The 56521-nt window shown below is 61.5% G+C and carries 56 protein-coding genes, 2 tRNA genes and 3 pseudogenes (2 of these 61 running past the window's edge); 24 read left to right on the top strand and 37 right to left on the bottom strand.

Annotation, left to right across the window (positions count from 1 at the left end):
- The 6 genes from ACMDCM_RS11960 to ACMDCM_RS11985 form a co-directional block, all read right to left on the bottom strand.
- Positions 1-519: the 5' portion of a S41 family peptidase gene (locus ACMDCM_RS11960; RefSeq protein ID WP_412773764.1), read on the bottom strand. It extends 837 nt beyond the left edge of the window; the window shows 519 of its 1356 coding nt (coding positions 1-519); its start codon is at positions 517-519; the stop codon falls past the left edge of the window.
- On the bottom strand, positions 516-1895 hold the full coding sequence (locus ACMDCM_RS11965) for a murein hydrolase activator EnvC family protein (protein ID WP_412773765.1): 1380 nt from the start codon (positions 1893-1895) through the stop codon (positions 516-518). Before ACMDCM_RS11965 ends, ACMDCM_RS11960 begins: the two co-directional genes overlap by 4 nt.
- A gap of 70 nt (positions 1896-1965) precedes the next feature.
- Positions 1966-2448 (bottom strand): 23S rRNA (pseudouridine(1915)-N(3))-methyltransferase RlmH, encoded by a 483-nt coding sequence (gene rlmH, locus ACMDCM_RS11970; RefSeq protein ID WP_412773766.1) that lies wholly within the window; start codon positions 2446-2448, stop codon positions 1966-1968.
- Between the two features lie 34 nt (positions 2449-2482).
- Entirely contained in the window at positions 2483-2869 is a 387-nt protein-coding gene (gene rsfS / locus ACMDCM_RS11975; RefSeq protein WP_412773767.1) for a ribosome silencing factor, read from the bottom strand.
- A gap of 197 nt (positions 2870-3066) precedes the next feature.
- Positions 3067-3747, bottom strand: coding sequence for a nicotinate-nucleotide adenylyltransferase (locus ACMDCM_RS11980; RefSeq protein ID WP_412773768.1), 681 nt, complete (start codon positions 3745-3747; stop codon positions 3067-3069).
- A 47-nt stretch (positions 3748-3794) separates the two neighbouring features.
- Positions 3795-5087, bottom strand: a complete 1293-nt coding sequence (locus ACMDCM_RS11985) for a glutamate-5-semialdehyde dehydrogenase (RefSeq protein WP_412773769.1) — start codon at positions 5085-5087, stop codon at positions 3795-3797.
- Positions 5088-5486: 399 nt separating this feature from the next.
- Here ACMDCM_RS11985 and ACMDCM_RS11990 point away from each other — a divergent pair, with 399 nt between their 5' ends.
- The 3 genes from ACMDCM_RS11990 to ACMDCM_RS12000 all read left to right on the top strand — a co-directional run bounded on the left by ACMDCM_RS11990 (position 5487) and on the right by ACMDCM_RS12000 (position 8382).
- The gene (locus ACMDCM_RS11990; protein WP_412773770.1) at positions 5487-6617 is read left to right on the top strand and encodes an acyl-CoA dehydrogenase family protein; all 1131 of its coding nucleotides are present in this window, start codon (positions 5487-5489) and stop codon (positions 6615-6617) included.
- 223 nt (positions 6618-6840) lie between these two features.
- Positions 6841-7275 (top strand): hypothetical protein, encoded by a 435-nt coding sequence (locus ACMDCM_RS11995; RefSeq protein WP_412773771.1) that lies wholly within the window; start codon positions 6841-6843, stop codon positions 7273-7275.
- 156 nt (positions 7276-7431) lie between these two features.
- Positions 7432-8382 carry an IS481 family transposase gene (locus tag ACMDCM_RS12000; RefSeq protein WP_412772957.1) on the top strand — a complete coding sequence of 317 codons (951 nt, stop codon included), beginning with the start codon at positions 7432-7434 and terminating at the stop codon, positions 8380-8382.
- 99 nt (positions 8383-8481) lie between these two features.
- Here the strand turns inward: ACMDCM_RS12000 and proB are convergent, their stop codons facing one another.
- The 6 genes from proB to rplU form a co-directional block, all read right to left on the bottom strand.
- Entirely contained in the window at positions 8482-9621 is a 1140-nt protein-coding gene (proB, locus tag ACMDCM_RS12005) for a glutamate 5-kinase (protein ID WP_412773772.1), read from the bottom strand.
- A 278-nt stretch (positions 9622-9899) separates the two neighbouring features.
- On the bottom strand, positions 9900-10979 hold the full coding sequence (gene obgE / locus ACMDCM_RS12010) for a GTPase ObgE (RefSeq protein WP_412774738.1): 1080 nt from the start codon (positions 10977-10979) through the stop codon (positions 9900-9902).
- 109 nt (positions 10980-11088) lie between these two features.
- Positions 11089-12789: a sulfatase-like hydrolase/transferase gene (locus ACMDCM_RS12015; protein ID WP_412773773.1), complete on the bottom strand. Its 1701-nt coding sequence runs from the start codon at positions 12787-12789 to the stop codon at positions 11089-11091.
- 272 nt (positions 12790-13061) lie between these two features.
- Positions 13062-13664, bottom strand: coding sequence for a GNAT family N-acetyltransferase (locus ACMDCM_RS12020; protein WP_412773774.1), 603 nt, complete (start codon positions 13662-13664; stop codon positions 13062-13064).
- Positions 13665-13803: 139 nt separating this feature from the next.
- Positions 13804-14076 (bottom strand): 50S ribosomal protein L27, encoded by a 273-nt coding sequence (gene rpmA, locus ACMDCM_RS12025; RefSeq protein WP_412773775.1) that lies wholly within the window; start codon positions 14074-14076, stop codon positions 13804-13806.
- Between the two features lie 188 nt (positions 14077-14264).
- Complete coding sequence (rplU, locus tag ACMDCM_RS12030; protein ID WP_412773776.1) at positions 14265-14792, bottom strand: 50S ribosomal protein L21; 528 nt, start codon at positions 14790-14792, stop codon at positions 14265-14267.
- A gap of 365 nt (positions 14793-15157) precedes the next feature.
- On the opposite strand from rplU, the gene ACMDCM_RS12035 reads away from it, so the two are divergent.
- Positions 15158-16279 carry an ROK family protein gene (locus ACMDCM_RS12035; protein ID WP_412773777.1) on the top strand — a complete coding sequence of 374 codons (1122 nt, stop codon included), beginning with the start codon at positions 15158-15160 and terminating at the stop codon, positions 16277-16279.
- A gap of 427 nt (positions 16280-16706) precedes the next feature.
- Positions 16707-16796, top strand: a tRNA-Ser gene (locus ACMDCM_RS12040).
- On the opposite strand, the gene ACMDCM_RS12045 is transcribed toward ACMDCM_RS12040, so the two are convergent.
- The 12 genes and pseudogenes from ACMDCM_RS12045 to ACMDCM_RS12100 form a co-directional block, all read right to left on the bottom strand.
- A complete protein-coding gene (locus ACMDCM_RS12045) occupies positions 16764-17303 on the bottom strand; it encodes a hypothetical protein (protein WP_412773778.1) in 540 nt (179 codons plus the stop codon). The genes ACMDCM_RS12040 and ACMDCM_RS12045 overlap by 33 nt on opposite strands.
- Before the next feature lie 462 nt (positions 17304-17765).
- On the bottom strand, positions 17766-19022 hold the full coding sequence (locus ACMDCM_RS12050; protein ID WP_412773779.1) for a hypothetical protein: 1257 nt from the start codon (positions 19020-19022) through the stop codon (positions 17766-17768).
- A 206-nt stretch (positions 19023-19228) separates the two neighbouring features.
- The gene (locus ACMDCM_RS12055) at positions 19229-20443 is read right to left on the bottom strand and encodes a DUF1501 domain-containing protein (RefSeq protein WP_412773780.1); all 1215 of its coding nucleotides are present in this window, start codon (positions 20441-20443) and stop codon (positions 19229-19231) included.
- A gap of 13 nt (positions 20444-20456) precedes the next feature.
- A complete protein-coding gene (locus ACMDCM_RS12060) occupies positions 20457-22001 on the bottom strand; it encodes a DUF1800 domain-containing protein (RefSeq protein ID WP_412773781.1) in 1545 nt (514 codons plus the stop codon).
- A 285-nt stretch (positions 22002-22286) separates the two neighbouring features.
- Positions 22287-22418: pseudogene (locus tag ACMDCM_RS12065) on the bottom strand (IS66 family transposase); the annotation flags it as partial.
- 535 nt (positions 22419-22953) lie between these two features.
- Positions 22954-23163: a DUF1353 domain-containing protein gene (locus ACMDCM_RS12070; protein ID WP_412773782.1), complete on the bottom strand. Its 210-nt coding sequence runs from the start codon at positions 23161-23163 to the stop codon at positions 22954-22956.
- A 106-nt stretch (positions 23164-23269) separates the two neighbouring features.
- Positions 23270-24190 (bottom strand): dienelactone hydrolase family protein, encoded by a 921-nt coding sequence (locus tag ACMDCM_RS12075; protein WP_412773783.1) that lies wholly within the window; start codon positions 24188-24190, stop codon positions 23270-23272.
- Between the two features lie 181 nt (positions 24191-24371).
- Entirely contained in the window at positions 24372-25820 is a 1449-nt protein-coding gene (locus tag ACMDCM_RS12080; protein WP_412773784.1) for an amino acid permease, read from the bottom strand.
- A 206-nt stretch (positions 25821-26026) separates the two neighbouring features.
- Entirely contained in the window at positions 26027-27760 is a 1734-nt protein-coding gene (locus ACMDCM_RS12085; RefSeq protein ID WP_412773785.1) for an ABC transporter ATP-binding protein/permease, read from the bottom strand.
- A gap of 682 nt (positions 27761-28442) precedes the next feature.
- Positions 28443-29783, bottom strand: a complete 1341-nt coding sequence (locus ACMDCM_RS12090) for a S41 family peptidase (RefSeq protein ID WP_412773786.1) — start codon at positions 29781-29783, stop codon at positions 28443-28445.
- A gap of 59 nt (positions 29784-29842) precedes the next feature.
- Entirely contained in the window at positions 29843-30175 is a 333-nt protein-coding gene (locus ACMDCM_RS12095) for a hypothetical protein (RefSeq protein ID WP_412773787.1), read from the bottom strand.
- Positions 30176-30622: 447 nt separating this feature from the next.
- Positions 30623-30874 (bottom strand): annotated as a pseudogene (locus ACMDCM_RS12100) (SDR family NAD(P)-dependent oxidoreductase); the annotation flags it as partial.
- A gap of 61 nt (positions 30875-30935) precedes the next feature.
- Between ACMDCM_RS12100 and ACMDCM_RS12105 the strand changes: the two are divergent.
- The 3 genes and pseudogenes from ACMDCM_RS12105 to ACMDCM_RS12115 all read left to right on the top strand — a co-directional run.
- A pseudogene (locus ACMDCM_RS12105) lies at positions 30936-31226 on the top strand (transposase); the annotation flags it as partial.
- 228 nt (positions 31227-31454) lie between these two features.
- Complete coding sequence (locus tag ACMDCM_RS12110; RefSeq protein ID WP_412773788.1) at positions 31455-31679, top strand: hypothetical protein; 225 nt, start codon at positions 31455-31457, stop codon at positions 31677-31679.
- A complete protein-coding gene (locus ACMDCM_RS12115; protein WP_412774739.1) occupies positions 31654-31878 on the top strand; it encodes a CsbD family protein in 225 nt (74 codons plus the stop codon). Before ACMDCM_RS12110 ends, ACMDCM_RS12115 begins: the two co-directional genes overlap by 26 nt.
- A gap of 275 nt (positions 31879-32153) precedes the next feature.
- Here ACMDCM_RS12115 and ACMDCM_RS12120 read toward each other — a convergent pair whose 3' ends face one another.
- The 10 genes from ACMDCM_RS12120 to ACMDCM_RS12165 all read right to left on the bottom strand — a co-directional run bounded on the left by ACMDCM_RS12120 (position 32154) and on the right by ACMDCM_RS12165 (position 38532).
- Entirely contained in the window at positions 32154-32711 is a 558-nt protein-coding gene (locus tag ACMDCM_RS12120; protein ID WP_412773789.1) for a DUF488 domain-containing protein, read from the bottom strand.
- A 120-nt stretch (positions 32712-32831) separates the two neighbouring features.
- Positions 32832-33041, bottom strand: coding sequence for a hypothetical protein (locus ACMDCM_RS12125; RefSeq protein ID WP_412773790.1), 210 nt, complete (start codon positions 33039-33041; stop codon positions 32832-32834).
- A 101-nt stretch (positions 33042-33142) separates the two neighbouring features.
- Positions 33143-33952 carry a family 1 encapsulin nanocompartment shell protein gene (locus ACMDCM_RS12130; protein WP_412773791.1) on the bottom strand — a complete coding sequence of 270 codons (810 nt, stop codon included), beginning with the start codon at positions 33950-33952 and terminating at the stop codon, positions 33143-33145.
- Positions 33945-35018: a Dyp-type peroxidase gene (locus tag ACMDCM_RS12135; protein WP_412773792.1), complete on the bottom strand. Its 1074-nt coding sequence runs from the start codon at positions 35016-35018 to the stop codon at positions 33945-33947. The genes ACMDCM_RS12130 and ACMDCM_RS12135 overlap by 8 nt, the downstream gene beginning before the upstream one ends.
- 339 nt (positions 35019-35357) lie before the next feature.
- Positions 35358-35552 (bottom strand): hypothetical protein, encoded by a 195-nt coding sequence (locus tag ACMDCM_RS12140; RefSeq protein ID WP_412773793.1) that lies wholly within the window; start codon positions 35550-35552, stop codon positions 35358-35360.
- A 245-nt stretch (positions 35553-35797) separates the two neighbouring features.
- The gene (locus ACMDCM_RS12145; RefSeq protein ID WP_412773794.1) at positions 35798-36220 is read right to left on the bottom strand and encodes a GlcG/HbpS family heme-binding protein; all 423 of its coding nucleotides are present in this window, start codon (positions 36218-36220) and stop codon (positions 35798-35800) included.
- A gap of 97 nt (positions 36221-36317) precedes the next feature.
- The gene (locus ACMDCM_RS12150) at positions 36318-36575 is read right to left on the bottom strand and encodes a DUF2171 domain-containing protein (protein ID WP_412773795.1); all 258 of its coding nucleotides are present in this window, start codon (positions 36573-36575) and stop codon (positions 36318-36320) included.
- Positions 36576-36659: 84 nt separating this feature from the next.
- Positions 36660-37079, bottom strand: coding sequence for a thioesterase family protein (locus ACMDCM_RS12155; protein ID WP_412773796.1), 420 nt, complete (start codon positions 37077-37079; stop codon positions 36660-36662).
- Positions 37080-37345: 266 nt separating this feature from the next.
- Positions 37346-37627 carry a chaperone modulator CbpM gene (locus ACMDCM_RS12160; RefSeq protein WP_412773797.1) on the bottom strand — a complete coding sequence of 94 codons (282 nt, stop codon included), beginning with the start codon at positions 37625-37627 and terminating at the stop codon, positions 37346-37348.
- Positions 37624-38532, bottom strand: coding sequence for a DnaJ C-terminal domain-containing protein (locus tag ACMDCM_RS12165; protein ID WP_412773798.1), 909 nt, complete (start codon positions 38530-38532; stop codon positions 37624-37626). Before ACMDCM_RS12165 ends, ACMDCM_RS12160 begins: the two co-directional genes overlap by 4 nt.
- A 1306-nt stretch (positions 38533-39838) precedes the next feature.
- On the opposite strand from ACMDCM_RS12165, the gene ACMDCM_RS12170 reads away from it, so the two are divergent.
- From ACMDCM_RS12170 to ACMDCM_RS12225, 12 genes are all read left to right on the top strand, one after another.
- Positions 39839-40966, top strand: a complete 1128-nt coding sequence (locus ACMDCM_RS12170) for a tyrosine-type recombinase/integrase (protein ID WP_412773799.1) — start codon at positions 39839-39841, stop codon at positions 40964-40966.
- A gap of 190 nt (positions 40967-41156) precedes the next feature.
- Positions 41157-41408 (top strand): helix-turn-helix transcriptional regulator, encoded by a 252-nt coding sequence (locus tag ACMDCM_RS12175; protein ID WP_412773800.1) that lies wholly within the window; start codon positions 41157-41159, stop codon positions 41406-41408.
- The gene (locus ACMDCM_RS12180; RefSeq protein ID WP_412773801.1) at positions 41405-43780 is read left to right on the top strand and encodes a bifunctional DNA primase/polymerase; all 2376 of its coding nucleotides are present in this window, start codon (positions 41405-41407) and stop codon (positions 43778-43780) included. Before ACMDCM_RS12175 ends, ACMDCM_RS12180 begins: the two co-directional genes overlap by 4 nt.
- A 101-nt stretch (positions 43781-43881) precedes the next feature.
- Positions 43882-44505: a plasmid pRiA4b ORF-3 family protein gene (locus ACMDCM_RS12185; protein ID WP_412773802.1), complete on the top strand. Its 624-nt coding sequence runs from the start codon at positions 43882-43884 to the stop codon at positions 44503-44505.
- 872 nt (positions 44506-45377) lie between these two features.
- A complete protein-coding gene (locus ACMDCM_RS12190) occupies positions 45378-45983 on the top strand; it encodes a hypothetical protein (protein ID WP_412773803.1) in 606 nt (201 codons plus the stop codon).
- A gap of 81 nt (positions 45984-46064) precedes the next feature.
- Positions 46065-46580, top strand: coding sequence for a hypothetical protein (locus ACMDCM_RS12195; RefSeq protein WP_412773804.1), 516 nt, complete (start codon positions 46065-46067; stop codon positions 46578-46580).
- Positions 46581-46599: 19 nt separating this feature from the next.
- On the top strand, positions 46600-46818 hold the full coding sequence (locus tag ACMDCM_RS12200; protein WP_412773805.1) for a hypothetical protein: 219 nt from the start codon (positions 46600-46602) through the stop codon (positions 46816-46818).
- Between the two features lie 116 nt (positions 46819-46934).
- Positions 46935-47171: a hypothetical protein gene (locus ACMDCM_RS12205; protein WP_412773806.1), complete on the top strand. Its 237-nt coding sequence runs from the start codon at positions 46935-46937 to the stop codon at positions 47169-47171.
- A 181-nt stretch (positions 47172-47352) separates the two neighbouring features.
- Positions 47353-48096, top strand: coding sequence for a hypothetical protein (locus ACMDCM_RS12210; RefSeq protein ID WP_412773807.1), 744 nt, complete (start codon positions 47353-47355; stop codon positions 48094-48096).
- Positions 48097-48098: 2 nt separating this feature from the next.
- A complete protein-coding gene (locus tag ACMDCM_RS12215; RefSeq protein ID WP_412773808.1) occupies positions 48099-48332 on the top strand; it encodes a hypothetical protein in 234 nt (77 codons plus the stop codon).
- A complete protein-coding gene (locus ACMDCM_RS12220; RefSeq protein ID WP_412773809.1) occupies positions 48329-48670 on the top strand; it encodes a hypothetical protein in 342 nt (113 codons plus the stop codon). The genes ACMDCM_RS12215 and ACMDCM_RS12220 overlap by 4 nt, the downstream gene beginning before the upstream one ends.
- An 87-nt stretch (positions 48671-48757) precedes the next feature.
- Positions 48758-49210: a DUF2786 domain-containing protein gene (locus tag ACMDCM_RS12225; RefSeq protein WP_412773810.1), complete on the top strand. Its 453-nt coding sequence runs from the start codon at positions 48758-48760 to the stop codon at positions 49208-49210.
- 5 nt (positions 49211-49215) lie between these two features.
- Here the strand turns inward: ACMDCM_RS12225 and ACMDCM_RS12230 are convergent, their stop codons facing one another.
- The gene (locus ACMDCM_RS12230) at positions 49216-49521 is read right to left on the bottom strand and encodes a hypothetical protein (protein ID WP_412773811.1); all 306 of its coding nucleotides are present in this window, start codon (positions 49519-49521) and stop codon (positions 49216-49218) included.
- 123 nt (positions 49522-49644) lie between these two features.
- Between ACMDCM_RS12230 and ACMDCM_RS12235 the strand changes: the two genes are divergently transcribed.
- Positions 49645-49974: a helix-turn-helix domain-containing protein gene (locus ACMDCM_RS12235; protein ID WP_412773812.1), complete on the top strand. Its 330-nt coding sequence runs from the start codon at positions 49645-49647 to the stop codon at positions 49972-49974.
- Between the two features lie 1107 nt (positions 49975-51081).
- On the opposite strand, the gene ACMDCM_RS12240 is transcribed toward ACMDCM_RS12235, so the two are convergent.
- Both ACMDCM_RS12240 and ACMDCM_RS12245 read right to left on the bottom strand, forming a co-directional pair.
- Complete coding sequence (locus ACMDCM_RS12240) at positions 51082-54504, bottom strand: P-loop NTPase family protein (protein ID WP_412773813.1); 3423 nt, start codon at positions 54502-54504, stop codon at positions 51082-51084.
- A gap of 243 nt (positions 54505-54747) precedes the next feature.
- A tRNA-Arg gene (locus tag ACMDCM_RS12245) sits at positions 54748-54824 on the bottom strand.
- A 292-nt stretch (positions 54825-55116) separates the two neighbouring features.
- Here ACMDCM_RS12245 and ACMDCM_RS12250 point away from each other — a divergent pair.
- The 3 genes from ACMDCM_RS12250 to ACMDCM_RS12260 all read left to right on the top strand — a co-directional run.
- Complete coding sequence (locus tag ACMDCM_RS12250) at positions 55117-55698, top strand: YidB family protein (RefSeq protein ID WP_412773814.1); 582 nt, start codon at positions 55117-55119, stop codon at positions 55696-55698.
- A gap of 93 nt (positions 55699-55791) precedes the next feature.
- On the top strand, positions 55792-56070 hold the full coding sequence (locus tag ACMDCM_RS12255) for a GlsB/YeaQ/YmgE family stress response membrane protein (RefSeq protein ID WP_412773815.1): 279 nt from the start codon (positions 55792-55794) through the stop codon (positions 56068-56070).
- A gap of 209 nt (positions 56071-56279) precedes the next feature.
- A protein-coding gene (locus ACMDCM_RS12260; protein WP_412773816.1) for a thermonuclease family protein crosses the window boundary here: on the top strand, positions 56280-56521 show its start. Its footprint extends 538 nt past the window's final position; 242 of the gene's 780 nt are visible here — the first part of the coding sequence; it begins with the start codon at positions 56280-56282; the stop codon falls past the right edge of the window.

Here is a 56521-nt window from a genome sequence, read left to right on the forward strand (position 1 = left end):
GCGGATGATCTTCAACTTGATCTTGGTGCCGATCGGACCGCGCATCTTGTCGACAGCCTGGTTGAGGGTCAGCCCCTGCACCGCCTCGTCGTCAAGATTGGTGATGATGTCGTTGGCCAGGATTCCCGCCTTGGATGCCGGGGTGTCATCGATCGGCGAGACCACCTTGACCAAGCCGTCTTCCATCGTGACCTCGATGCCGAGGCCCCCGAACTCGCCGCGCGTCTGCACCTGCATGTCGCGGAAGCTCTTGGCGTCCATGTAGCTCGAATGCGGATCGAGGCCCGACAGCATGCCGCTAATGGCCGATTCGATCAGCTTGCTGTCGTCGGGCTTCTCGACATAGTCGCTGCGGACCCGCTCGAACACATCGCCGAACAGATTGAGCTGGCGATAGGTGTCCGATGTCGCAGCGCGCGCGCTCGATCCCATCAGCACCGACCGCGGCTGCGTCACGAACAGCGTCAGCGCGGCACCCGCGGCGGCGCTGAGAAGAATGAGAGAAACCTTGCGCATCATCCGCGAACCTTTTGGCCTTTATTTGCGGCCCACCACGGGCCTGGATCAATGGGAGTGCCGTCCTTACGGAACTCGATGTAGAGAACGGGCTGACTGACGTTGGCCGCGAGAATCGAAGCGACACGGGAGGTCGATCCCATCGTCGCTACCGGCTCTCCGGTCAACACGAACTGGCCGATGTTAACCGAAATACGCTCCATCCCGGCGATCAGCACATGATACCCGCCACCGGCATTGAGGATCAAGAGTTGTCCATAGCTACGGAACGGCCCGGCGTACACAACCCAGCCATCACACGGTGTCGTGACCTGCGCACCGGGGCGAGCCGCCAACGAAATGCCTTTTTCCACGCCGCCGGCGCCATCGGAGCCACCAAAGTCACGGATCTTCGTGCCGTTAACCGGGAACGCCAACAGGCCCTTGGCGGATGCAAAGGCGATGGCCGGGCTGAGCCGGCCCGGATCCTTGAGAGCCGCCAGATTCGGTTTGCCGTTAAGTGACGCCGGAGCGCCCTGCCGGTTGGCCGTCTCCGCTGCCTTGGCCGCGCTTTTCACGTCCTGTTCCATCTTTGCAATCAGGTCTTGCAGGCCGTCGACCTGGTGCGACAGTTCAATCGCGCGCGCCGCTTCCGCGGCCATATCTTTTTCGATGCCGCTTTGCTGCCGTTGCCGTTCGTTTACCAGCGCCACCAGGCGGGTCTGCTCGTTTTTGAGGCTGTCGCGATCGACCGCCATCCGATCACGTTCGGCGGCGATTGATTTGCGCAGGCTGACAAGTTCATCGAGATCAGCCACAAGCTTTTCCGCGCGCTGGCGTATCTCCGGCACCACGGAGCCGAGCAATATCGCGGTGCGCAGCGACTTCAGCGCATCCTCCGGCCGCACCAGCAAGGCCGGCGGCGTGCGGCGGCCGACCCGCTGCAGGGCGGCAAGCACTTCCACGATTTCCGCGCGCCGCGAAGCAAGCGAATCGCGGATTTTCTGTTCGCGCGCGTGAAGCGGCAGCAGGCGCGCTTCGGCCTCCGCAATCTTGGTCTCGATGTTCCGGACCCCGGCGGCGGTCTCGATCAACTGTTGATTGAGCCTGGCGCGGTTCTGGCCGACGGCCGCGATATCGGCCTTCAGTCGCTCCTGCAACGCGGCCGCGTTCCTTTGCTGCGCCCGCACCCCCTCCAGTTCCTGTTCGCGCTTCTTGATATCGTCGGCCGACGGGACCGCCGCCGGCGACGGTGTCCCGGCAGCCTGCGCCATCACGGGCGAAGAAACCACCGATGACAGGCCCGCGAGCAGGCAAGCCGAGATAACCAGCATGGAGACCGGCGGCTGTCCGCTTCTCGCCTCCGCGAACCGTGAATGGCGGCCCTGGTTCAGCCACATGTCAGGTGATCGGCGCCTGTTTGTTCGCACCATGTTGACCCGATCGCGTCAACGCATCCGGCAAGACGCGCTACCCGCGGTGATAAGGATGGCCGGCCAGGATGGTCGCGGCCCGGTAGATCTGTTCCAGCAGCATCACGCGAACAATCTGGTGCGGCCAGGTGGCCGCGCCGAATGCGATACTCAATCCAGCTTTGCGCCGCAATTCAGGCGAAAGTCCGTCCGCGCCGCCCACGACAAAAACTGTGCTCACAACCGCCTCATCCCGCCAGCGGCCGAGATGATCCGCAAAAGCGGCGCTGTCGATGTTTTTGCCTCTTTCATCCAGCGCCACCAGGGCCGCCCCCTCCGGGACCAAAGCGAGCATCGCCGCCGCCTCTGCGCGAATGCGTTGTTCGGCATCGCGGGCGCGGCTTTCCGGGATTTCATGGACGTCGAGTCCGCGGAATCCCAGCCTGCGGCCGATATCGTTGAAGCGTCCGCGATAGCGATCGGCGAGTTCCCGTTCCGGGCCCTGCTTGAGATGGCCAATGGCAATGACGGCGAGTCGCATCCGCGCAAGCTATCGCGTTTTCGAGCAAAGCGGCTCAGACCGTCTTCGCCGTCGCCGTGTTTTGCATCCACAATCTTTCGAGATTGTAGAATTCGCGAACCTCCGGCCTGAACACGTGCACGATCACATCGCCGGAATCGATGAGCACCCAGTCGCAATTGGGCAAGCCCTCGATATGGATCTTCCTGATTCCGGTTTCCTTGAGGCTCTTGGCGACGTTCTCGGCAACCGCGCCCACATGCCGGTTGGACCGGCCGGTGGTAACGACCATGTAATCGGAGAATGCCGATTTGCCGCGAAGGTCGATAGTGACGGTATCTTCCGCCTTCATATCCTCGAGGCGGGAAAGGATCAGCTCGAGCGTCTCTTCAATGCCGGGTCGCGTTTCCGAAACCACGGCGTCTGCGGCTGTCTTGCGCACTCTCGGCCTAACGGTCTTCGCTGTCGCGCGCTTCGGCGTCGAAGACGTGGGCGGGGAGGACGGGGCAGACCTGGACAATACAGGTGCTGTCAGGGACCATTTCCTTTCGCTGTATCGCAACGCCGAATCCCGGCGTCTGGCGGCTATACTAGGCATGTAGGCCTGACGGTTTCAATATTCCAGTAACCCCGGCGGATTCATCTCCGGCCCTCGTCCTTCCATGTTCCATCCCGGTTCCGCAGGCCGGTCGACGACAACCTCGACTTCATCCCGGTGAGGAAGACCCAGGCGGGCGGGCGATGGGTGGCCAGCTTCTCGGCCCTGGCTTCAGGAAGACGCCACCGCGCAAGTGCCTGCGCGGCAGGCGCTGCGAGAGCGCGGAAACCCTGCGGCGGCCGATCGATCACCGCGATCGGCACCTCGGCGGCAATCCGCCGCCAGTTTTCCCAGCGATGGAATTGCGCCAGATTGTCCGCGCCCATGATCCAGACAAAGCGCGCCCGGGCGCACCTGCGTCGCAGATAGGTAATTGTGTCGACGGTATAGCGGGTTCCGATGACAGCTTCGAGACAGCTCACATCGATCCGCGGATCCCTGGCCATCGCCCTCGCCGCGGCGGCGCGTTCGCCGAAATCGTGGAGCGCGCGCGCGTCCTTGAGCGGATTGGCGGGCGAAACCAGCCACCAGACCCGGTCGAGCTGGAGGCGCTTCAGGGCATACAGACTGATGGCGCGGTGCGCGGCATGGGGCGGATTGAACGAGCCTCCAAGAAGACCGATGCGCATGCCGTCGGCGTGAAGCGGGATGGCGCTGGACCAGACGACTGAACGCGGCTCCAAATCAATCTCCGCGCGACCGGGTGCATGACCCGCCAGCATGCGTGCAATCCGGCGAAAAGACCATGCGCGCTAAAACGAAGTGGCGCTCACGGCCGGGTCTGTCCGGTGCCATGAACGCGATACTTGAAACTCGTCAACTGCTCGGCACCGACCGGCCCGCGCGCATGGAATCTGCCGGTCGCGATGCCGATCTCGGCGCCGAAGCCGAATTCGCCGCCGTCGGCAAACTGCGTCGAGGCGTTGTGCAGCACGATCGCCGAATCCACCTCGTCGAGGAACCGCGCGGCAATTTTTGGATCGTCGGTCACGATCGCATCGGTATGCTGCGAGCCGTGACGCTGGATATGGTCGATGGCCTCACCGACACCATCGACCACGCGCGCGGAAATGATCGCGGCCTCATATTCGGTGTCCCAGTCGTCATCGGTTGCGGGCTTGACCCGCGCGTCGACGCCCTGCACGGCGGCGTCGCCGCGCACCTCGCAGCCCGCATCGATCAGCATCCCGACCAGCGGCTTGAGCGCCTTCGGCGCGGCGGCGCGATCGACCAGCAGCGTCTCGGCCGCGCCGCAAACGCCCGGACGGCGCATCTTGGCGTTGAGCACGATCGACTTCGCCATGGCGAGATCGGCGGCGGCATCGACATAGACATGATTGACGCCTTCCAGATGCGCGAACACCGGCACGCGCGCCTCGGACTCGACGCGCGCGACAAGGCTCTTGCCGCCGCGCGGCACGATCACGTCGATGCCGCCGTTCAACCCGCCGAGCAGCAGCCCGACCGCGGCGCGGTCGCGCGTCGGCACCAGCGTGATCGCCGCTTCCGGCAAACCCGCCTCGCGCAAGCCCTGCACCAGACAGTCATGGATCGCGCGGCATGAGCGGAAACTGTCCGAGCCGCCGCGCAGGATCACGGCGTTGCCGGATTTCAGGCACAGCACGCCGGCGTCGGCGCAGACATTGGGACGGCTTTCAAAAATCACCGCGACCACGCCGAGCGGAACGCGCACGCGCTCGATCGTCATTCCGTTGGGACGCTGCCAGCGTTCGGTAACCTTGCCAACGGGATCCTCGATCCCGCTCACCACCTTCACGCCGTCGGCCATGGCCTCGATGCGCGCTTGCGTGAGCGTCAGACGATCGACGAACGCGGACGCGGCGCCGCCGGCGCGCGCATCCGTGACATCCTCGGCATTGGCCTTGAGAATCGCGGCCGCGTTGGCGCGGATCGCGCGCTCCATCGCATCGAGCGCCCGATTCTTCTGCGCCGCCGACGCAAGGCCCAGCACGCGCGCGGCGGCGCGCGCCTGCGTTGCAAGGTCGTTCATCAGGGCCGGCAGATCGGCTGCGGCGCCGACCGCCTTCAGGGAGGCAGTCATGTCGGGCTGGCAATCCTGTTAGTAGAAATCCTGTCCGATCCAGTCACCTCAGACGGAAGTCCGGCGGTGTTTCTCAAAACAACGTCCTAGCACAGTTGTAACCGATCGGCTATCGACCGGCCAGCTCCGCCCGGCCTGTCGGCCTTGCGCCGGCGGGGGCGAACTTGCCGAGCGCGAACCACGACAGAAAGGCGGCTGTCCCGGCGCGCTCGGTCGAGGCGGAACCGATCGTCGCGAATGGCGCGGTCGATCGCTATTGTAGCCAAGCCGTATCTCCCTCGGCAGGCGCAGGCTGACTGCCGCGAACAGGCCCGGCTCCGATCAACTTCACATATTGAAGTTGAGATTCAGCGACGCCGGCGCACGATTCCCCGAACCATCCAGCAACAGGAGCCGGTCATGGCGGCCTATCTCGACCTTCAGGCGCTCGTGCAGATCATCGGACCGCGTTTTGCCGAAGGCGCCGCGGAGCGCGATGCGGGCGACGTCTTCGTTGCGGACCACTACGATGTGCTGGCGCAGCACAAGGTATTCTCCGCGCTGGTGCCGAGGGAGTTGGGCGGCGGCGGCGTTGCCTACAGCGCCATGTGCCGTTTCCTGCGCGAACTTGCGCATTACTGCCCTTCGACGGCGCTCGCGCTGTCGATGCACCAGCATCTCGTCGCAGCGGCGGTCTACAATCATCGCCAGGGCCGGCCGGGGCAGAAACTTCTGGAACGGGTCGCGGCGTCCGAACTGGTGCTGATCTCGACCGGCGCCAGCGACTGGATGGAATCGAATGGTCTGGCGCAGCGCGCCGACGGCGGCTTCCGGGTCAACGCGCGAAAGCCTTTCGGCAGCGGCTCGCCCAAAGGCGGTCTGCTGATGACCTCGGTGCCGTTCGACGATCCGGTCGAAGGCTGGCAGGTGCTGCATTTCGCGGTGCCGTTCGATGCGCCGGGCGTGTCGCTTGGCGACGACTGGCAAACGCTCGGCATGCGCGCGACGGGTTCGCAGACCATTGTTCTGGAAAACGTGTTCGTGCCGAATGACGCGATCGCGCTGCGGCGGCCGCGCGGCCGTTTTCATCCGGCGTGGAACGTGATTCTCACGGTCGCGATGCCCCTGATCATGTCGGTCTACGCCGGCGTCGCCGAAGCCGCGGCGGCGATCGCCACCAGGCTTGCAAAAAAGCGCTTGAGCGATCCGACCGTGCCCTATCTTCTTGGCGAACTCGCCAACGAGCTGACGAAAGTGCAGCTCGCCATCGACGATATGGTCCGCCTGACCAACGACTTCGACGTCACGATGGGTCTGGAGGTGACCAGCCCCATGCTGGTGCGCAAGACGCTCGTCGCAGAGAGCGTGCTGACAACCGTCGAGAAGGCGCTGGAAGTGGCGGGCGGCGCCGGCTTCTATCGCAAGACCGGACTTGAACGCCTGCTGCGCGATGCGCACGGCGCGCAGTTTCACCCGCTCCCGGCGAAACGGCAGCAGCGGTTCACGGGCCGCATCGCACTCGGTCTCGATCCGATCGCGGATCTAGCGTGAGCCGCGGCAGAAGGCCGAATTGGATTTGAGGCATCACGCAATCTCGCATTCGTCCAATTCTCCGTGAGAGATGAACTCGCGGCGCTCGGCGCGGTTCTATCCTTGCACGGCTGGTTGGCTCAATGCGGGTCGGCACCAGCCCCCCTTTCTGCCGCGGTGTGGCGTCTCGCCACTTCAAGCCGCCCAGCCCGCATTGCGCGCTATTTCAAGAAAGGTAACTGCCATGAGCAGAGAACATGTCGCTCACAATCATCCGGCGAACGAGACATACACTCAGCTTCACTCCACCGTCCCCAAGATCGCCGCCGGCTTCGTTGCCTGGTTCGTGCTGATGGCGTGGCTCTTTTTTGACAGGCAGAGCCTCGTCGCACTTCCGTTGGCCTTCATCACCGTGCTGTTTCTGGTGGCCGGCCTGTGTTTCAGCGCATCGTTTCTGGTGTGGTTCAGACATCGGCCGGGCTATGACAGCCATCCGAGCGAGGTCCCGTTCCGGGATTGGATAACGGGCAAATTCGCGGTTTGGGGCAGCCAGCAGAGCGCCGGACAGGCGGCCACCGAGATACTGCTGCCGATGGCGGCTGCCGCCTTTGGAATAACCGTGATGGGACTTATCTACACGATCTCCGGCTCCATGATTGGCTCCGGCATGGTTAGCTGAACCGTCTTCCACTTAGTCGGAAAATACTCCAGGACTCGTCATGGCCCGGCGTGATGCCGGGCTTGACGATTCAATCAGACCTGATCCGCTCCCATCTAGGTGTTTAGTCCCACAGTGTGATGGCGTATCATTATCGTCGTCAGAGAGGGACGCGCTATGGGCCAAGTTCTTCACGGGAGCGCCACGACCACGCACGCCGTTCGAACGGAGCTACAGCGATCGCAGGCTTCAGCCGCGGAACTCGCGCGGCGCTTCGGGATCAACGAGAAGACCGTGAGGAAATGGCGGCTCCGTCAGACGGTCGAGGACGAGCCGATGGGTCCGAAACAGCAGCGAAGCTCCGTCCTCTCGGGCATTGAGGAGGCCGCGATCGTCGCTTTGCGCGTGCAGTCCCGTCTGCCCCTGGACGACGTCTTCGTCGCACTGAAGGACGTCATCCCGCACCTGACGCGCTCGTCATTGCATCGCTGCCTTCAACGTCATGGAATTTCTCGGCTGCCGAAGATCGATCGTGAAAAACCGAAGCGGTTCAAGGCTTACGAGATCGGCTACTTCCACATCGACATCGCCGAGCTGCGATATGAAGGCGGCAAGGCCTATCTGTTCGTGGCCGTGGACCGGACCTCCAAGCTGGTCTTCGCCAGAATCTATCGGAAGGCAACCAAGCTCGTGGCGGCGGGTTTCCTCAAGGCGCTGGTGAGAGTTATTCCCTACAAGGTCCACACGGTGCTGACGGATAACGGCGTTCAGTTCGTCCAGCACGACAAGAGAGCCGAGGGCGGCTTCGTCGCTCACGTCTTCGGAAGGGCCTGTGCCGAGAACAGTATCGAGCACAGGCTCACCAGGCCCTATCATCCTTGGACCAACGGCCAGGCTGAACGAATGGTCCGAACCATCAAAGACGCCACCGTTCGCGCCTTCCACTACGCCTCGATCGACGACCTGCGACGCCACGTCCGGGACTGGTTGCTGGCCTACAACTACGCCAAGCGGCTCAAGGCACTCCGCTTCAAAACCCCGCTCGAAGCCATCAAACAAATCAGCGCCGAAAAGCCACAGTTGTTCACCCGTCAGCCAAGCCATGACATGCTGGGACTAAACACCTAGAGCGTATTCAAGCGAAGTGGCTATCGGTTCGCGTCAAGAAAACGCGTCAAATCAAAATCATAGAGCCCCGCTTCTGATTCCATCAGAAGCGGAAAGGCTCTAGCCAGCGTCGCTGCGCGGGCCGCCGACCACGAGATCGTCGCGGTGGATCATTTCGGCCCGGCCGCTGATGCCGAGGATTTGCGCCGCATCGGAAGACGAGCGTCCCTTGATCTTCTCGGCGTCGTCGGCATCGTAGGCAACGAGACCGCGGCCAATCTCGTGCGTATTCGGGCCGCGCACGATGACCGCATCGCCGCGCGCGAAGCGCCCGTCGACCCGGATCACGCCGGCCGGAAGCAGGCTCTTGCCGGCACGCAACGCCGCGACCGCGCCGGCATCGATGGTCAGCGTGCCCTTCGGCTCCAGCGAGCCGGCGATCCAGCGTTTGCGCGCCGTGACCGGATTCGCCGGCGTCAGAAACCAGGTGCAGCGCCCGCCGTCGATGACAGCCTGCAGCGGATGATCGATCTTGCCCGAGGCGATCAGCATGTGGGTGCCCGAGGTGGTCGCGATCTTCGCCGCCTCGATCTTGGTCCGCATGCCGCCGCGCGACAATTCGGAGGCGGCGCTTCCCGCCATCGCCTCGATATCGGCGGTGACGCGCTTCACGACCGGAATCAGTTTCGCATCCGGATCGAGATGGGGCGGCGCATCGTAAAGCCCGTCGATGTCCGACAGCAGGATCAGCAGGTCGGCGCTCGCCATGGTGGCGACGCGCGCGGCGAGACGGTCGTTGTCGCCGTAGCGGATTTCGGTGGTGGCGACCGTGTCGTTCTCGTTGATGACGGGGACCGCGCGCCATTCGAGCAGCTTCGCGATGGTCGAGCGCGCATTGAGATAGCGGCGGCGTTCTTCCGTGTCCTGCAAGGTCACCAGAACCTGCCCGGCGCCGATGCCGTGATCGGCAAGCACCTTCGACCATATCCGCGCCAGCGCGATCTGCCCGACCGCGGCGGCAGCCTGGCTTTCTTCCAGCTTCAACGCGCCGCGCGGCAGCTTGAGCCGGCTGCGGCCCAGCGCGATCGAGCCGGACGAGACGATCAGCACGTCGCGTCCCTCGCCATGAAGTCCGGCGATATCAGCGGCCAGCGCCGACAGCCACGCCGTACGGACCTCGCCGGCCTCGGAATCGATCAAAAGCGACGAGCCGACCTTGACGACGATGCGGCGAAATCTTTTGAGATGCAGGCTGGTCATGGCGGTCGGCGATCAATCGAGCGAAGGCGCGGCTTTCATCACATGAAAGCGACGCCTTGGAAAGCGGAATGCCGGTCCGGACTCGTTTCCTTCGAAGCTGCCGGCTCGCGACTTTGCTGAAATGGCGGACAACACCAGGCCGCGGCATCGTCCAAAGCGTTTTCGAGCGGAGCATGTCCTCAGGCTTGACCCGAGGATGGAAACCAGTTCGCGTGAAGAAAACGCGTCGAATCAAAATCATAGAGCTCATCTTCTGATTCCATCAGAAGCGGAAGGCTCTATGGCGACCACGGCTTGGCCTGCGCCACCGGCGTCGTTGCGCCAGCCGGCGCGGCCGAAACCTCAGTGCCCTTCGCCTTGTCGGACACCGGCGCTTCGCCGATCACGGCGACAAGCGCCCGCAACGCCTCGCCGACGCCCTCGCCGGTGATGCCCGACAGCAGCAGCGGCGTTTTCTTCGCGGCGCGCTTGAGGCGGTCGCGCTGCTTCTTCAGGTCCTCGGCCGAAACCGCGTCGATCTTGTTGAGCGCGACGATCTCGGCCTTTTCCGCGAGCGTGCCGGCGTAGGCTTCCAGTTCGCCGCGCACGGTCTTGTAGGCGCGGCCCGCATGCTCGCAGGTGGCGTCGACCAGATGCAGCAGCACGCGACAGCGTTCGACATGCCCCAGAAACCGGTCGCCGAGACCCGCGCCTTCATGCGCGCCCTCGATCAGCCCCGGAATGTCCGCCAGCACAAATTCGCGGTCATCGACATTCACGACGCCGAGCTGCGGGTGCAGCGTGGTGAACGGATAGTCCGCGATCTTCGGCTTCGCCGCGCTGACCTTGGACAGGAACGTCGACTTGCCGGCATTGGGCAGGCCGACAAGGCCGGCATCGGCGATCAGCTTCAGCCGCAACCAGATCCAGCGCTCCTCGCCGGGCTGGCCGGGATTGGCATTACGCGGCGCGCGATTGGTGGACGACTTGAAGTGCGCGTTGCCGAACCCGCCATTGCCGCCTTCGGCCAGCACGAAGCGTTCGCCGACGCTGGTAAAGTCATGGATCAGGGTTTCGCGGTCCTCGTCGATGATCTGGGTACCGAGCGGCACCTTGAGCACGATGTCCTTGCCGTTGGCGCCGTGGCGGTCCGAGCCCATGCCGTTGGCGCCTTTCGGCGCCTTGAAGTGCTGCTGATAGCGATAGTCGATCAGCGTGTTGAGGCCTTCGGCGACCTCGACGATGACGTCGCCGCCGCGCCCGCCATTGCCGCCGGAAGGTCCGCCGAACTCGATGAACTTCTCGCGGCGGAACGCCACGCAGCCGTTGCCGCCGTCGCCGGAGCGGATATAGACCTTGGCTTCATCGAGAAATTTCATGGTGGATAGGTAGGGTACGCGCGGTCGCGAGGCAACCGTCAAGCTCCAGGGGTGCGATTTCGACATTCGTATCCCGTTTCACTGGCGATCCAGCGAAACGCGGCCGTTTTCAGGACTTCGAGAGACTGACTTGCGGCCTAATGCCGATAGTCCGCGCGCCTGCCACATCAATCGCACCGCGTTCGACCAGCGTGCGGTGGAAACGGCGCTTGCGCTCCGACGAGCACGCGAAGTAGGTCTCGCCGCATTGATCGAGCAGGCTCGCGCGCGTGGCGAAAACCTCATCCAGCGGCAGACCCGCCTGCAGCAAGGCAACGGTTCCGAGAAAAGCGATATCGAGCGCGCGGCCCCGCCCGGCGACAAGTCCGTCGGCGGCGCCGTTCAGTGCCTCGACGGCATAGAAGGTGCGGAACTGACGGCGCGGGTCGGGGGCCAGTCTGCATTTCGCCTCGATCCTTCGCGTCATGACGGGCTGATGATCGCCATAGTGAACGACCAGCATCGGCCGATCGGAAAAACGCGCAGCGAGGATGGCCTTAAGCCTGCTCCAGGTCGCGGCGGTCTCCGCAAGCCGCGCGTAGTATTCCGCGTAATTCGGATCGGGGGTGCTGGCATATGCAAACGCCCGCTCGCTCTCAAAATGTCCGGGTGCGACCAGCCGCCGGCTGTGCGGGCCATGATTGAAGTTGGTCAGCACGAAGAGAAACCGTGGCGCACCATCATCCGCAATTCGCTTCATATGCGCTGCGATAGTGGCCTCCAGAAACATCTCGTCTGAATGCGTCGCCTCGAATTGACTGGCTTCGAACGGCGCGGGGAAATCATCGGTGAACGTGCGATCGTTGATTCCGATGGCCCGATAGAACGCATCGTAATTGAGAAAATCGCGGCGGCAGCTCGACGCCAGCGCCGTCCTGTAACCCAGCGATGCGAGCCAAAGTGGCAGGCTGTGGTGGAATCGGCCGACGCCGCGCTTGAACAGATAATACGCGTTGGAGCCGAAGCTCGCGCTGGACAGGCCCGTCAGCAGGCTGAATTCGGACTGCCACGATCCGCCGCCGAATATATCGACGTTGAGACTTCCATAGCAGCCATGCGCCGGGGACAGAAAGGCCGCGACACCAGGCTCCACCGGCAGCCCGTAAGTCCGCGGATCGAAAATCGATTCATGCTGGATGACGATGATGTCGGGATAGATCAGGGTGCGCGCGGGAACCGGCGGCATCAGCGGTAACCGCTCGCTGGCGATATCGCAGAGCGCCAAACCGCCGGACTGCCGCCAGGACCTCGGATCGAGCAAGGAGGCGATGAGGGCCGAAAGGAAACAGCGGCGCTGGGCTGCGATGGGCTGGAAAACAACCGCACCGCCGCCCACCCGGTAGGCCGCGACCAGACCGGCCAGCGCCGCGATGAAAATAGCGATCTGCCATTCGAACGAAACCGGCGAGCCCTGCACATAGAGCAGCGTAGCGATACCCGCGCCGGCCAGCGCGATCCCCCCGGCGACAACCTCCGCCACCGCCAGCGGATACTGCACCACAAAGAACGGCACTGTGCCCGCGAACGCCAGCGGCAAATCCGTCACGATCAATTTCAGCCCGCTGTGCTTGTATTTGACGACCGATGCGCCCGATACGGCGGCGGCCAGCATCGACGCCAGCAGGATGGCTCGTCCAATATCGTCAACGGCGAACAGCAGGAGCGCGGCGCTAAAACACAGTCCTGCGACGGCCAGCCCGAGATGCGCAACGCTACGCTCCGCCAACGAGACGACGGCAATTGCGAACGCGAGGATCAGGACCAGGGTCATTTGACTTCGACGCAGCGAAACAGACCGCAACGTTATATCATCGGACCCGACGGGGACAGCCGTCAACTTCCGGATGATTGCAACCGGCGCGCCAGCGGAACTTTGGATGTCCTCGTTCCGGACAGGTTGCGCGCTCCTCCTCTCATAGGGAGAGGGTCAGGATGAGGGGTTGACCTTGATGCCGTACCCCTCACCCGGCTGTTTCCGCTGCTTTTTTAGCGGCCAACCTCTCTCCGGCGGTGGGAAAGGTGAAACTCCCTGGCGCCGCGCGGTTACCGCTCGCGGCGCGCGGCGTTGCTCCAGTTCTTCAGCGACGACCACACGCCGCGCGTGAGGCGAAAGCGATCGACCGGTGTCGACGATCCCAGCGCCCTGGAGCGATGCAGTTCGACCCCGGTCCACTGGAAGCCGCACTTCTCCAGCACGTTACGCGACGCCGGATTGACCACGCGCGCCCCGGAGCGCAACTGGTCGACCGCGAACGCCTCGAAGGTGTAGTCGATCACGGCGCGCGCGGCCTCGGTGGCGAACCCCCGGCCCCAGTAGTCGACGCCGACCCAGTAGCCAAGCTCGGGCGCGTCCGGCTCGCTCCAGTCGACGCCGGCCACCCCGACCGGAACGTGATTGTGCTCGATCAGAAACACGGTCTCGCTGCTGTCGCCCGCGACGGCTTCGACGAAGCGAACCGCGTCCTGCTGCGTATAGGGATGCGGCAGGCGGCGCGTCATCTCGGCGATCCGGCGATCGTTGGCGAGACCTGCGATGACCCTGGCGTCGGCGAGCATCGGCTTGCGCAGGCTCAGCCGCTCGGTCTCGAGGTCGAACGGCCGCGCCTGGCGCAGCGCGAGGGTCGAGGTCGGAATGTCCTGCAGCATGGTCGGCTCCGTGATGCGAACGCAGGTCCATATGCAAACGCAAAACTAAGAAAGGGAGGCCGGTTTCCCGCCTCCCCCTTGGAGCCGTTCATGCTCCGCCGGTTCAACAGGGACCGGCGGACGCAATGTCATCCACCGTCTACTCGGCCGCGGCTTCCGTCATCGGGAGAACCGATACGAACGTGCGGCCGCCGGCTTTGGTACGGAACGCGACGCGACCTTCAACCTTGGCGAACAGGGTGTGGTCGGTGCCCATGCCGACATTAAGGCCGGGATGCCAAGTGGTGCCGCGCTGGCGGGCGATGATGTTACCGGGAATCACGCGCTCGCCGCCGAACGCCTTGATGCCAAGGCGCTTGCCATGCGAATCGCGTCCATTCCGCGAAGAACCGCCTGCCTTTTTGTGAGCCATCGCCCGTCTCCAGTCTCGTCCGTATCTCTAGATCATTTCCGTGACAGAATCATTCACTTTTTCTCACGGAGATTTTTAATCGCTCTTAGAGCCTTTCCGCTTCTGATGGAATCAGAAGCGGGGCTCTATGATTTTGATTTGACGCGTTTTCTTTACGCGAACCGGTATCCACTTCGCTTGAAAACGCTCTAGTCGTCGTTTTTCGCCTTCTTGGCCGCGGTTTTTTTGGCCGCCGGCGTCTTGGCGGCCGCCTTCTTCGCCGGAGCCTTCTTCACAGGCGTCTTGGCCGACGTCTTCGAATCGGCCTTCTTCTTCGCGGCCTTGGGCGCCTCGTCGTCGCCCTCGCCTCCGGCCGGCTCGACGACCTTTTCCTTCTTGGGGCGCGGCCCGATTGTCGGGGCCTTGCCGTCAGCCAGGATCTCGGTGATCCGCAGCACGGTGATCTCGTCGCGATAACCGCGCTTGCGTTTCGAATGCTTGCGGCGGCGCTTCTTGAACGCGATCACCTTCGGACCGCGCTTGTGCTGCAGCACTTCCGCCGCAACCGAGGCTCCCGTCACCGTGGGCGCGCCGAGCACCGGCGTGTCGCCGCCGAGCACCAGAACCTCGCCAAGCTGCACGATCGTTCCGACCTCGCCGGCGATCTTGCCAATCTCGAGCACATCATCCGGAACGACGCGATATTGGCGGCCGCCGGTTTTGATGACTGCGAACATCGTTCTATTCCTTCGTGTTCGATCCCGGCCTCGGACAGGTCCGGGCCGGCTTTTTGTCAGTCGTTAGGTCAAGAGCATTTTCGAACGACAAACCGGATGCCGCTTTGCCCAGAAATGCCCGATGGGTTTTTCACGCGACCGGGGATATGCCCTTGCGGTCACAAAAAAACAAGCGGCGCCAAGGATACCCCTGCGCCGGCTGCGCGACTTATAGCTCGCAAAGGCCGGGAGTCAAGGCAAGCGGCGCGAAAACGGCCAATTATCAGCGATTCGGCTCGCCCTCCCCGTTTCCAAATCGATGGCCATGAAACAAAAAGGTTCCCTGACCGTTGGTCCCCGCCAAATCGACAGCGAGCGGGGCAACGATGGCTGAAGACACTTTGACGACGGCGGGTATCGGCAAGCACGGCGTTCTGCGGCTGCCATCGGTGGATGTCGACAGCTACAACATCGAATTAAAGGACGACGACGGCTTTCTCGGGGATCGCGCCTGCAAGGGCGCCTTCCGAAAGATCCTTGACGGCCTGCGCAAACCGCTGAAGAAAAACGGCGACGACCCGCTTGGCAAGACCCCGTCCCAGGCAATCGCCAAGGGCTCGCTCGACGAGGCTCTGATCGGCGACGATATCGACGCCGCCGCCCTGGTGCATGGCGCCATCGAGGAGTTCGCGCAGGAACTCGCCTATGTGACGGGACGCTTCCTCAAGACCAAGGCTTGGGCCGATACTGAGCGCATCGTGGTCGGCGGCGGCTTCCGCAAGAGCCGGGTCGGCGAGATCGCGATCGCCCGCGCCGACCTGTTGCTGAAAAGCGAGGGCCACAAGGTCCATTTGATCCCGATTCGCTTCGATCCCGACGAGGCCGGGCTGATCGGCTGCCTGCATCTGGCGCCGTCGTGGATCTTCGAGGCGTTCGACAGCATCCTGGCGGTCGACATCGGCGGCACCAACATCCGCTGCGGCGTGGTCGAGACCCGCTGGAAAAAGGCCGCCGACCTCTCCAAGGCCGGGGTGTGGAAGTCCGAATTGTGGCGCCACGCCGACGACGAGCCGACCCGCGAGGGTGCGGTGAAGAAGCTCGTGAAAATGCTGAAGGACCTCATTTCGCAGGCGGACAAGGAGGGACTGAAGCTCGCGCCGTTCATCGGCATTTCATGCCCGGGCGTGATCGACGAGGACGGCTCGATCGAGAAAGGCGCGCAGAATCTTCCCGGCAACTGGGAGAGCAGCCGATTCAACCTGCCGGCGTCGCTGATCGAGGCCATCCCCGAGATCGGCGGCCACGATACCACCGTGCTGATGCACAATGACGGCCTGGCGCAGGGCCTGAGCGAAATGCCCTACATGCAGGACGTCACCCGCTGGGGCGTTTTGACCATCGGCACCGGCCTTGGCAACGCGCGTTTCACCAATCGCAAGAAGGACAACAAGAAAGAAAAGAAGTCCGACGACGGCAAGGACAAGAAGGACAAGAAAGCGAAGGAGTGACAAACCGCCCGCGCGGGGCCTTTCGCTGCCTAGACATGCCGCAGCGCTCGGATATGCCGCGCGCCGATCGCGCTCTCCCGACAAAGTAACCTTGATTGGTGAGGTTAAAATCATGATCGCGTTGCCGGTTTCGCAAAGACCGCTACGGTCGCACGGTCGCGCAGGTGGTCCGCGAAGCCGCACTTCCGGCCACGATTTTAATGACGCGGCACGGGACCGCCGATTATTATCGCGTCCGGCGGTCCCACCTTTCCAGTACGCCGGATAGGCTCCTCCCTGGCAACCGCTCCCCCGACCCTCCCGATCATGTTTGGGTTTTGCATTTGAACGGGCGGCGATGTATCAAGGCGCGCGTTTTCCGAGCGAACCGGTTTCCACTTCGCCCGAAAACGCGCTAAAGGCGGTCCACCGTCGGCGTGGCACCTTAGGAGAGGTGGCAGAGTGGTCGAATGCACCGCACTCGAAATGCGGCATAGGTGCAAGCCTATCGGGGGTTCGAATCCCTCCCTCTCCGCCACTTCGGAACAAAACCGGGAACGCCGATTCCCGTCGACTTCCCTCCTTTGAGGGCCACCAGCGTCCTCAACAACGTGCCTTTGCTGCCTTTGATGTAAATCGCGTCGTCGGCCACCTCGACGCGCTGCGCGAAGGCCCGGACGTGATCCCGCCGATAGCCGCCCTCTCCGTGCCGGAGTTGGGTGCGGGCTTCCGTGGCGAGCTCACGCACGGCCGCGCCTGTCAGTGCATTGTGCGTCGAGGTTTTGAGCATCGCTTCGATCCGGGCCGCGTCGGCTCGCGCCTGCTCCCGAATCGCCGTGAGGCCGGCAATCAGCTCGGAAAGAGCGGATTCGGCCGGGTCGAGCGATCCCGCCTCGATAGTGTCATAAAGACGATTGAGGCGGTGGTCGGCCTCGGTGGCGCGCTGGCGCAATTCCCCGATATGCTGGCTGCGCCGCTCGACGCCTTCCAGCCGGCGGTCCAGAAGCGAAGCGAGCACGTCTTCGATCCGCTCAGGGTCAAGCAATCGTTCCTCAAGGTGTGTCACCACCGTGCCTCAAGGTGTGTCACCACCGTGCGGTCGAGCTTGGTGGCTGCCGCTCACACGCGTCTTAAAAATGAACTTCATCTTCAAGCGAAAGGCCGATCAACATTGCGACCTTCTGCGGAAGCAGGCGTTCCGATAAGACATTGCGTCTCGAAGTGCATATTAACGCCACTGACTTCGCTTGCCGAAAGTGCGCGCCGGGATCGCACAGGGCGATCTCGCCGCGCGAGCAATTCCAGGAGACAGAGCTTTGGGCGAGACGGCTCACCTCGTCGAGGACTCCAATGCCATGGCCGAGAGGCTTGAGGATATGGCGGGGAGCGAACGGCTTAGAACGCGGCCGTCGCACATGAACTCCGCACCCCTCTGACCATCCTACGCGGACGACTTCGAGGAATTGCCGATGGCGTCTTTCAAGTTGACGCAACGCTTAACCCATCATCAATGATCCTCCCGCTGCCTTCCCGGTTCATGCGGCGCAGAACCGCGCCGCGGCGCCGGCCCCGCCGCCGGGTGCGGCTCTGGACGCGGCGCAGGTCGTGCAGCCGGCGCTTTGGGACCAGCGGCCCGCGGGGCTTCCATATGCGGAGCTTCACCGCGCGGCGGCTCGGCATGGGGAGCCATGGGCGGATGCTCGGCAGCCGGGCCACGCCGCATTTCCTCGCGTGCGGGTCCTGCCGCATGGGGCTCAGGTCGCGCGGCCGGCGGCCTCTCCGTGCGCGGAGCTTCGCCACGCGGCGGCTCGGCATGCGGAGCCATGGGCCGATGCTCAACAGCCGGGCCATGCCGCGTTTCCTCGCGTGCTGGCGCTGCCGTCCGGGGTTCGTTCTGAACGGGTGCGCCGCCGTGCTCCTGCACATGCTGGCCTTCTGGCCCTTTCTGTCGGGGCAAGCCCGGTGCGGCACTATGCTCGGGCACGTGCGTGGTGGGCGCCCTCCCGGACCGCTCCGGCGCTGTGCCGCCCGGCGGATGCTGCTCCGGTCCCGCGCCAGGTCGCGGGGGTTCGGCGCCGGGCTTCAATTTTTGCGGCGTATTGACGGGTGTCGTTGGGCCACCTTCCTTCGCGCGCACGACGCCAGGCCCGCTGAATGCAGCGGGACGCGAGGTCGCGGCAATAGCCGGCTTGCCGTGATTTTTGGATTCGAAGAGAGCGCCGTTCATGCTTGCGGTGCGCGCGTGTTCGATTTGAGTCGGCGTCGGCGGAACATGCTGCACGCGCGCCGCAGCCTCCTCGGCTGGCGTCGGCCGCGCCTCGATGCCGCCCTTGCCGCCATTAAAGCTGATGCGCGTGTTGTTATTGTTGATGACGACGTTCTTCTCGTAGACGTTCGTCACTTGCACGCTGCCGAAGTTGTTGACGGTGCGGTTGTAGAAAAAGTGCCCGTTTTCCCAGCGGCCGCCCTCATAGCCGTGGCCGGTATAGCCAAAGCCATAAACGATGCCGCCATAGAAGCCGACGTGATCGGCCCAGTAACCGCGATGGAAGGCGTAGACCCCGTCAACGAACCCCCAATAGCCGGGCGTCCACAGCAGATCGGGGCGCGGCGGCTCAACCCAGGTGCCCGGCACCCAATAATAGTCGTAGTTGTTCCAGGCCCAGTAGCCGGGCGTCCAGATGTAGCCCGGCGCCGGCATCGGCGGTTGATCGTATTCAGGCAGTGACGGAGGAGGCTCCTCGGCTCGGATGACGGCGCCCACGGCACCGCCCGCGCCTGATGGCGGACACGCGCAGGTCTGCGCAAGGCCCGGCGCTTGCCACGCAAGGAAAGATACGCTTCCAAGCATGACAGCCAGGGAGGTCCGCGTCAGGAAAGCGCGCCGGATGTCTTTCTTTATCATATGTAAGGTCCTTTCATCGTTGATGGGAATGGAACGGGCTTGCTCCTGCGCGGCTTGCGGCGGTCTCACACCAGCGTCATGTCCTTGGGCTGGACGTCTGCGAACACCTTTTGCAATGCGACCTGATCGAGCCCGTACATGCGCCTGAGGAGGCCGCCGAACAGGGCGCGATAGTCGGTCAGGACCGGATAGTCGCGATTCTGGAACAGCGTTGCCTGCGCGACCTTGACCTGCTCGCCGACGATGCGGCCACCCCGGACACCGCCGCCGAGCACCCAGTAGACGCTGCCGTGTCCGTGGTCGGTGCCCTTGTCGCCGTTCTCGCGAAACGTGCGTCCGAACTCGGAGATCACGACAACGACGGTGTCGCGCCAGACCTCGGGACCGGTCTCGTCGGCAAAGCCTGCAAGGCCGCGGCCGAGTTCGGTGAGCCGGTCGGCGAGATAGCCGGAACTGCCGCCCTGATTGACGTGGGTGTCCCAGCCGCCGACATCGACGAAACCGAGATTGTAGCCGCCACGCATCAGCCGCGCGATGCGCCGGGCCGACAGTTCGAAGCCTTTCGGCGAGACGGCATGGCGGTTCGCTGCGACGCTCTCACGCGAGATCGATTGATACACGTCGTCGCGCACATGAAAGCCTTCCGCGACCGAGGCGAACAGCGGATCGTCCTCATAGAGCTTGGCGATCAGGGCTGCCTGGCGATCGTTGATCGCAGGCTTGCCGACCGTGTTCAGCCCGATGTTGGGAATGGGCGTCTCGCCGCCGTGGAAGATCAGCGGCAACTGGTCGGTGAAGGCGATCGGCCGCGTTTGCGTCAACACGCCGGCGAGACGCGCCATGAAGCCGGACTGATAGTTGCGCGAGCCATTGACCGGCTGCCCCAGTTCGATCGTGTCCTGGGTCTCGAAATGGCTGCGGGTGAGATCGTCGGTGCCCGCGAACGGCACGAAGGCGATCTGCTTCTTCTGCCAGAGCGGCAGGATCGAGGCGCGCAACGCGGGATGCAGGCCCCAGTCGCCGTCGAGCGCGATGGCCTCGGCCGCCCCCTTGGCGGGATTGGAGCCCGGCCGCGGCACGGCGAGCGTCGGGCGCGACTGGTAATAGAAGTTGCTGCCGATCGGAATGACCACATTGGCCGCGTCATAGGCGCCGCGGAGGAAGACCACGAGCAGCCGCGCCTGGGTCTGTGGCGCGGCCCAGACGCGGCCCGCGACCGTTGCGGGGGCGAGAGCGGCGAGCGCTTTGAGGAGCGTACGGCGGCTGAATGCAGATTGCATGACGGGACTCCGTTCAGCGCATGAAATCGGGTGAGGCGAGAAAGAGCGCGTTCCACTCCTGGGGCGATACGGCCTGATCGAGCACCGCAACGGTATTCGGCCTGAGCTCACGCCGGAGCGCGGCGAAATAAAGCGCGTTCTGAAGCTGCGGGAACGCGGGACGATCGATCTGTCGGGGGCCTTCGGACTTGAACAGCCCCGCCGATCCGCCGCCGATCTGGCGTGCGATCTCGAAGCGAACGGCCAACTGCCCCGGGCCGTTCCATGAACTCTCAGACAGCGAATAGCCGTCCGGCGTTTCGTGATTGTAGAAACCTTCCGCCATGCGCTTCAGCCACCCCTGGATCGGCGCGGTGTTGAGGATCACCTTGCCGCCATAGGCGAGCCGGACCGCGGAAAGCACATAGCGAACCGGATCCTTGAACTTGCCGTGCGCCGCGGCCGAGGCGAATTCCGGCGCGGTCACCATCGTGCGCAGGACGCTCGCGATATCGCCATTCGTGCGCAGGAACGACCGGGTCATGCGGTCGATCAGCGCTTGCGGCGGATTGTCCGACACGAGATAGACGGCGATCTGGCGGGAGATGTGGCGCGCAGTTGCCGGCTGCGTTGCGAGAATGTCGAGCGCCTCTTCGACCTCGGCATAGCCGCGACCGGCAATGTGATGGCCGAGGAAGATCTTGTCGCCGTAGTCGTGGCGTGCGGGATTGAATTCGAACAGGCCCTGCCGGATGAGCTGGCCAGCGAGCTCGGGCTTCAGGCGCGGGTTCTGCGGCGACGCATCGATGCCGACGCCGGTCAGGATGCGGGCCAGCTCCTCCACATCTTTCTGGGTGTAGCCGGAGCCAACGCCCATGGTGTGAAGCTCCATGATCTCGCGCGCATAGTTCTCGTTGATGTGGCCCACGGCGTTCCGCGCATTGTCGAGATAGCGGAGCATGGCCGGGTGATGCAGCGTCGCGCCGAGAAGATCGCGGAAACGGCCGAGCGCATGCGGGCGGATCGCGCTGTCGACATAGTCGCCGACCATGGCTCTGATGTCCGCCTTGGACTGATGGACGTTGAAATGGTTGAACCAGAACCACGTCATGCGCTCGCGCAACCGCGTCGGCGCATACAGATCGCGCAGGATGTCGCGTGTCGCGGCCTGCCGCGCGAAGTCGTTCAGCGTCTGCTGGAACGCCTGCTGCGCCGCGCGCTTGAGATCGGGATCGGTGATGGCGTGGAGCGCCTTGCCCTTCTCTGCGACGTCCGCGACAAGCGTCGCCATCGGCTTCTGCGAGATGGAGAGCGCATCGATCTCGGCCTGTGCCGCCAGCGGCAAACCATCGATACCGGCCGGATGCAACTGTCCGTCGAGCCAGCGCGTGAGGCCATCGCGACGAAGCTTCTCAAGGTCGGCCTCCGTCGGGCCGAACGTCAGGCAGTCCAGAACCCGGATCGGGTCCGGTGCTGCGCTGGCTGATGCCGGCGCCTGATCGAACCGCTCCCCCGCGCTCGCTCTGACGATCGAGCACGCAACAATGAGAATTGTCGCTGTCCGGATGCAAATCCCCACATCTCACCTTTCGATCGAGAAGGGCTGCGCTTCGTCCCCAAACTATGCTTCGTTTCTGAACCAACGCTGAAAACAGGCTTCTCACACAATCTTGATTGACGGCGGCTATAGCGGCACGAATAGAAAGATCGGCAGATCTGCACGCCTCATACGATTTGAAATGTGAAAGATTTTCGGACTTCTCGGGGCGAGTAAGTTTTCACGCGACGAACAACCCCCAGCATCAACCGACGGACCTCGCGCGGAATTTCCTGTGTCGACAGGCGAGGACCCGTCAGCAACGATCCGATCTCCTCCGCGATTTGCAGCCAAGCCTTTCGTCCGAAGGCGAATGCCTCTCAGGTCCCTTTCGGCAGCACCGTTGGAAAGGCAAGCGCGCCCGTCCTCGAGAAACAGGGTGAAGCTCGCCCATCGTTTACAACGGCAGCAAGACCTTCGTCAGCAACGGATTGAACGCCGATATCGTCATCATGGTCTGCAAGGCCAATCTGAACGCTGGCGCGAGAGCATGAGCCTGATCGTGGTCGAGGCGAACTAGGCCGGCTCCCGGCGCGGGCGGAAGCTGAAGAAGATCGGGCAGCACGCACATCGCTCACCGTCGTTGACATCGGTGAACGGTTGTTTTGTTATTTAAGGGATGGGAGCTTCGCGTCGGATAGACCATCAACAGCGCGGGCCCGTTCTGCCAGTCGATCAATCTGATTTAAATCAATGCCATTGTGCCTCATTCGGTCGACAATGTATCTGACGCCTACCGACAAACCAACTCTCGTGCGAATGCCACCTCCCTGTACCGCTTCAGCATCTCCGGGTCTATTCCAACGCTGGCAGAAGGAAGAGACTTATTGACCAAGCGATTGTTGACTGTCGCATGCGCATCCCAACGCGGCCCTTCGTAGTATACTGCAAGATACATCAACTTGGCTTTAAAACTCTTCGACACCAGAGGTTCTCATGGCTTCGTAGAATACGCGGTGGTCCCTTCCGATGCCATCGTTCGTCGTGTGCAAAACCAGTCATGAATCGCCGACGCATTGCGGCCGCCAAGAAGTGACCAGAAAAGTTGCGGAATGGAGGCCCCATCAACCGTGGCGCCTGCCGGAACTGACCAAAGTGTACATTTCTCGTCACCGAAGCTAGATCGACGTCTTCTTTGCGCCACTTCCGGACTCGCGTTCGCCGATCTCGCCAGTCGCAAAACGTCAGGAGCGAAGCTGCCTTGCTCAATGTCACGCCTGAACCACTATCGGAGCGGCTTTTTTTCTCGGTTATTTTTTTAGATCCGCGGCAAAGAATTTGGCTGCTTCGGCCTTCGATTCCTGATCCGCCTTGGCGTCATATCTAAGCGGCAGGTTGAACCTCTTGCCAAGCTCGGTGGCTTCAGGGTTTGTGAACGCGTGCACCGCGCCGGGATACCGGATGACCCGATAGTCGACCTTTGCTGCGTCGAAATCCTTCTTCAGCGCATCATACTGCTCACGCTTGACGAACGGGTCGTCTGCGCCGTTCAGGATGAGAATTTTCGCTTTGACGGCTCCCGGCCTGGGCGCGGGGGTATTGAGACCAAGTGATGCGTGAAAGCCCACGACAGCGGCGAGGTCCGCGCCGGCGCGTGCCATGTTCAGCACGACCGCGCCACCGAAGCAATAACCGACGGCGCCGATCCGCTTGGGATCGACCGACGGTTGCTTGATGAGTTCGTCCCGAGCTGCGTTAAAGCGCGATTCCATCACTGCCGGGTTTTTCATCACCGACGACGAGAGCGCGCTGGCGTCCTTCGGATTGTTGGCGGTCTGGGCGTCTCCGTACATGTCAGAAATCAAGACCGTGTAGCCCTGCCTCGCGAAGTTTCGCGCCTCGTCATGGATGTGCTTGGTGATGCCCCACCATTCATGCACCATCACGATCCCGGGCCGCTTGGCTTGGGTTGCATCGTCATATACGACGAAGCCCTTCATAGTGGTCGCGCCGTCCATATAGGTGACCGGCTCCTCCCTGATCGCAGCGTTTGCGCTCCCTACCATCGCGAGGGCGCAAAGTGCTCCCACTATGTTCGTCATAGTCGCTTTCATGCTGAGCCCTGCGGGTTTTGCGCAGCTACACTGGCATCCCAGCGATCTTATGCCAGGCTGCGAAAGCGGTATAGGGGCTCTCGCACGCCGCGAGTAATACTTCAGGTGCTCGGACATTAAGAGGCCGGTATGTCGACATTGCGCTTAGCTCCTGTTCCGTTAGCGATGCAACTGGCTCATGCCGCCGATGTCCGCTTCGGGTCAAGACTCATGCCGCGAGCATGACTCACGGCGCAACAGTTGTGGTCTCTGGGCGTGCCGCCGCGCGTAAGCGCGGTAAGACAGTATCGAGCCCGGCTTAGGCGTGGCGCAGCCGAGAATGGCGCCTGCCATAGGCGAAATAGATCACGAGGCCAATAACAAGCCAGACCACCAGTCGAAGCCAGGTTATGAGCGGCAGACCGAGCATGAGCGAAAGGCAGAACAGAATGCCGAGGATCGGGACACAGGGCACATTCGGCACGCGAAACGGCCGCGCGACATCGCCATCGCTGCGCCGCAGATAAATCACCGCGACGCATACCAGCACGAAGGCGAAGAGCGTGCCGATGCTCACCATCTCGCCCAGGACTTCGATCGGTGTAAGCGCCGCGACGCAGGCCACGATCATGCCGATCAGCAACTGGCTGAGATATGGCGTCCTCAGCGTCGGGTGCACGCGCGAGAACACGGCTGGCATGAGACCGTCGCTCGACATGGTGAAGAAGATACGGCTCTGGCCATAGAGCAGCACCAGGGTTACGGTCGTGAGTCCCGTGAGCGCGCCGAGCTTGACGAGCACGGAGAACCAGGGAAGGCCGATGACGTCGACGCCCTTGGCGATCGGATCAGGCACGGCAAGCTCGGTATAAGGAACCAATCCCGTCAGCACGGCCGATACGGCAATGTATAGGATGGTACAGATGACAAGCGATCCCAAGATGCCGATCGGCATGTCGCGTTGCGGCCGCTTCGCTTCCTGCGCACAAGTCGAGACCGCGTCAAAGCCGATGAAGGCGAAGAACACCACCGAGGCGCCTCTGAGCACGCCGCACCACCCGAATTCGCCGAACGCGCCCGTGTTGTCTGGAACGAAGGGATGCCAGTTCGCGGGGTGAACATATCCGGCACCGAACAAGATGAACGCGACCACCACGGCGAGCTTGATCGCCACCATGACGTTGTTGATGCGAGCCGATTCCTTCGTCCCGAGGATCAGCATGACCGTCAGGATGCCAACGATCAAGGCCGCGGGAACGTTAATGATGCCCGAAACCGTGCTGCCATCGGGGAGCTTGATGATGGTGCCGGGCGCCGCCGCATATGCCGCCGGCACGTCGATTCCGAAATTGTGGAGCAGGCTCATGATATAACCCGACCACCCGACCGCGACGGTCGAGGCGCCCATGGCATATTCGAGCACCAAGTCCCAGCCGATGATCCAAGCCGCAAGCTCGCCGAGCGTCGCGTAGGTGTAGCTGTAGGTGCTGCCGGCTACAGGCAAAAGCGCCGCGAGCTCGGCATAGCACAGCCCGACGAAGGCGCAGGCTATGCCGCCGATGACGAAAGAGAGCATAATGGCCGGGCCTGCGTAGCGGGCCGCGGCCGTTCCCGTCAGGACGAAGATACCCGCGCCGATGATGGCTCCGACCCCCATCGCCGTAATGCTGAAAGGCCCCAGCGCCTTCGCGAGGCCGTGCTCTGCGGTTTCTTCGCTCGCTATGATCGCCGCAAGCGTTTTGCGGGTCATCAACCCCCGGTCGCTCATGTGTGCTCACTTCCTTTCGGCCGTCGGATTGGCTGACAAAGGTGGTCACATCGGGCACAGCTAATTCCGCAAGGTACACGCAGGTGTTGCAGGTCCGCAACGGGTCATGAACCGACATTTGCTTTCAGCAAATTACTTGGCGCGTATTGCTGTGCCCGTAACTCGGATCAAGCAAGGCAGATCAAGTAATCTCGTCAGGCATACGTTCATGACCCTGGGGATGCGGCCCTCGCGGAATCATCCTCTGCGGCATCGCGAAGGATGGAGCAGCTGCCAGCGGACCGCATCGCCAGATGTCGCTGATGCAGCCGGAGAATCGCCGAGCGATGTCCGATGGAAACGATGGTCGTGTTCGGCAGCCGGCGAGCCAGAACGGCGTAGAGCTTGGCCTCCAGCTCTTCATCCACGGCGGACGTCGATTCGTCGAGAAAAAGCCAGCTCGGCCGCATCAATAGCACGCGTGCAATGGCCACGCGCTGTTGCTCGCCGCTCGACAGTTGCTGTGACCAGACTTCCTCACGGTCGAGCCGATCGACCAGATTGGGAAGATAGACGTCGACCAGCGCGCTGCGGATCTCGTCGTCCGAGTAGTTGCCAGGCAGTGCAGGATAGCTCACGGCCGCGCGCAACGTTCCGATGGGAAGATAGGGTCTCGGCGGTACGATCATGGTGTCGGTGCCATCGAGACCGCTGATGCGACCTTCGCCGTAAGGCCAGATTCCGGCAATCGCGCGAAACAGCGTTGATTTCCCGGAGCCGGATGGACCGGAAACAGCCGCGTCTTCACCGCGCGACAAATTCAGGTGATCTATCTTGATGACGGGCTTTCCGTCAGGCAGCAGAAGCACGATATCGTCCATGGAAATCCCGGGCGTGCGCTCGACGTTCGCAATGTGAACCGGTCCGGCGTCGCTGAGTGCTTGTGCCTGCGTGATTGCAACGTCGAATGAAGTCAGACGGTCTACAACCGATTTGAACGCAGCCAGATATGTGTAATAGCTGATGAAGAAGGTCAACGCGCTCGCCACCTGGCCGAACGCCTGTGCGGTTTGCGTCATCACGCCGAGTTCGATCTTGCCGGCGAAATAGAATGGCGCGGTGAAGACGAACGGGATGATCGGTGAGAGCTGGCCAAATGTCGCGGTAAATGCGGTGACCCTCATGAGTCGAAAGATAACGTTCATGTAATTGGCGACGAGCGCGGAGAAGCGTTGCGCGACCGCATGTTGCTCCGCTGCCTCTCCACCTAAAAGTGCGACCTGCTCGGTATATTCGCGAAGTCGGGCGAGCGAAAACCGGAAGTCGGCCTCCATGTGCTGGCGCTTGAAGTAGAGGCCGATCAGGGGGCGGCCAATAACGTGGGTGACGAGTGTTCCGGAGGCCGCATAGATCAGAGCCACCCAGAACAGAAAGCCCGGAACCACAATGCTGGTGCCCGGTAACGTGAAGGACTGCGAGAGGTTCCACAGCACTACAGCAAAGGACACGAACGAGCTGACGGTGGATACCAGCAAAATGGAAAAATCGTAAATGCCGTAGGCCGTGACTGAGCCGTCGGCCCCTCCGTTGATGAAGCGAAAGATATCCTCAGCGATGCGTTGATCGGGATTGTCGGTCTGGCTGGCGACTAGGCTGATCCGATAATGATTGTGGTGCGCGAGCCAACGCGACAGGAAGTGGTCTGTTAGACAACGCCGCCAACGGATGACCAGCATCGATCGCATGAAGAATTCGATAACCGCCATCGCCACGTAGACGAAGGCCCATGGCGCGAAGACAAGCAAGAGCTGTTGCCAGAATATCGTCGCATTGCGGGCCTGTATGGCATCGAACCAGGCGCGGTTGAAGAAGTTCAATCGTATGAGGATGCCCACCTCGGCCTGATTCAGAAGCACTAGCGCAACGACAAGCGCGACGGCGACAAATCGCTCCGGCGCCATAAAGGCGCGAAACGGCCAAACCCGCGCCCGTGCGGTCTCCATGGCGTCGAAATAGCGGTCGGCGATTTCCATGATCTGTCGTACCGCCGTGAGCCGCGCCACGGCGTGAACGATGATCGAGAAGATCGCCAAGGTGATTGGCAAGGCGGCGGGCGGCAGATAGCTGGCGAATTGAGCCGGCCACAGGCCAGCGCGGCCGGCCGTCACGACCAGACCGGAAATCATCGCCTCGGTCGAAAAGATACAGATCAATATCTTGAGAAAGCTCGATGTCCTAGTCGAGCGGAAAGTTACAAGGGCGCTGATCAGGAGCACCGCGCCAAGAACCGCGCTGGAAGGATTAAGCTCGTATCCGGATTGAACCAGCGCAATGAGACCCATCAGCGCGAGACCGAGGCTCAGATGTTTCATTGGGGTTCTTCCGTTCCCGCATGCCAGCGTCGCCGCAAGCAGCCGGTCGTGCTGCGTGCAGGTGGGGGAAAGCTTTGCAGGTCGTAGACGGAGAACAAGCGGTCAAGCGAAGTGTTCCCGCACAAGCTGAACTCAGCGGACCAGACCGACAGATGAGCGTTACTTCCCCACTCGAGCCATGCGATACCTGATCGTGATCGCCCCCAACGCGAACAACTTCGATATGAACCTGTCCAGTCGTAACGGCGTGACGATCGACAGTCGCCACAACTCAATGTGATCCGGCCGCCTCCTTATCGGCGGTCTGATCGAGATATTGGAGTGCGGCCTTGAGCTGCGCGTCATCAGCTTTGCCGATGAGATCGGCCTTGATCGGCGCCGAATAAGCGGACTTGACTTGCGTGACTGTCGGATGTGTCGCGCCTTTGCCTGGCGTCTGATTGAGCGGACCGGGATTGGCAAAAGCGTCGTGCAGCGTATTTTCCCGGAGTAAGGCGCCCCCTGCGATCTGCTGGTCCTTGGGTACGTCGACAACGATGTCGGGCGTAATGCCTTTGTCCTGGATCGAGTTCCCCGAAGGAGTGTAATAGAGCGCCGTCGTGAGCCGAAGCGCGCCATTCCCTTTCAGCGGGATGATCGTTTGCACCGATCCCTTGCCGAAGCTTTGAGTCCCCATGATGGTCGCGCGGTGACGGTCCTGCAAGGCGCCCGCGACGATCTCCGAGGCCGACGCCGAGGCACCGTTGATCAGGACCACGACAGGGACGCCGGACAGCATGTCTCCGTGCGCGGGAGCCTTGAAGGTCTTGTCGTCGCTCGCCTGCCTGCCATGGATGCTGACCACCGATCCGCCGTCGAGCAGATCTCCAGCCACATCGACGGCTGCGGTCAGGAACCCTCCCGGATCGTCGCGCAGATCGAGCACGAGTCCCTCGATGCGTCCGCTCGCATTATAGTTGAGATCGGTGATCGCCTTCTTGAATCCCTTCGCAGTGTCGCCACCGAACTGGCTGATACGAATATAGCCGATCCGCTCGGGCTCGAGCTCCGATTTGACCGATTTGACCTTGATGATCTCTCGGGTGAGGGTAACGTCAAAGGGCCGCTCCTTGCCGCGCAGGACGGTGATCGTCACCGTCGTCCCGGGAGAGCCCCGCAACAGGTTCACCACCTCGGACAGACTCACCCCCTGCGTGCTCGAGTGGTTGATCAGGATGATCCGGTCGCCCGGCTCGAGTCCGGCACGAGCCGCCGGCGTTCCGTCGACCGGCGAGATGACTTTGGGGATTTCGTTCTGTTCGGAAATCTCCACACCGAGCCCGCCGAAGCTGCCCGACATGTCCGCCTGCGACTGCTTGAACTCCTGTGCGTCCATATAGTCGGAATGAGGGTCAAGGCGAGTGAGCATCCCCTTGAGCGCATCCTTGGTCAGTTCGTCGGAGCCGATCGGGTGCACGTAAGCGCGGTGAACGAACTCGATCACGCCGGCGAGCAAGGCGATATCTGGCGCTGCAGGCTCCGCTCTCTGCATTGCAGTGGCGGCTATAAGGGTCACAGCGACGATGCCTGCGGCTGCGATGAGGCTGACGACAAGCGAGCGCAGTCTGATCATGATTCGAACTCTCCTCGCCACACTGTCATCGCATCCCTCGTTCAAGATTGATCGGCTTGCTATTGGACACCGTAAAACTCTTTTGCCCTGTTCAGTGCGCGAGCGCAGGCAGCCGCGTCGCCTCGGGAATTGGCCTCGCGAGCCTGCGCCAGCGTCATCTGAAAGTTATCCTCCGCCTTGCGTTCAGCACTTTTCACCGCGGCGGGAGTCGGCTGGCGGTGAAGCTGAGCTCCTACCGATTGCGCGGTGGTCGGCCCCTCCAGCGAGTCGGATTTCAAATGGGCGATTTGGCGTTCGGTCTTTGCTAGTGCGGCGGAGCATGCTGTTGCCCGCGCCGACGTCGCATCGACGTGAGAAACCATCAGGACGGAAACGATCAATGCGGCCAGCATCGTCAGCCTCTTCGCCAAGAACTCCCGACGATCATGATAGGTTCCCACGAGCAGTCCACACGCGACGCGATCGCACGACGGCCGTGCCAATCTGTCCAAAATTTAATTCTTCCGCTGACCCGCAGTCTTGCGGCGCAACGCGATCGGGGTTTGACTGCTTGCCGCTTGCGAATGCAGGTGCGAGTTGGAGGTTCGATCATTTCGCTCTTGCCGGAGCGACGGCAAGTAGTTGCACGTAAGGAATCACCCTCATCCGAATGGTCCAGCCTTTTTACTCCTTGTTCACTCGACGGTGAGAGTCTGGTTCAGCTCCGCAAGGGCGGTTAGTGTCACGTGCGTACAAAGACCCGCTGCTGGTTGGAGTCCCGGCGGCGGGTTTTTTGTGCCGCCTAACGCATGAAGCGGAGGTGCGTTCCTATTGCTGTGCTTTCCTTTCATCTTGTTCAACGCCCAATCGAATTGCGGCTTGTTCACGACGGGCAGATGCACCATAGTGAGCTGGATATCCAATCCATCATGGATGAGTTCGGAGCGCAATGAATTGGTAAAGCCACGAATTGCAGCCTTCGCACCACAATAGGCAGATTGCAGCGGAACTGACCGGCAGGCCAGCGCCGAACCGACATTGACGATCTTGCCTCGACCCCGTGATCTCATGCGCTTCAGCGCCGCCATCATGCCGTAGACCTGGCCGACGTATATCGCCACCACCGACAGCGATCATAATCAGCCCATCTTCCCGGATCGTTCGAAGGATATTATCCTTGATGGCCCGGACCAGCTCTGGGTAGCGGGCCTGACCTACGTCGCCATCATCGGCGTTTTTGCCTCTGCGGCGATCATCCTCGACGCCTGGTCACGCCGGGTCGTCGGCTATGCGATCGGCAGGTCCATCGACGCACGGCTCGCGCTCGCAGCTCTGAAGGTAGCGATCGAGCGACGGCGCCCGCAACCAGGATGCATTCATCATTCTGACCGGGGATCGCAATACGCGTCTGGTATCTATCAAGCATTGCTGGCGGCCCATGGCTTGGTTGGCTCGATGAGCCGGCGCGGAAACCCGTACGACAACGCCAAGGCGGAGAGCTTCATGAAGACGCTCAAAGTCGAGGCGGTCTGCCGGGCCTTGATCGAGCAGGCATGGTCCGGTGGCGCAAGTGGTCGTAGCGTGGCGCAGGTTGACCGTTGAACGATGCTCTCGCGTCTGGGATGTCAGGAAATTCCGCCGCCTCTCGAGGCTCGCAAGCATGTCTCGAGGTGATCCAATCAGACGATTTCAATGACACTCGATATCGAAGACAATTTGTCCATCTTTGGCAATACGACCGGCGCTAAATCATTGATTGGTGGGTGGCTTGTTTTTGGCATGCTCGTTACCCTTTCCTGCGAGAATGTGCGGCGGCAGCGGCAAACACCTTGGAACAAGATAACCTCGGGGCCGTTCTTCTTCGCTACCAGAGGAGAGCAGCATGAACAGTATGAGCCCTATGGCGGACTGGGATGACCGGATCAAAGGAAACTGGGCGCAGTTCAAAGGCAAGGTTAAACAGCATTGGGGCAAGCTCACTGACGACGACTTCGATGAAATCGACGGCAGGCGCGAGTTGCTCGAAGGGAAGCTGCAAAAGCGCTATGGATATCATGAACTGCAGTCAAAAAAGGCCGTCGACGATTGGATCAAGACGGAGTTTGGAGCCGGGTAGAGTGTTTCATCGTTTCTGTGAAACGGTGAAAGACTCGAGGCTCTTGATTTGACGCGTTTTCTTCAAGCGAACCGGATTCCGCTTGAAAACGCTATAAAAGGAATTTGCGCCGCTTCGGCTGGCATTTATTTTAGCCGCTCGGGTTGACGCAGTGTCCTTTTCTCGCCTCGTGCGACGGATTCGAACCGGTTGCCGGCAGAGACACCGTCGCGCAATCTCGCCTGGCGCGCGACTTCGACTCACTGAATCCGGCCCTGACGCCATCGTGATCGGAACTAACCATTTCCCGATCCGATCGGCACAGCCGGATAGACAACCATATCATCGTCGGGTCGGACGACCGCGCCTCGCGCCAGGCGGGCGGGCTCCAGGCGATCCTGGCCCATGATGTGAAAAACAGTTTCTCCGCGGGCGATCAAATAATCGGTGACAATCCAACGATGGCAGCGCCACCACACGGCCTCGGAACACATGATCGCACAGCGACGCTCATGGCCGTCATGAAGCAGTTTCTCCAAGCCATGATGGAATTCGGCTGACAGTGCATAGTCGGCGTAGTTGTGAAAGCTTTCGTTGGTCCAGAAACCGTTGACGTCGCGAGGCACGGTCCGCGCCCGTCCACGGAGACCGCCCAGGGCCGCGATATGGTCGTACGAAATCTGGAAGGCCGCCAAAGCCTCGGGTAGCGTGTCCTTGTTGAATTGCGGATTGGCTCGGGACATCGGGATCTTCCTGATGTCAACGACCCGTTCAACCCGCGGCCCGCTCAGCAGCCCGACAAACGTCTCGAGACTCCGGTTGGAATGGCCGATGGTGAAGAACGGCAGCGTCACGTGTCGGCTTCACGCATAATCGAGGGCGCGCCCCTTGTGGGTGGGAATGGCGATGATCGTATCCGATACCCGGCGAGTCCCGGAATTCCAGGCGACGTGATCGCCGATCCCTTCGTCATCTCACGGATTCCCTGCCAACCACGCGGCGAAAGCCATCCAGTCGCGCAATAACCCCTGGTCCTCCTTCGAAAATCGCGCACGGTGCTTCAGATCGTCCAGCGTATCCTCGGGATGGCAGCGCTCGTAACTCTCGCGTATGATCGACTCATACTTCTCCCGCAATTCGGATTCGGCCGGTTCTATTGCCTTCCTGAGACCATCCTCGGACATGAATAACGGCGAATCTTGCCCTGGTGACATCGTTCATCCCAACGCTTTGCCAAACCATTCGGAGGCTGCAGCTTGCTATCCTCGGCAGGCGAAGACGCCTGCTATGCTTTTTCGCCGGGCGTGAGCACGACGACAGCTTCCGTCGTCAGCAACCGGAAGGTGAAAGTCTCCAGAAAATACAGTTCGACGGCTGTGCTGGAATGACTCGCGTAACCGATTGACAAATCCAGCCCGATATCGAGCTCGAAATCACCACCGCGTGTCGTCAGCACGAACGCGCCCTCAATGGCCGGCGCCCAGATTATTCCGCCGTCGACGACACGCTCGAGGTGGTGGAAGACCGGATAGCCCTCGTCGCTGCCCGCACTCGCGGCGGTGTAGGCATCCGCACCAAGCACGAGCGCATACGGGCCGTTGCAGCCGGCGAGGCGCAGTTGGCTGACGGCCTCTGCGACCGCGCCCGGATAAGCCCTGACATTCGACGGCAGCATCATGCCTGGATTGCTGCTGTCTTGACGGATGCCCTGAATCCCGGCCGCCGCATATCCGTCGAAAACGGCGCGGTCTTCGGCGAAGGCGATCCTGCGGGCTGCCTCTTTCACCGGCGACCAGTCCGAATCCGTCGCACCACGCTCGACATCGTCGATCTGTTGCCGCGACAATTCGAACGAAACGCGCAATTCGACCAGTGCTTTCGCGTCCCGTTGAGCGGCCTTGATCCCGTCGTCCGGAGCCTGGATCTGATGAAGATGGCCGGTCCCGACAGCGGAAAGACCAAGGCCTTTCGGGGCGGGAACGTCGACCACCCGCCGTGCCGCCAGATGACGCTTGAGGGTGCGGGATGCCTCTTCGTCGATCTGCGCCCATGCCGCGTCCGAGATGGGAGCCAGCTCCCGATGAAGGTTATTCATGCCCTACCTCTTTTCTTGCCGCGTTTTTTAAAGATCCGATGCCGAGCGATTCATGACCCGACGGCGAGCGCGTGAGAGGGGCACCTTCCGCCTCAAGCTGGCTGGGGGCATCGACGAGCGCCGCCGCAGATGCGCTCTCCGGAGTGACGGCGTCGAGGAATGTTGCTGATGGCACGAAGAATAGCGAGCCCGTGACCGCGCGGCTGAAATCGAGCAGATGATCGTAGTTGCCGGGCGGATTGCCGATGAACATGTTATCAAGCATCTTTTCGATTCGCAGCGGCGACCGCGCGTAGCCTATGAAATAGGTGCCGAATTCCCCCTTGCCGATGTCGCCGAACGGCATGTTGTCACGCACGATCTGAAGCTGCTCGCCGTTTTCCTCGATTGAGGTGAGGACGTTGTGCGCATAGGGCTTCTTCACGGACTCGCGTTGCTCAATGTCAGACAGCTTGTGGCGGCCGATGATGTTTTCCTGTTCCTCGATCGGCAACGCATTCCATCCCTGCAGGTCATGAATGTATTTCTGGACAATGACGTAGCTGCCGCCGGCGAAGGCGCCGTCCTCCTCGCCTATGAGCGTGGCGTCGATCGCCGCCTGTCCGCTCGGGCTCTCGGTCCCATCGACAAAGCCGATCAGGTCGCGATCGTCGAAGTAGGTGAATCCGTGAACCTCATCGACGGTCGATACGGCGCCGCGGAGCCGCGACATGATCTGCGACGCCAGCTCGAAACAGAGATCCATGCGCCTTGCGCGGATATGAAAGAGAATGTCGCCGGGTGTTGCGACAGCGTGATGTTGACCGCGAATCTCGCGGAAAGGATGCAGGTCCTTCGGCTTCGGCGAACCGAAGAGCCGGTCCCAGGCGGCAGCGCCGAACCCCATGACGCACAGCAGGTCGCCCTCGAGATCGCGAAACCCGACCGCGCGCAAAAGCGAGGACAGATCGCCACACAGACCTCGCACCGATGCTTCATTGTCCTTCCCGGCGTCGATCGTAACGACAAGAAAAATGGCGGCCCGCGTGAGTTTGGCGAAGACCGGCTGTGATACGATGGATGGCACCTTATACTCCTTGCTGACCCGATCGAGGCTCCGCTGAAGCCATCATACGACCCTCGCCCATCGGCAGCTCCGGTTACGCGGCCGCCCCGATGCGCGAGATTAACATCGTATCCACGTTCGGCTCACGTCAAGTTGTAAGACTTTGCGCCCGTGCCGGCGAGTACGCCACCATTTTTCGCGGACCCTGCGTCCCCCAAAATTGCTACGAGAGATATGGCGTTCTGCCGTTGACGGCGTGATCCGCCACAGTCGGGCGACGCCGGCTCCCGAGACCAGGCAGGGCCGGCCTCACCGACGAACCCTCCCGAAGCGAGAGAGCGCACCACCGCGTTTGACGCCTTAATCCATGTCCCGGAATGCGTGACCGTCAGCCTTCACCCCTTCGACGACGTCCGCAGGCAACAAGTTCTGCGCCGCGGTGCCGTCAAAAACCCAATCTCCCTTGTCGGCGAGATCAGGAAGACTTGCGCCTTTGCGCACGTAGAGCCCGATGGCCGGCTTCCTGGCATTGATATAGAGATCATACTCATCCATCTGGCGCTCTCCCTGGACTCAAGCCTGCGCGGCCGTTTCAAATCGCCAAGCAACGGTCATGCCCATCGGCACATGAACAATTTTAATAGACTGACGAATTCCGCGCGAAGGCTGAACGTTCTGTCCGGCGGCAGCGGGACAAGTTATCCATCCGCTTCCCCTGCATGAACTGGCACAACGAGACGCGAATGCGATCGCCGGTGCTTGTCTCACGCGCAATGAAATCCAGCCGAACGGACTATGGATCACCGATCGTGCCGGGATGTCCTCGCCATCGCAAGGCCGGCCCGTGCACACGCCTCGTTTTCCTCGCCGCCGCCAGCGCCATCGACGCCACAGCCTCCCTCGACGCCGGCGTCCCCGACTACAGGCAGGCCGCCGCGACGATGGTCGACCGGCAGCCCCTCCCCGATCACCGTGCCGGTCCTTAGGGGAAAAATGTCGCCCGACAGTCCGCTTGCACCACTCGACTTGCCGAAGGATGCCGCGGCAATAGCCTTACCGATGGAGCCGTGATTGGCCTCGGCGGCGGCGCCATCCATTCGATTGAGAGCAACGAGCCGGCCCTCGGCATCGCAGACGGTCACGCTGATTTGAGCGTTATGCTTGCGCGCTTCGGCGATCGCGCCGGCGACGATACGCTGGGCTTCTGCGAGAGTCAGAGGCATGACCCACCATCCTCGGTTTTCTGAACAACCGCCCCCGACAGGTATCGTTCCCGCTCCGCTCAAGGAGCGCCGCGCCCGATGTGACCACGCCGGGAAGTCATTCCAACTTGACAGGTCGGCCGGACGGCTCTTCCTCCAGGGTGACGGCAATGTCGGCGTTCGCAGAAAGACGGACCTTGTCGCCTTCGATGCCGGCCACGAGACCCATCTCAATAAAATGATGATGCCCCTCGTGGGATCCGAAACCGTCACTCTTCTTGAGCTTGATACGATCTCCCTCAACGCGATCAACCGTGCCAACGTGAACGCCATCGGCACCGATAACATCCATATTGGGCTTGATCCTGTTAGTCATGTTGCTCTCCTCTGGCGCACCCCCCGCTTAATGAAGCTCGTGGTCACATGAAGCCATTGGTTCGGATGGTGTTGCTCGCGACCCTTAGCTCTCCCGGGCAGCCGCCGAGCGAGCGCTCTTTGCGTCGAGACGCTGCTGCAATCGACGGAGATCGATGACCGCGCGCTCATGCGTGCCTTTTCCGATCTCCTCGATTCCGTCATGCGCGGTCACGTCGAAAACGATCTGCCGCCCATCGACCTTGGTGACGACGGCGGTCGCGACAACACGCAATCCAACCGGGGTTGCGGCAAGATGGCGAACATCGATCGCGGTGCCGACCGCCCGCTCGCCTGGCTTCAGATAGCTGGAAATGGCGCTCAGCGCCGCATTCTCCATCGCCAGGATCATGACAGGCGTCGCGAGCACATGGGGAAGCGTCGGGTCCTTCATCCGGCTGGCCAGATGTTCCGGCTTCACGTCCAGCAGGAAACTTCCCGTCGTTCCAAGCGGTATGGTGATCATCGCTTACGCCGCTTTCTCAAACAATGCCTCGACGGACCCAATTCGCGAGATCGTCGAGGAAAGCCCTGATGTGATCAGGGCGACAGTTGCGACAGTCCAGTCACATGAATGTTCCAAGTCATATGAATGTTCTAAAACGTCGTATCCGGGAATTGGTTTCGTTCCAGGAAGAGCGGATCATCAATGAGTGCGCGATCATCACTCGCCGGCCCTCTATTGGACGTTTCAACCTGCTTCTGTGCGTCGATGATTTACGGAGCTGACACCTAAGCCGACGTTCCGCGAATGTCCTTGTTCAGTTGCGCAAACGCGCGACGCATCCCGTGGAGCTGATCGACGAGATGAAGGATCACGTCGATCCCCTCGTCGTTGACGCCAAATTCGCGTGCGAGATCCTGGATGAGACGCGCCCGTGCGATGTCCCTCTCGGAAAAGCTCATGCCAACGGCGCTCTCCTCCGGTATCAGCCACTGCTGCTCGAGCCAGAACTCCAGTGTCTGAACCTGGACACCCGACGATGTCAGGAATTGCTCCTTGCTCATGATCATAACGGCGTGCCTCCACGCGGATTGAATTCCTTGCCTTTCGTCCAGTTCGATACGAATGCCTCGAGCTCCGAATCCGGCGATTTGGGTAGAACGACCTTCAGCTTGACGAGTTCATCACCGTTGCCGCCACCGCGGCGCGGCGCGCCTTTTCCTTTCAAACGGAGGATCGTTCCCGTATTCGAGCCTCTTGGCACCGACATGGTCACGTCGCCGGTCGGGGTCGGAACACGAACCCGGCTTCCAAGCACGGCTTCGGAAAGCGAGACCGGCAGCTCCAATGAGATATCGTCGCCGTCGCGCGCAAAGCGGCGGTCGGGCAAGACCTCTACTTCGATCAGCGCATCGCCAGGGTCGCCCTTACCCGCGCCAGACGCCCCTTTGCCTTTCAGGCGCAGGATTTGTCCGTCGATCAGCCCAGGCGGAATCTTCACCTCCAGCGTGCCGCCATCCGGCAGGGTGATGCGCTTGCTTGCGCCGGTGATCGAGTCGACGAAATCGACCGGCAGCCGGTAATGCAGATCCTCGCCGCGCCGGTTCGCGCGCGCTCGTTGTCCGCGCCTCAGAAGCTCGGCCAAGGCGTCGTCCGTGTCCATGAAGTCGGCGAAGCCGGAAGTGCTGGCGTAAGGATGTCCGTCGTCCGCGTTGGCGAAGTCTCGATAGAATTGATGTTGCGGTCTTTCCGCGCCCGACGCGTCGATCTCACCGTTGTCGAAACGCTTGCGCTTCTCGGCATCGCCAAGCAGATTGTAGGCGGCGGAGACTTCCTTGAACTTCTCTTCGGCGTCCTTGTCGCCCGGATTGAGATCCGGATGCAGCGTCTTTGCCAGCTTCCGATAGGCTTTTTGGATATGGGCGGCGGAAGCCGAGGAGGAAACACCGAGCACGTCGTAAGGATTGCCTGTCATCTAGAGATTCCGAAAGCGGCAGCGTGCGATTCCGCCCGGGAGTTGATCTTCTTCGCGGCCTGACGGCGAATTGATGCTATTCAACATGGGATCCACATGTGAAGCGCTCGGGAAACGAGCTTCTGGGCAAACGTTTTCGCCGCTGCCTCAGCCTCGCATTCTAGAGCCTTTTCGCGTCTGATGGAATCAGAAGCGGGGTTTTCAGATTTTGATTTGACGCATTTTCTTCACGCGAACTGGCATCCATGCTCGGGTCAAGTCCGAGGACATGCTCGCTCGAAAACGCTATAGTACCTCTTTCGAGCGGGTGGCCGGGCGCCATGGACAGAGTTGTCAGGACGGAGCAGGACAAGTTGTCTTGTGATCCGATGCGAGAGAGACGCTCAGCCAAGTATCGAACGAGAGGGCTGCGACCGGAATGGACGGCGCCCTGACGATGACTGCGCGGTCCGCGGTCCTTGTCGGTAAGTATACCGGCAGCCTATGTCACGACGTCCGGGTAGAGGCTCGCAACACGTTCAGAATCGGGCGGATGTCAAGTAGATGACAGTCGTTCTCAAACCATTGATTGGTGCGGTTCAGCGAACCGGCGTATCTCTCCAGCGGGGGCGTTCCTAATCGCCGGAGACATGACCATGCCGCCCGATTTCTTCCTTATCGTCGGAGGCTTCCTCGCGGTTTTTCTAATACTCTGCGGAAGCATGGCCTACGGAATCATTCAGACCAGCAATAAGCATTGATTACGACTGCGATGGCATGGGAGCATCCCGTGCCATCGCCTATGACCCGATTCGTGCGGCCCTTGCGGCGCGCCGCTTCTCTTTGCTTTTCCAACGTTTGGCGCTCCTTCATTTCGTAAATGTCTCTGTAAACCGAGAACGCAAGCGTCGCCACGCCGCGGCTTCTCTAAATAAGGTCGCATGGCATCGGGAATGGTTGCCGCCATCTCCTTGAGACGCTCGTTGCATCATCCTCCATCAATTCATGCGGCCCTGTACCGTGCGATCAGACCTGCGCTGAGCGGATCGATCCGTCGTGGCCGCTCCACGACCTGTCGAGAGCGCTCCCGCCGCTTCATCCGCAGGGCCGGCAAAAAAATCGGCGCCTGACCCCGGTGATGGCGTCCCGGAAGGGAGTCGAACCCCTGACCCCAGGTTTAGGAAATGCGCGAACCTAGGGTGACCAGCGGCGTACTATCGGAGATTATTGGTTCGCGGACAAGGTCTTACACGACACCATAGGCGACGTGCGGTGATCCTCGGCGATCACCGTGCGGTGCTCAACACGGTGCTCGGAGAAGACCAGAATGGCTGTCGTGAACCTCACCGAAGCTCGCATCCGCGAGCTTCCTCTCAACTCTGGAATTTGGCGCGACGAGCAGGTCAAGGGCCTGATGGTCGTGTGCCATGCCACCACCAAGACCTTCGCCGTTCAGGGCGATGTCCGCAGGAACGGACGTCATGTGCGGACTGTGCGGGTCAAGATCGACCGGGCGGATCGGATCGGCCTTCGCGAGGCTCGAAATCGAGCCAAGGCGATCATGAGCCAGATACAATCCGGCATCGATCCGACCGCGGGACCGGAGGAGACCGGCATCACCGTCTTGCAGGCGCTTGAGGCGCACCTCGGAGAGAAGCCGTTCCGCGAGGCGACGGTCGAGAGCTACAGATACAACTGCACTCATTATTTGAGCCGCATCAAGAACCGGGCCGTGGCCGACCTCTCGCGCTCGGAGGTGCGGGACATCTACGATCGCCTTCGCACATCAAACGGACAGACCGTCGCCATTTGCGTCATGCGGACCCTGCGAGCGGTCATCAACACGGCGCGGCGGCTGGATGAAACCATTCCGTCCAATCCGATTGCGGCGATCCGCATTCCTGTTCCGAAGCGGCGTGAAGTCGACGCAATCGACCTTGCGGCTTGGTGGGAGGCGACCGAAACCTTGAGCCCGATCCGGCGCGACCTGCACCGGGCGTTTATGCTGACCGGCGCGAGGCGGTCCTCGCTCTTGCAGGTGCGCCGCAACGATGTGGATTTTGAGCGAGGCGTGATTGCGTTCAGACATATGAAGACCTCCGACCAGTCGATGATGTTCCCGATGGGGAGTTTCCTGCGGGACATGCTGAAGGCCCGGCTTGAGACGGATGCGCCGTTGAACAGCGAGTGGCTCTGGCCGTCGCCGACGAGCGCGAGCGGCAAGGTCGAGGAGCCGAAGGAGCCGCGCAAGAAGCTGCCGAGCCCGCACGAATACCGGCACCTGGCCCGTACCATATTCATCGCGGCCGGCGCTCCCTATGCGGAGAGCGCCTTGCTGCTCGGACAGAAGCTGCCCGGTGCATCCGGCGGCTACGTCCATGCCGAACACCTGGTCGAGCACCTGCGCCCTCATGCCCAGGCGCTTGAGACGAAAATCTTGGCCGCTCGAAAATGAGTATTGCAACCGGGGCGGTTTTCCGCCTTGGTTATCGTGCGCGCGACGGGGATGCCCTTTTGAGGCTTCGCGCATCGGCAGGTGATCGGGCCGACCCCATCCAGTGAGCAAGCAAGCGAGAGAGCCGGTCACACTTCCTATCAATCTCGCTGGCGCCGGTGCGCGCCTATGCTTACTGGAGGTGTGTCCCATGACGGACAACACGACGACGATCACGATCGATCTTGTCGAGAGCACGCTGCGGCGCGTTCTCGACGCCCACAACCGCTCGCCCTGGCACGATACGGAGTCGGCCGCGACCTATGTCGGCTGCGAGCCTGGAACGCTCAAGACCTGGCGCGCTCGTGGCGAAGGCCCGCGCTATCACCTTATCAACGGAAAGTCGGTTCGCTACCATCGCGACGATTTGGACTCCTTCGTGCGTGGGGAGGCCAACCGATGAGCGAGTTCGAAAATGAGAACGGGCGCATCGGAGAGATCGATGCGCCCGCAGGTGCTCGGGAGAAGAATGCCGGGTTCGACGCCGGTGCCCATGAGAGTGCCGAGACGGCAACGAACCGAACGCCGTCGTTCACCGACCATAAGCTGCTTGCCGCGCACCATGCGGCGGGACACGAGTTGATCCCGCTGCACGACAAGGACGCGGTGGGATTTGGCGGCAAGCGAACCGGCAAGCATCCGCTGCACAAGGGCTGGCCGACCGAGCCGCCGATGACGGCGGAGGACTCCGTCTCGCACATGCTCGGCGGCGGCAACGTTGGCGTTCGCCTGCGAGACACCGATCTCGTGGTCGATGTCGACCCCCGCAATTTCGGCGGTGCCGACGATCCTTTCGTGCGGCTCAAGGCGGACTTCGCTCTACCCGATGCGCCGTTCGTAAAGACCGGAGGCGGCGGCTTCCACTTCTACTACCGTAAGCCCGCGGACATCGAGATTGTGGGCAAGCTCGCATCCTACAAGGGTATCGACTTCAAGTCGAAAGGCGGTCAGGCGGTCGCGGCCGGATCGATCCATCCCGAAACCGGACAGCTATACGCGCTCGATGACGACGTACTTGCTCTGTCGCTCTCGGAGGCGCCCGAGGTGACCACGGCGCTCCTAGATGTGCTCCGGAAGCCGGCCGTTGTTGCATCGGACAACGATCCTGGCGAGATCACGCCCGAGCAATTGGAAGAGCTTCTCACGGGGCTGAATGTGCTTGGCTACAACGGCCGCTACGACGACTGGCTCAAGATCATGATGTCGGCGCACTTCGGCACCAATGGCGAAGGCGTGGACGAGTTCGTGGCGTGGTCGCTTGCCGATCCCGACTACGTCGATGACGAGGCGGTGATCCGCGATAAGTGGAATTCGCTTCACGCCAAGCCGAATGGTGTGAAGCTCGGCACCCTGCTCAAGGCGCTTTCCGATAACGGCCAGGGCGCCCTCATCGAGAAGGTCTTGCGTTCGCCTGCCGAGCAGGATTTTCCCGACACGCCGGAGATGCCGCTGTCAGAGGCCGACATCGCGCTTGCCAATGTCAACCGCGACCACTTCACCGTGCTGCATGGCGGCAAGTACCTGATCGGCCGCGAGCGGCGTCACCCGACTCTCGGAAACACCGATGTCGAATGGTACTCCGACCATGCCGTCAAGAGCCATCTCGACAGCCGCACCGTGACGCTCGACGACGGCAGCGTTCGTCCGCTCGGCTCGTGGTGGGTCAAGCACCCGATGCGGCGGCAGTACGACGGCGTGGTGTTCGACCCCGCGCCCGACCGCAAGCATGACAAGCCCTATTACAATCTTTGGCGCGGCTGGGCCGTCGCGCCGAAGGCCGGCGACTGGTCGCTGATGCAGCGCATGGTCAGGGACGTACTCTGCGGTGGTGACGAAGCGTCGTTTGACTACATCGTCAGATGGGCCGCCTTCATGGTACAGAAGCCGCATGTGCCGGCCGAGGTCGCGCTCGTGTTCAAGGGCGCGAAGGGCGTCGGCAAGGGTACGTTCGCCCGCGCATTGAGAGACATCGCCGGCCTGCACGGCAAGCAGGTTGCCCAGCCCGAGCATTTTGTCGGACGCTTCAACGAGCACCTGATGGATTGCATCCTGCTGGTGGTCGATGAAGGCTTTTGGGCCGGCGACAAGAAGGCGGAAGGCGCGCTCAAGAACCTCATCACCGAGCCGGTCCTGAGCTTTGAGCCGAAGGGCCGCCCGATCGTGTCGGGGCCGAACATGCTGCATCCGATCATCCTCTCGAATGAGGACTGGATCGTGCCGGCTTCCGCCGATGAGCGGCGCTTCGCCGTGTTCGAGGCCAGCACCGAGGCGCGGCGTTCTTTGCCTGCCGGCTTCTTCGAGGCGCTGAACGCGCAGATGCGGAATGGCGGGTTGAGCGCCATGCTGCACGAATTGATGGCGCTCGACCTGACCGGCTGGCATCCGCGCTCGCACATCCCGGCGACCTCGGCGCTCACCGATCAGAAGGTGCAGGCGTTCCGGCGCGATCCCATGTCGTTCTGGTGGTATCGCACGCTCGAGGCCGGCGAGATCGGGCCGAACCTTTCCGAGGATCGCTGGCGCGAGGGTTCCGTCGATATCGACAGTATCGACAAGGAGGAAGCACTTGCCCGTCTGGAGACGATGGCGAAGGGTATGGGCCGGCATGGCCCTTTCACCACGACTGCGATGGCGCGCTTCCTGCGCACGGTCGGCGTAGAGGTCGATGCCCGAGACAGGCGCGGCCGCCGAGTCTGGCGCGTGCCGCCGCTCGACCGGGCGCGGCTCGACTTCGAGGACCACGTCGGCGGCAGGCTGGACTGGGACGGCGCGTGACAGGCTGTGTGAAAACTGTGTCGAGAGATCGGCACGGGTCTTACGGTCCACCACACACGACGTTCTTGACCTTGTGAGTAGTTACCGGTTTGCTCGGCGCTATGTTTGGACCTCCTAACGCCGTTCGACTCAGGGTCTCGATCGACGAGATCGAGCCAGCCGTCTGGCGGTGCCTCGTCGTGCCGAGCGAATGGAACCTCGAGCAGCTTCACCTGGTGATCCAGGCAGCCTTTAACTGGTGGAACTATCATCTCCACGAGTTCGATGTCGGGGGACTGCGCTATGGCGATGCCGTCGAAGCCGCGGAGGCTTCGGCCGCCGGCGATCCGCAGGTCTTCGACGAGCGCGAGGTCCGACTGTGCGATTTCCGTAGCGCTGGCGCCACGTTCACGTACCTCTACGATTTTGGCGACGACTGGTATCATACCGTCGAAATCGAAGAGCAGCTCTTCCTGGAAAGCGTTCCCCAGCAAGCGACGTGCATCGATGGCGCGCGCGCCCGTCCGCCCGAGGATGTCGGCGGTATTCCCGGCTATGAGCGATTTCTGGAGGTGATCGGTGATCCCAAGGACCCCGAGCACCGGGAAACCAAGCGCTGGTGCGGCGGGCATTTCGACCCCGAGTGGTTCGACCTTGCGACCGTCGACAAGGATGTCCGAAGCGCTTTGACGCCGAGTGTGAAGAGGAAGCTTCATCAGCCGAAGCCGAAGAAACCTCAGTCGTAAGCCTCTCCCATACCGGCACCGATGTCTGCCGGGCTCCCCAACTGCCTGTTCAACTTCGCCAGAGTCCGCGCGGCCTGACACACCGGACGGCAGAGCGTCGAGGATACTGCAAGCATAAGGCACTGAACCGGAAGGCGTTTGACGCTTTTGTCGCCGTTGGCGCTTTCCGGGAGCGATTTCTATACGGCGCCACGCCACGCATGGCACCGCGTATCACCAGTGTGCGGGACCACTCTTAAGGTATAGGGTTTCATTATCGCTTTTATATCTGTCAGAACTGTCAAAAGCGTCAAATTATAACAGAAACAACAGTTTGCTCCTGACGCTTCACTGACGCCTCCGACACATGGAAAACGTCGCACACGCAGCACACACCACGCGGGCCTCGCGCGCGTGCGCGTGGCAGTCAATCAGGCATGGTGTGAAAGAAGGGACCGGCAGGAAGCCGAGAGCGCCAGAGCATTGAAGTTACAATCGGGCGCTCTGAGTGCCAAACGTGAGTCCGGTCAAGGGCATGATCGTCGGCAATCTTCAAAGCACCGGACCAGGCACCGAGTTCGCAGCTTTGAGGTCTGGCGCCACCGGCCGGCACGACGATGCTGGCGCAGGATCGCGGCGCGACGACGGCGGAAAACCCACTTTCCGATGAAACCATGCCGGCGTCCTGTGTTTGCCGCCGGCACAGCGGCCTCCCTTTTTGAAACCGTGCCGGTGGTCGCCACCTTGGAAAAATATGCGAGGCCGCACGTATAGCCCCGCACTGGATCGCAGCGGCGCTATAGCGAGGATGCACCTGTTGGAAAAATGTGCTGGATTCCTATCTTCATACGGCATCTCAAAGAGAGAATTTCATGACGAGATGGACTGCTAAAATGGGCAGCCACGACATTTCCATAACAGGAGATCGGCTGGACGCATTTCGCAAAATGTATGTTGCGGATGGAGACCTGTCGTCTCGAATGTCAGACATGTTGTGGTTCGACATGTATGTTCTGGATGTGGAATTCGGCATCAACCCTCGCGAGGTTCTTGTATCGATCGAGAACCTGGAGGCTGGGGAGCCGTCTAGTGGGATCAAACCTGCAACACAGTTTAGGAAGCTTCCCTTAAAGGGGCTTTGGCATAAGCACTATTTCGCAGCCCGCTTCCTAGCTCATAATTTGATCCTTGGCCTCGGAAACAATGGATTAGAAAAGCTGATTAACGAGGTGATGGACCCAGCTAAGTCCGATGTCGTCACGCGAGAAATGGTTGAGGAGTTAGCTTACCGTGTTTCGCACGAACCATTCGAGGAAAGACATCGTCAAGGCAAAATGACTGGCGAGTGGATCGTGTTTGCCAAACATAACAGTAAGAATTTCTATCTATGCCTGACTACGCACGAGACTGGGGATCAGCCTGTGTTCGAGCGAATCATGCAGCACTGCATCAGAGATTTTCCAGATTTGGCTGCGTGGATCGCTCAGGCCCAATCATAGCCTTGCGACGAAGGTAGTTTGCTGGCGTCCCGCAAGCTCCGCAGGCCGCATTCTCTCGCGCAAGATGCGGAGCAATGTGTCATGACCAGTCAATCCGGCAATCGTGCGCCTGAGAGTCGCGAGGTGCGCCGTCCTTCGATGGATCGAAAATGGTCGCCTGTCATCGCGGAGCGCGTGATCGAGGTCATTGCCAGGACCGGCTCGCCGAAGGTGGCCTCGAAGGCCACCGGCGTGTCGGTCGCGACCATCCACGACCACCGCAAGCGCGATCCCAACTTCAGCGCGCGCTACGCCGAGGCAATGGAGTGCGCCTTCTCCGTGGTGCTGGGCCACGCCTTCGAGCGCAGCCTGGACACAGAGGCGCCGAGTGACCGGCTGACCGAGGTGTTGTTGAAGTTTCGCTTCGTCGATCGCGCGCCGGCCTTCGATCCGACCGCGCCCGGCCGGTCGAACGCTGATGGGCCGCTCGGGCTAGATGCGCGCGTCATCGCACGCATGGCGCCGCAGGACCGGGCCTCGCTCGCGGCGGCCTTGGGGACATACATCCGGTGCGAGACCGAGTTGCATGCCGATGACGCGCTCGTCGTCCTCCCATAGTCCCAGTCGAGCGTCGGCCATGCTGCGCGACCTGCTCGCGGTGGACGACCTCGCTCAGAGACTGGTCGAGACCGCGCCGAAGGCCGTCGAGGCGGCAGGCGGCGCGGCAACGCTCATCGCGCTTCACGGTACGCCGACCGGCGCGCTGTTCTGGTCGCTGCGGCCGATGCGGGAAGACCTCTGGTGTGCGATGGCCGCCGAGCAGCAGGCTCCGCATCGCGTCAATACAGGCGAGTAAAGAAAGTCAATCATCGTTTGCGGGCAGAAACGTTAGTCGTTTCCCGCTTGCGTTTCTGGTTTCTCCTGTTTGTCGAACTCGCGAATGGTCGCGGACGACATGCTTGGAGAAAGACCATGAGCAACAGCAAGAGCAAGTCCTACGCTATTCGTGCCAGGGCGAAGGACGTGGCGAGGTTCGCCAATGAGTTATCGCCCGAGATCGCGCCCGACGCAGCCATCCTTCATGAATCCATGCGTCGCATTCAGGCGAAGATCGGGCCGGGCCATGTGCCGCTCGACGTGGTCAAGGCGTGCCTGACCAATCCCTACATGCGCAACTGGGCGAAGGAACTGCTCGGCAAGGCGGCGTGAACGAGCGGGAGACGCATCGGACGATCGTTGGTCCGATGCGTCTTCGCCTTCGCGCATCCTGATCCGGTCAGGGCGCACCGATGGGCACGCCCGTCCGCGATGGCGGGACGAAACGGTCGGCCTTGGGGCCGCGCCAGATCATCCCTACCGGAGCGCGATGCCGAGGAACGGGAGAACGATCATGGCGACGAAGAAGAACATGCCCTCTATCGGGGCCGGTTGGGTATCCGCGACGGATTTACGGCTGGCGTTGACGCGGGCGAGAGACAACCGCGAGCGGCAGGTTCGCCTGCTCGACACCTTAAACGGCAGGGTCGCAAAGCGCCGCGACGATGCGGAGCGCGCCCTTGCCGACATTCCCGCCATCCAGCGTTCCAGCCTGGTCAACCGGGCGGTGTCCACGGCCCGCGCAGAGGTGAAGCGCGAGAGCGCCGATGCCCGCACCGCGCATGTGCGCGAGGCCGGCGTCATCGCAAACGTGGCGGCTCGCGCCAGACAGCATCACGTCAGTGCAATCCAGATGCTTGTCCGCGAGGGGCTTGGCTCCGAGCGCCGCTCCCGCATCATGCAGCAGATCGAACACTCCGGCCCGACCGAACTCGCCAGCCTCGCAGCGCTCGCCGGGTCCACCGGCGACAAGGAGATGGGAGCGGCGCTCATCTCGCGCGTAAGCAGGATGGAAGCCAGCGACCGGCCGTTCAGCCCGCACGCTTTGGCCGACGCGCTCGTCGGCGCCGAGCACCGCGACATTACCGCCGCCATCATGGAGGTCGAGCGCATCGCGGAGGAAGCCGCGCACGCCGATGCGACGTTCGAGAGCGGGCGAGCCAACCCGACCAGGACCATACAGGCGGCGATCCTGCGCCGCGAGCAGGCGGCCATCGGGGCCGACCTCGACGCCTTCGTCGAACAAGAGGAGAACTGACCATGGCAACCCACGTCGTCTACGCGCACGAGCCGCACCTCCGCAGGTCGGACCGCCGTAACGCCATCTTCGTCGAGGCTGCCGACGCCGCGTCCGCGAAGGCCGCGGCGGAGGCCCTCGTCGGCGCCAGCCCCGGCGCGCTTGCGAACTTCGCCGTCGCGGAGCTTGCTACCGCCCCGGACTTCGTCGTGCGCGGCCACGAGCCCACGCGCGGCGCCACCGGGGACGTGCTGTGACCGGCGCCTCCCGGATCGTGGCCGACGCGGCCGAGGCCCGGCGTAGGCTCGCCGGCCGCAACCGGCTGACGCTGTTCAACGCCTACTGCCGCCTGCACATGCCCCAGGAGATGTTCGACGCCTGCGATGCGGCTCCGAGCACCTGGTGGGATCTCCCGGCCGACATCGCGCTGCTGCGCGGCTACGGCTCCGAGGCGAAATTGACGACAGCCGGTGTGCTCCTGCTCCTCGGCTACGTCCCCGTGCGCTGCCGGGCCACAACCGTCTATCGCCGCTCTGACGTGTGGGACGAAGACCTCGACCGGCTCTCCCGTATCGAGCCGATCGTCTATCAGTAAGAGATTTTTCCTTCCGGCCCGGCTCGCGGACTCCCTCGAACGCGACAGCATGGTCCCTACGGTATCCAGCCGTCGGGAGACAGGACCATGACCAAGACGAAGAAGCCGAGCGCGAGGGAACTGCCGCTCGTCAAGCGGCGCATCGCGGCGCTGCTCGACAAGACCGAGGCCAACGGCTGCACGCCGGGCGAGGCCGCCGCCGCGTTCGAGAAGGCCGAGGAGTTGGTCGCCAAGTACAAGCTCGACCCGGACTCGTTCCGGTGGCCGTCGAGGCCATCGACGCCGTTCGGCTCGGCTCGATCAGGACCGGGCGCACCGAAGTCGCCACAGGCCGCTGCGTCGAGCCGTGGACGCGGCATCGGCAAGCTCGCCGAGCTACTGATCGTCGAGCATCCGGACTGGACCTACCGGCGCATCGCCAAGGAGGTCAACGCGCGGATCGAAGGTGCCAGGGCCAGCGAAAAGAGCGTTCGGTGGTACGCGAGCCAGATGCGGAAACGCGGAGACGGCGCGCCGGGCCGGCGAAAGAAGCAGGCATGAGAACGTCAGGCCGGCGGCATTTCGCCTGCGATCAGCCGCCGGCGAACTGCTTTCCTAACCCTGCGCCACTTTCCCTGCTCGTAGTCCTCGCTACGATGCCAGGCGGCGTGCTCCTCAATGAACGCCGCCTCCTCGGGGTCTGCCGGGTATCGACGCATGATGTCGTCGGCCAGTCCCTCGATGTCTTCGCGCGGGATGAGCCTGGGCAGGATCGATCCCTCGACGACCGTCCAGCCGATGCCAATCAGAACAGGCGATACCGCGATCGCCAACGCCAGCCATTTCAGGCTGGTCCAGAACCAGTCGTCCATTTTCGTATCTACCGGACGATTATTATAATAATCATACTTATATTGCGAATTACGATGTAATCGCAACATGCGTCCCTTCGCATAGGGACGGCGTCCTCCGAGGCTCATGCTCGGAGGTACGACGTGTCATTGGCGACCATTTTCGGAACGAACCTACGGCATCACCGGAAAGCGAAACACCTGACTCAGGCGCAGCTTGCCGAGAAGGCGTCGCTCTCGACGGAGATGGTCAGCAAGATTGAGCGAGGCATCGCCGCGCCGTCCTTCACGACGGTCGAGAAGCTGTCCGAGATTCTGGACGTGCCGGAGGTGGTGTTCTTCGGTGTCGGCCTCATCGTCACGACCGACAGCGAGAGGACACGCATCCTCTCAAAGATTCAGACCAAGCTGTCCCGCCTGAACGAGGACCAGTTGGTTAGGGCAGACAGATTGCTCGGCGCGTTGACTGATTGACTTCTCTCCATCCCTGGTCCGCGACAGGGAGCCCCCATACTTGGCCGCCTTCCGGTGGCTGTCCAGACCACCCGCTCGGCAAGCTCAGGCTCAGCGCATTGAAGCTATCACAAGCCTTCGTATTGAGACGGGGAAAGGGCATCGGTAGGTCCGCCGTGCGGCCGATCGTTGAACATCCGGACCAGACGTATCGGCGTATCCCCGAGGAGGTCAATGCGCGGATTACCTACTCAGAGGCAACGCCATAATTCTCGGAAAGCTGCGACTTTACAACGAGTTCAATAAGTTCGGGGAGTGAAAGTCTCCCAACTCTTCTCGCATCACGCAATAGTAGCAGACCGGCTACCACCGCCGCAGGGCCTGCAAGTGCAAGTCGCTCCGATGCTTCGCGAGCAGAAATCGGCAAACGGTCACCTATTGCCGACAAGATATCGGCTTCAATCCTAAGCTCAAGAGCGCGAGCTCGCCCCTTTTCGTCTGCTTCTGCAAGGGTGCGCCGCCAAACGTCCAGTCTGTCTGCCCGTAGCTTCAACAGGTCTAAGCCAGGATTGCCAAGCCGATCTGCGCAAGCCGTCGCTACCGGGTCGAATCGGTGTGCTGCCCACATCAGATCGACACGGGTCTGCAAGTCGGCAATTAGTCGTGGACCGTCCACGGGGTCGTCTAGCAGATCGCACGCGTCCAATGACCCCTCCAAGGCCTCGGTGAGGCGTCCGCAAAGGATGTTGCAGGCATCAACAAAATGAGTGGTTTCCCTCGGAGATCCATATCCACAAGCGTCTTTGAACCATAAGTGTACCGCGGCCATCGTTTTGAGATCGCGCTTCTCGTTCAAATCGAGATTGTGTGCCATGTACGTACGAAGATTAGCCACATCCTTACGCAGAGTTCCGACCGCTCTTAGCGGGGGAAGGTTCATCAAAAAAGGGAGCGGAACGCGCGCAGCTTCGTGAATTAGTCCATATGCCCAACTCACCAACCTATAGAAGGCCAACTCGCCATCAAACGCCGCCGGAAGAAGCAATGAAACTTCAGCGCATGCAGTCGGTACGTGTATCGCTACTCGTCGCCTAAGATTCGAATATAGGTTATTCAGTTCTGAAGGAGTCATCGTCCCGCCATCGGCCGCTTCAGGGGATCAATGACGGGGCCAACGTAGTTGAATGCAATTCCGAAGTCTCGGAGTTCACGCCCAGGTGCTAGATCGTCCTCACGAAACTCATGCCCGAGCAAAGACACTGAACCCGATATGCCGTCCACCCGGACCTTCCAGCCATGACCATTCTTCCCACTTTCGATGCGTCCCCGATATCGCTTCGGAGCACCAGTAGCATCGGTGGCAATTAAGCGCCGAACGACCCGTGATCGGTCCTCGAACTCGGTATCTCGGGAAAGTGAATTCCAAAGGTCAGCCGCCGTCCTAGTGTCTCCCGACAACCAAGTGAGAATGGCTTCCAAATATCGTTCTTGGCTTCGAAGCGCGTTTCCAAGTCGACCATTGAGATCGCGGACGAGTTCCAGCAGCTTTGATATCTGCGTCGTCTCCCCAGGGGTTCTACCGCGCTCACCTTGCAATAGATGCTCACCGGTGGCATGTGCCCACCGAAGCCGAAGCTGAAGTCGAAGACAGCGAACATCTTCAGCCGCAGCGGTCTTCTGCGCTAAAAACATCGCTGTTTCGTTGGCAAGATCACGGATCGAGGCTTCAATCGGGCTAGAAGCCGATTCCACAGGTTCGGAACGTGCTCGTGCCGTAAGGAACGCCGCCGCAGCCGGCGCCACAAGTTCAAGATCTGCTAGCGCGGCGTCACCAAGTTCTTTGTTTTCCGCAACGTCCGCTGCGCGCTTTCGCCTCTCAAGATAGCGAATCCGTTGATCCGATCTGAAGTCCATTCCATCTGCTAGGTCCATGGTCGAATAGAGATCCGATAACAGCTCGGCTCGTTGCTCGTCGGATAGCGTCGCTCCGCGCAACACGTCGCAAGAGGTCCAAAGAGCCACATCGAACGGGTGATAGTCATCACTCATAGCCGTGGCGCGCGCACTGGCAGTTCGAGCAGCCAAATAGTCGGCCCACAATGCATCGCCTCCGGAATCGGTCCGCTGAACGGCAAGGTAGCCATAGATTGAGGCACGTTCGACGATAAGGTTTACTCTACTGCGTTTCCCGGCGTGCAACTCACCCAGATCAATAAGCCGAAGGGCTTCTTCAACTACCTCACGAGCCGCATCGAGAACCTTTAATCTCGCATCCTCGTCCATTTCCTCGGCTGAGTTGTACCCGTCCAAAGTGAATATGGCTTGGCGTCGGAATACGCATTCGCGAAGCATAAGTGAGGCATCGCGAACCCCAGCCTTCTTTCGAAGGTCTTCGAGTGCGTCTGCAAACCTTAGATATCCGCGCCGGTATGCTTGACCGCGCGGTCCATCGCGGTCGAGCTTCTGTAAGAGGTCGAGAACGAAGGTCCTCTCAGTGTTCCGATCAACCCCGCTGGGCCTAACCCCCTTTATAAGTTCGACAAGACAGTCAATTTCGCGAGATGGATCAGCTAGCCGACGCTGGCAAATAAGTTCGGCTTCGAGCTGTAGCCGCGGCGAGATCAAGAGCTCCGTACCTTCAGCGTCTGCCGCCCGCCATCTGAACAAATCCAGGTCCTGAAATAGATGAGCTACTCCCTCGACGCCGAGATCATCAGATCTATCGCTGATGACTCGCATCAGCAGGTTGAGAGGAACCGGGCAGCTCAACCGGCCGGCGACCATAACCAAGTCGATAAGGCGTGCAGCAGCGTCTTCACCGGTGACAGCGAGAGCCTCATTGTTGTCGAATAGCTGAGTGGATTTTTCCGCGATGCCCGCGGCGATTAGCTGATCCGCCAGAGCAGATTGTCCAGATGCACGAGGAGCGCTTCGCGCTCGTTCCCGCACTGCGCTCTCGGCGACACGCGCCTCGCTGCTGATACCGGCTGCGATCCGCTGCCGTCCCGCTGATAGATGTCTGTAAAGCCAAGCAAGCGCGTTCCATCCCTCTGGCGGAGAAGCCTCCCCGGCCGATTGGGTTGGTGAAAAGCGAGCTACGACTTTCTCTAAGTCTCTCGACTCATCTGCCGAAAGTGTGGCTGGCGCCTCCACACAGCGCCGGAAACCCTGCCGGGAATGTTCCTCGATGCGATAACTCGATCCAACAATAACAACACGCCTTCCGCGGCTCTGGAGAGCAGTTGCTAAATCTCGGTAGCGCCAGGGCGACTGATTTGCGTCGCAGATCACTATTGTGACCAGATGACCCGTTCGTTCTGCCTCTGAGCAAAAAGCATCGACGTCGGTGGGGGTTGGCAGTCGACCGGCAGCCACAAGAACCGGCAGTGCGAGATCTTTACGAACTTTCCAAGCCAACCGAGCAAGAGAAACACTTTTTCCAGTCCCTGACTGTCCGTGGAGCACCACAAGGCTGTCGGACTCTTGGGGCTGCCGAATTGCTGCCTCGATCATCTTCCACAGTTCGGCTTCGAACGAGCGCTGGATAGCGAACTCCCTAGCAACGCCTTCCATCATCCCGCGAAAACCACCCAGGTCTCCGTGGAATTTTCTAAACGCTTCGTGGAGTGCAGAGGTCTCGAGGGGCTCGGGATGCTCCGTCCAAGCGTCGTCTACGATTCTTGCAGAGGCCTCAACACGCAGTCGCAACTGTGGGGTGATATCGAGAATGCCGGCGCTAGTAGTGACTATGCCGGGTTCATCGGGAGCGGCAGCCCCGACCATGTTGATACGCCCTTGAAGCTCAAGGGACGCAAGCGCCGCCGCAACTGTTGTTTGCGTAGTAATGAGGGAGCCGTGCGCGATCATCTCACTCGCCACCACGGAATCGAGATGTTGCGGCACTCCGAACCATATTGCTCGGACACCGGCTTGATCCGACAATGTGGCTAGTAGCGCATCAACATCGAGCCAATCTCGCGCGGGATGAAACCCGGCGATAACTACTAAACCGCGCGCGGTTGCGGTTTCAGCAAGCCGGTTCAGGAACTCACTTGCATGATTTTGAGATCTACGGAGTAGGTCCGCCTTCGTTTTCGGAGGCCTAGCGTCGGCAACTGTTTCGTTGGCGCGACCAAAAAGGTAATAGACTGGCGGACGAGACCGGCTTCGTGAAACACGAGCATATGTTCCACGAGATAGGACCGCTTCAGGTTGACGTCCTCTTGTCTCAAACCTCCCTTTGAAGCGTGGATCAATCGAAGAAGTAAATGCGGCGCTCCACGGCAAATCAAATACTCGAAGCGTCGACTCAGATGGAACATGGCGATCAAATCGCTCGGATAACCACGCCATGTCTGCATCTGTTACCGGGTCGGTTAACGTAGATCGCCAGCCGCCATCTCGATCCTTTCTTCCTAATCGATCCAGAAATCCGTTGAGGATCGTTTCGCCGTGCGCATTGGATATGTCGAATGCTTGGCCGGCGACCAAAATGATCGGTCGCTCTTCACCAATTGCTTCAGCTAATACATCTAGCGCTTGATCCGACATCGTCCCCAAATCCGATATTGATAGCGGCGTTGTTTTTATTTCACCTGTGCCGTCCCCTAAACCAAAGAAATATCTGGTCCGAGACATATTAATTTAATCGCCACCTTACCGTGCAGCATGAAGTAATCTACTGCCCTAAGCGGTCTCCCTCGAATACAATTCTATTTGGATTCATATTATGTGGAGGGATGGTGCTGGCGGAGAGGATTGAACTCTCGACCTTCAACCCACGAATTCGAGGAATGGCGTCCCGGAAGGGAGTCGAACCCCTGACCCCAGGTTTAGGAAACCTGTGCTCTATCCAGCTGAGCTACCGGGACTTGCCTGCCGTCATCTTAAGTACTTATCCGGCACTCGGGCGGGTCGGGCAAGCCCCAATACCTTGGCGGCCAGATGCGGTACCCCGAAAAATCCATATCGACATGACCTCGGTCTGGCGAACCCTGCGGACCGGCGTCCTCCGATGCCAGCCCCGCCGTTATTCATCCCGCAGTCATTCCTGTTTCGGTAGCAAATGAGGCGGCGGTCGCATTGCCGTCGGGATGTGCCTTGTGACCGTCATGTGGCGACGCTATCTTTCGCGGCGGGCTGGCACGTAATCAGGAGACGATCATGGGTTTGCTCGACATCCTCAACGGTATGCAGAACGGCCCCCGCGGTCCAAGCGATTCCAATGCGACAAGCGATAGCGGCGGCGGCATGTCGCCGATGACAATGGCGATCCTCGCTGTGTTGGGCTACAAGGCGTTCAAGCACTTTACCGGAAGCCAGCCTTCGGCCAGCCCCTCTGTGCCTCCGGCTCCCCCGCCCGGCAGCACGGTCAATGCCGGTTTGCCCGGTAGCGCAGGCGGCCTCGGTGACCTGCTCAAGGGCGGGCTTGGCGGCCTGCTGGCGGGCGGTGCCGCCGGGAGCATCCTGAGCGGCGGCCTCGGCGACCTGCTGAACCAGCTTCAGAACAAGGGCCATGGCGAAACGGCGAGTTCCTGGGTCAGTCCGGGTCCGAACAGGCAGATCGCGCCGGGCGACCTCGCCGACGCGCTGGGCGCCGACCAGATCAACGCCCTGACGGCGCAGACCGGCCTGTCGCGGGAGGAATTGCTCGCCGGATTGAGTCAGCATCTGCCCGAGGTCGTCCACCATCTGACACCGGACGGGCGCCTGCCGACCGAAAGCGAACTGTCGCGAATGCTTTGATGGAATTGCCGGCCCACCGCGGATCCGCTGCCTGAACAGACCGATCTCGCGGACGCTTTAACGTCACGGTTATTCTGAGGAAGGACTTTCGTCATGAGTGGCATTCTCTGGATCATCCTCGTCGGCTTCGTCGCAGGGATCATCGCAAGATTCCTGTCCCCCGGCCCGAACAATCCGACCGGATTCATCCTCACCACGGTTCTCGGCATCGCAGGCGCATTTCTGGCGACCTTCATCGGCCAGTCGATCGGCCATTACAGTCCCAATCAGGGCGCCGGGTTCATCACCTCGACCATCGGCGCGATTGTCGTGCTGTTCATCTGGAACAGGCTGGTTGCGCGCCGCGTGATTTCCGATCCCGGATCGAAATAATGCAACCTGGCCCTCGGACAACGTTCCGAGGGTCCTAAGACTTTTTCGCTTCTGATGGAATCAGAGGCGGGCTCTCGGATTTTGACTTGACGCGTTTTCTTTACGCGAACCGTATCCATCCTCGGGTCGAGCCCGGGGACGTGCTTCGCTCGAAACCGCTAAAGCGATCCGGACAGGAGTTCGTAACTGGCGCGGCCACTATCTTGTCAATGACGGCGCCGCGCCTGGCGCGCAGCATCCTGCTCGGATCGCTGCTGTGCGGACTGTCGTTCAGCACCGCCAGCCCGTCGGTTGCGGCAAGCTGCGGATCCGAAATCCAGGGTGGCGGCATCGTAAGCGCCATCATCGATGCGCGGACGCTCCGTCTCGACGACGGCCGTGACGTCCGCCTCGCCGGCGTTGAAGTGGTCGCGGGAGACGCGAACGATCATCGGCCCGCGCTTGCGGCGCT

The sequence above is a fragment of the Nitrobacter sp. genome, from assembly GCF_047149785.1.
In the GTDB taxonomy this organism is placed as follows: domain Bacteria; phylum Pseudomonadota; class Alphaproteobacteria; order Rhizobiales; family Xanthobacteraceae; genus Nitrobacter.

Coding starts and splice junctions, on each gene's coding strand:
- obgE (WP_412774738.1), bottom strand. CDS start 10,979: ATGAAATTTCTCGATGAAGCCAAGGTCTATATCCGCTCCGGCGACGGC.
- ACMDCM_RS12150 (WP_412773795.1), bottom strand. CDS start 36,575: ATGACTAACAGGATCAAGCCCAATATGGATGTTATCGGTGCCGATGGC.
- ACMDCM_RS12225 (WP_412773810.1), top strand. CDS start 48,758: ATGACCAAGACGAAGAAGCCGAGCGCGAGGGAACTGCCGCTCGTCAAG.
- ACMDCM_RS11980 (WP_412773768.1), bottom strand. CDS start 3,747: ATGCTGGCGGGTCATGCACCCGGTCGCGCGGAGATTGATTTGGAGCCG.
- ACMDCM_RS12175 (WP_412773800.1), top strand. CDS start 41,157: ATGACGGACAACACGACGACGATCACGATCGATCTTGTCGAGAGCACG.
- ACMDCM_RS12020 (WP_412773774.1), bottom strand. CDS start 13,664: ATGCTGCAGGACATTCCGACCTCGACCCTCGCGCTGCGCCAGGCGCGG.
- rplU (WP_412773776.1), bottom strand. CDS start 14,792: ATGTTCGCAGTCATCAAAACCGGCGGCCGCCAATATCGCGTCGTTCCG.
- ACMDCM_RS12255 (WP_412773815.1), top strand. CDS start 55,792: ATGAGTGGCATTCTCTGGATCATCCTCGTCGGCTTCGTCGCAGGGATC.
- ACMDCM_RS11965 (WP_412773765.1), bottom strand. CDS start 1,895: ATGTGGCTGAACCAGGGCCGCCATTCACGGTTCGCGGAGGCGAGAAGC.
- ACMDCM_RS12140 (WP_412773793.1), bottom strand. CDS start 35,552: ATGGATGAGTATGATCTCTATATCAATGCCAGGAAGCCGGCCATCGGG.
- ACMDCM_RS12185 (WP_412773802.1), top strand. CDS start 43,882: ATGTTTGGACCTCCTAACGCCGTTCGACTCAGGGTCTCGATCGACGAG.
- ACMDCM_RS12190 (WP_412773803.1), top strand. CDS start 45,378: ATGGGCAGCCACGACATTTCCATAACAGGAGATCGGCTGGACGCATTT.
- ACMDCM_RS12000 (WP_412772957.1), top strand. CDS start 7,432: ATGGGCCAAGTTCTTCACGGGAGCGCCACGACCACGCACGCCGTTCGA.
- ACMDCM_RS11985 (WP_412773769.1), bottom strand. CDS start 5,087: ATGACTGCCTCCCTGAAGGCGGTCGGCGCCGCAGCCGATCTGCCGGCC.
- ACMDCM_RS12080 (WP_412773784.1), bottom strand. CDS start 25,820: ATGAGCGACCGGGGGTTGATGACCCGCAAAACGCTTGCGGCGATCATA.
- ACMDCM_RS12165 (WP_412773798.1), bottom strand. CDS start 38,532: ATGACAGGCAATCCTTACGACGTGCTCGGTGTTTCCTCCTCGGCTTCC.
- ACMDCM_RS12180 (WP_412773801.1), top strand. CDS start 41,405: ATGAGCGAGTTCGAAAATGAGAACGGGCGCATCGGAGAGATCGATGCG.
- ACMDCM_RS11990 (WP_412773770.1), top strand. CDS start 5,487: ATGGCGGCCTATCTCGACCTTCAGGCGCTCGTGCAGATCATCGGACCG.
- rpmA (WP_412773775.1), bottom strand. CDS start 14,076: ATGGCTCACAAAAAGGCAGGCGGTTCTTCGCGGAATGGACGCGATTCG.
- proB (WP_412773772.1), bottom strand. CDS start 9,621: ATGACCAGCCTGCATCTCAAAAGATTTCGCCGCATCGTCGTCAAGGTC.
- ACMDCM_RS12160 (WP_412773797.1), bottom strand. CDS start 37,627: ATGATCATGAGCAAGGAGCAATTCCTGACATCGTCGGGTGTCCAGGTT.
- ACMDCM_RS12115 (WP_412774739.1), top strand. CDS start 31,654: ATGAGCCCTATGGCGGACTGGGATGACCGGATCAAAGGAAACTGGGCG.
- ACMDCM_RS12075 (WP_412773783.1), bottom strand. CDS start 24,190: ATGTCCGAGCACCTGAAGTATTACTCGCGGCGTGCGAGAGCCCCTATA.
- ACMDCM_RS12055 (WP_412773780.1), bottom strand. CDS start 20,443: ATGCAATCTGCATTCAGCCGCCGTACGCTCCTCAAAGCGCTCGCCGCT.
- ACMDCM_RS12145 (WP_412773794.1), bottom strand. CDS start 36,220: ATGCCTCTGACTCTCGCAGAAGCCCAGCGTATCGTCGCCGGCGCGATC.
- ACMDCM_RS12205 (WP_412773806.1), top strand. CDS start 46,935: ATGAGCAACAGCAAGAGCAAGTCCTACGCTATTCGTGCCAGGGCGAAG.
- ACMDCM_RS11995 (WP_412773771.1), top strand. CDS start 6,841: ATGAGCAGAGAACATGTCGCTCACAATCATCCGGCGAACGAGACATAC.
- ACMDCM_RS12095 (WP_412773787.1), bottom strand. CDS start 30,175: ATGCTGGCCGCATTGATCGTTTCCGTCCTGATGGTTTCTCACGTCGAT.
- ACMDCM_RS12240 (WP_412773813.1), bottom strand. CDS start 54,504: ATGTCGGATCAAGCGCTAGATGTATTAGCTGAAGCAATTGGTGAAGAG.
- ACMDCM_RS12230 (WP_412773811.1), bottom strand. CDS start 49,521: ATGGACGACTGGTTCTGGACCAGCCTGAAATGGCTGGCGTTGGCGATC.
- ACMDCM_RS12090 (WP_412773786.1), bottom strand. CDS start 29,783: ATGATCAGACTGCGCTCGCTTGTCGTCAGCCTCATCGCAGCCGCAGGC.
- ACMDCM_RS12200 (WP_412773805.1), top strand. CDS start 46,600: ATGCTGCGCGACCTGCTCGCGGTGGACGACCTCGCTCAGAGACTGGTC.
- ACMDCM_RS12035 (WP_412773777.1), top strand. CDS start 15,158: ATGGCTGAAGACACTTTGACGACGGCGGGTATCGGCAAGCACGGCGTT.
- ACMDCM_RS12130 (WP_412773791.1), bottom strand. CDS start 33,952: ATGAATAACCTTCATCGGGAGCTGGCTCCCATCTCGGACGCGGCATGG.
- ACMDCM_RS12015 (WP_412773773.1), bottom strand. CDS start 12,789: ATGACCCTGGTCCTGATCCTCGCGTTCGCAATTGCCGTCGTCTCGTTG.
- ACMDCM_RS12125 (WP_412773790.1), bottom strand. CDS start 33,041: ATGTCCGAGGATGGTCTCAGGAAGGCAATAGAACCGGCCGAATCCGAA.
- ACMDCM_RS12210 (WP_412773807.1), top strand. CDS start 47,353: ATGGCGACGAAGAAGAACATGCCCTCTATCGGGGCCGGTTGGGTATCC.
- ACMDCM_RS12250 (WP_412773814.1), top strand. CDS start 55,117: ATGGGTTTGCTCGACATCCTCAACGGTATGCAGAACGGCCCCCGCGGT.
- rlmH (WP_412773766.1), bottom strand. CDS start 2,448: ATGCGACTCGCCGTCATTGCCATTGGCCATCTCAAGCAGGGCCCGGAA.
- ACMDCM_RS12110 (WP_412773788.1), top strand. CDS start 31,455: ATGACACTCGATATCGAAGACAATTTGTCCATCTTTGGCAATACGACC.
- ACMDCM_RS12155 (WP_412773796.1), bottom strand. CDS start 37,079: ATGATCACCATACCGCTTGGAACGACGGGAAGTTTCCTGCTGGACGTG.
- ACMDCM_RS12195 (WP_412773804.1), top strand. CDS start 46,065: ATGACCAGTCAATCCGGCAATCGTGCGCCTGAGAGTCGCGAGGTGCGC.
- ACMDCM_RS12085 (WP_412773785.1), bottom strand. CDS start 27,760: ATGGCGCCGGAGCGATTTGTCGCCGTCGCGCTTGTCGTTGCGCTAGTG.
- ACMDCM_RS12215 (WP_412773808.1), top strand. CDS start 48,099: ATGGCAACCCACGTCGTCTACGCGCACGAGCCGCACCTCCGCAGGTCG.
- ACMDCM_RS12170 (WP_412773799.1), top strand. CDS start 39,839: ATGGCTGTCGTGAACCTCACCGAAGCTCGCATCCGCGAGCTTCCTCTC.